The organism is Bradyrhizobium sp. TM233, from assembly GCF_036247965.1.
GTDB classification, from domain to species: Bacteria; Pseudomonadota; Alphaproteobacteria; order Rhizobiales; family Xanthobacteraceae; genus Bradyrhizobium; species Bradyrhizobium ottawaense.
In genome coordinates, this window is sequence record NZ_BTIG01000005.1 from 1 (window position 1) to 57,030 (window position 57,030).

The 57,030-nt window shown below is 61.2% G+C and carries 52 protein-coding genes and 1 tRNA gene (1 of these 53 only partly in view); 29 read left to right on the top strand and 24 right to left on the bottom strand.

Features of this window, described 5'->3' with window-relative positions:
• Window positions 1-32: 32 nt before the first annotated feature.
• A complete protein-coding gene (locus tag AABA86_RS13790) occupies window positions 33-872 on the bottom strand; it encodes an SDR family NAD(P)-dependent oxidoreductase (RefSeq protein WP_338307199.1) in 840 nt (279 codons plus the stop codon).
• Window positions 873-1,051: 179 nt separating this feature from the next.
• On the opposite strand from AABA86_RS13790, the gene AABA86_RS13795 reads away from it, so the two are divergent.
• The 14 genes from AABA86_RS13795 (at window position 1,052) to AABA86_RS13860 (ending at window position 19,967) form a co-directional block, all read left to right on the top strand.
• The gene (locus AABA86_RS13795; RefSeq protein WP_212243677.1) at window positions 1,052-2,017 is read left to right on the top strand and encodes a sensor histidine kinase; all 966 of its coding nucleotides are present in this window, start codon (window positions 1,052-1,054) and stop codon (window positions 2,015-2,017) included.
• 221 nt (window positions 2,018-2,238) lie between these two features.
• Window positions 2,239-3,975 (top strand): putative bifunctional diguanylate cyclase/phosphodiesterase, encoded by a 1,737-nt coding sequence (locus AABA86_RS13800; RefSeq protein WP_338307200.1) that lies wholly within the window; start codon window positions 2,239-2,241, stop codon window positions 3,973-3,975.
• A 253-nt stretch (window positions 3,976-4,228) separates the two neighbouring features.
• A complete protein-coding gene (locus tag AABA86_RS13805; protein WP_212243675.1) occupies window positions 4,229-5,671 on the top strand; it encodes a sigma-54 interaction domain-containing protein in 1,443 nt (480 codons plus the stop codon).
• 196 nt (window positions 5,672-5,867) lie between these two features.
• Window positions 5,868-7,178 (top strand): MFS transporter, encoded by a 1,311-nt coding sequence (locus tag AABA86_RS13810; protein ID WP_338307201.1) that lies wholly within the window; start codon window positions 5,868-5,870, stop codon window positions 7,176-7,178.
• 108 nt (window positions 7,179-7,286) lie between these two features.
• Window positions 7,287-9,314 (top strand): acyl CoA:acetate/3-ketoacid CoA transferase, encoded by a 2,028-nt coding sequence (locus AABA86_RS13815; RefSeq protein WP_338307202.1) that lies wholly within the window; start codon window positions 7,287-7,289, stop codon window positions 9,312-9,314.
• Between the two features lie 106 nt (window positions 9,315-9,420).
• Window positions 9,421-10,605: a substrate-binding domain-containing protein gene (locus AABA86_RS13820; protein WP_338307203.1), complete on the top strand. Its 1,185-nt coding sequence runs from the start codon at window positions 9,421-9,423 to the stop codon at window positions 10,603-10,605.
• A gap of 195 nt (window positions 10,606-10,800) precedes the next feature.
• Entirely contained in the window at window positions 10,801-11,574 is a 774-nt protein-coding gene (locus tag AABA86_RS13825; protein WP_338307204.1) for an ABC transporter ATP-binding protein, read from the top strand.
• Window positions 11,571-12,293 (top strand): ABC transporter ATP-binding protein, encoded by a 723-nt coding sequence (locus tag AABA86_RS13830; protein WP_338307205.1) that lies wholly within the window; start codon window positions 11,571-11,573, stop codon window positions 12,291-12,293. The genes AABA86_RS13825 and AABA86_RS13830 overlap by 4 nt, the downstream gene beginning before the upstream one ends.
• On the top strand, window positions 12,290-13,300 hold the full coding sequence (locus tag AABA86_RS13835; RefSeq protein WP_018319497.1) for a branched-chain amino acid ABC transporter permease: 1,011 nt from the start codon (window positions 12,290-12,292) through the stop codon (window positions 13,298-13,300). Before AABA86_RS13830 ends, AABA86_RS13835 begins: the two co-directional genes overlap by 4 nt.
• Entirely contained in the window at window positions 13,297-14,382 is a 1,086-nt protein-coding gene (locus AABA86_RS13840; protein WP_212243666.1) for a branched-chain amino acid ABC transporter permease, read from the top strand. Before AABA86_RS13835 ends, AABA86_RS13840 begins: the two co-directional genes overlap by 4 nt.
• A gap of 174 nt (window positions 14,383-14,556) precedes the next feature.
• Window positions 14,557-17,679 (top strand): bifunctional diguanylate cyclase/phosphodiesterase, encoded by a 3,123-nt coding sequence (locus AABA86_RS13845; RefSeq protein ID WP_338307206.1) that lies wholly within the window; start codon window positions 14,557-14,559, stop codon window positions 17,677-17,679.
• The gene (locus AABA86_RS13850) at window positions 17,679-18,737 is read left to right on the top strand and encodes a sensor domain-containing diguanylate cyclase (protein WP_338307207.1); all 1,059 of its coding nucleotides are present in this window, start codon (window positions 17,679-17,681) and stop codon (window positions 18,735-18,737) included. Before AABA86_RS13845 ends, AABA86_RS13850 begins: the two co-directional genes overlap by 1 nt.
• A 61-nt stretch (window positions 18,738-18,798) precedes the next feature.
• A tRNA-Arg gene (locus tag AABA86_RS13855) sits at window positions 18,799-18,875 on the top strand.
• 219 nt (window positions 18,876-19,094) lie between these two features.
• The gene (locus AABA86_RS13860) at window positions 19,095-19,967 is read left to right on the top strand and encodes a site-specific integrase (RefSeq protein WP_338307208.1); all 873 of its coding nucleotides are present in this window, start codon (window positions 19,095-19,097) and stop codon (window positions 19,965-19,967) included.
• Between the two features lie 130 nt (window positions 19,968-20,097).
• Here AABA86_RS13860 and AABA86_RS13865 read toward each other — a convergent pair whose 3' ends face one another.
• From AABA86_RS13865 to AABA86_RS13885, 4 genes are all read right to left on the bottom strand, one after another.
• The gene (locus tag AABA86_RS13865) at window positions 20,098-20,487 is read right to left on the bottom strand and encodes a hypothetical protein (protein WP_338307209.1); all 390 of its coding nucleotides are present in this window, start codon (window positions 20,485-20,487) and stop codon (window positions 20,098-20,100) included.
• Between the two features lie 26 nt (window positions 20,488-20,513).
• Window positions 20,514-21,065 carry a thermonuclease family protein gene (locus AABA86_RS13870; protein WP_338307210.1) on the bottom strand — a complete coding sequence of 184 codons (552 nt, stop codon included), beginning with the start codon at window positions 21,063-21,065 and terminating at the stop codon, window positions 20,514-20,516.
• Window positions 21,032-21,409: a hypothetical protein gene (locus AABA86_RS13875; protein ID WP_338307211.1), complete on the bottom strand. Its 378-nt coding sequence runs from the start codon at window positions 21,407-21,409 to the stop codon at window positions 21,032-21,034. Before AABA86_RS13875 ends, AABA86_RS13870 begins: the two co-directional genes overlap by 34 nt.
• Before the next feature lie 885 nt (window positions 21,410-22,294).
• A complete protein-coding gene (locus AABA86_RS13885) occupies window positions 22,295-22,798 on the bottom strand; it encodes a hypothetical protein (protein WP_338307212.1) in 504 nt (167 codons plus the stop codon).
• Between the two features lie 81 nt (window positions 22,799-22,879).
• Between AABA86_RS13885 and AABA86_RS13890 the strand changes: the two genes are divergently transcribed.
• Entirely contained in the window at window positions 22,880-23,095 is a 216-nt protein-coding gene (locus AABA86_RS13890; RefSeq protein ID WP_338307213.1) for a hypothetical protein, read from the top strand.
• A gap of 7 nt (window positions 23,096-23,102) precedes the next feature.
• Here AABA86_RS13890 and AABA86_RS13895 read toward each other — a convergent pair whose 3' ends face one another.
• Window positions 23,103-24,545 carry an SIR2 family protein gene (locus AABA86_RS13895; RefSeq protein ID WP_338307214.1) on the bottom strand — a complete coding sequence of 481 codons (1,443 nt, stop codon included), beginning with the start codon at window positions 24,543-24,545 and terminating at the stop codon, window positions 23,103-23,105.
• Window positions 24,546-24,585: 40 nt separating this feature from the next.
• Window positions 24,586-25,275: a TIR domain-containing protein gene (locus tag AABA86_RS13900; RefSeq protein ID WP_338307215.1), complete on the bottom strand. Its 690-nt coding sequence runs from the start codon at window positions 25,273-25,275 to the stop codon at window positions 24,586-24,588.
• A gap of 40 nt (window positions 25,276-25,315) precedes the next feature.
• On the opposite strand from AABA86_RS13900, the gene AABA86_RS13905 reads away from it, so the two are divergent.
• From AABA86_RS13905 to AABA86_RS13925, 5 genes are all read left to right on the top strand, one after another.
• Window positions 25,316-25,810 carry a DUF6998 domain-containing protein gene (locus AABA86_RS13905; protein ID WP_338307216.1) on the top strand — a complete coding sequence of 165 codons (495 nt, stop codon included), beginning with the start codon at window positions 25,316-25,318 and terminating at the stop codon, window positions 25,808-25,810.
• Window positions 25,811-25,941: 131 nt separating this feature from the next.
• On the top strand, window positions 25,942-26,259 hold the full coding sequence (locus AABA86_RS13910; protein ID WP_338307217.1) for a hypothetical protein: 318 nt from the start codon (window positions 25,942-25,944) through the stop codon (window positions 26,257-26,259).
• A 248-nt stretch (window positions 26,260-26,507) separates the two neighbouring features.
• The gene (locus AABA86_RS13915) at window positions 26,508-27,512 is read left to right on the top strand and encodes an outer membrane beta-barrel protein (RefSeq protein WP_338307218.1); all 1,005 of its coding nucleotides are present in this window, start codon (window positions 26,508-26,510) and stop codon (window positions 27,510-27,512) included.
• A gap of 1,459 nt (window positions 27,513-28,971) precedes the next feature.
• Window positions 28,972-30,627 carry a recombinase family protein gene (locus AABA86_RS13920; RefSeq protein ID WP_338307219.1) on the top strand — a complete coding sequence of 552 codons (1,656 nt, stop codon included), beginning with the start codon at window positions 28,972-28,974 and terminating at the stop codon, window positions 30,625-30,627.
• A 352-nt stretch (window positions 30,628-30,979) separates the two neighbouring features.
• Window positions 30,980-32,041, top strand: coding sequence for a hypothetical protein (locus tag AABA86_RS13925; protein WP_338307220.1), 1,062 nt, complete (start codon window positions 30,980-30,982; stop codon window positions 32,039-32,041).
• Between the two features lie 135 nt (window positions 32,042-32,176).
• Here the strand turns inward: AABA86_RS13925 and AABA86_RS13930 are convergent, their stop codons facing one another.
• The 4 genes from AABA86_RS13930 to AABA86_RS13945 all read right to left on the bottom strand — a co-directional run bounded on the left by AABA86_RS13930 (window position 32,177) and on the right by AABA86_RS13945 (window position 35,584).
• Window positions 32,177-32,848, bottom strand: coding sequence for an HK97 family phage prohead protease (locus AABA86_RS13930; RefSeq protein WP_338307221.1), 672 nt, complete (start codon window positions 32,846-32,848; stop codon window positions 32,177-32,179).
• Window positions 32,845-33,414, bottom strand: a complete 570-nt coding sequence (locus AABA86_RS13935) for a hypothetical protein (RefSeq protein ID WP_338307222.1) — start codon at window positions 33,412-33,414, stop codon at window positions 32,845-32,847. The genes AABA86_RS13930 and AABA86_RS13935 overlap by 4 nt, the downstream gene beginning before the upstream one ends.
• Before the next feature lie 134 nt (window positions 33,415-33,548).
• Complete coding sequence (locus tag AABA86_RS13940) at window positions 33,549-34,172, bottom strand: hypothetical protein (RefSeq protein WP_338307223.1); 624 nt, start codon at window positions 34,170-34,172, stop codon at window positions 33,549-33,551.
• Between the two features lie 50 nt (window positions 34,173-34,222).
• On the bottom strand, window positions 34,223-35,584 hold the full coding sequence (locus AABA86_RS13945; protein ID WP_338307224.1) for an AAA family ATPase: 1,362 nt from the start codon (window positions 35,582-35,584) through the stop codon (window positions 34,223-34,225).
• A 146-nt stretch (window positions 35,585-35,730) separates the two neighbouring features.
• Between AABA86_RS13945 and AABA86_RS13950 the strand changes: the two genes are divergently transcribed.
• Window positions 35,731-36,081 carry a helix-turn-helix domain-containing protein gene (locus tag AABA86_RS13950; RefSeq protein WP_338307225.1) on the top strand — a complete coding sequence of 117 codons (351 nt, stop codon included), beginning with the start codon at window positions 35,731-35,733 and terminating at the stop codon, window positions 36,079-36,081.
• 265 nt (window positions 36,082-36,346) lie between these two features.
• On the opposite strand, the gene AABA86_RS13955 is transcribed toward AABA86_RS13950, so the two are convergent.
• Window positions 36,347-36,556, bottom strand: a complete 210-nt coding sequence (locus AABA86_RS13955; RefSeq protein WP_212243659.1) for a hypothetical protein — start codon at window positions 36,554-36,556, stop codon at window positions 36,347-36,349.
• Between the two features lie 94 nt (window positions 36,557-36,650).
• Window positions 36,651-37,094, bottom strand: a complete 444-nt coding sequence (locus tag AABA86_RS13960) for a TspO/MBR family protein (protein ID WP_338307226.1) — start codon at window positions 37,092-37,094, stop codon at window positions 36,651-36,653.
• A gap of 43 nt (window positions 37,095-37,137) precedes the next feature.
• Between AABA86_RS13960 and dinB the strand changes: the two genes are divergently transcribed.
• Both dinB and AABA86_RS13970 read left to right on the top strand, forming a co-directional pair.
• A complete protein-coding gene (gene dinB, locus AABA86_RS13965) occupies window positions 37,138-38,238 on the top strand; it encodes a DNA polymerase IV (protein ID WP_338307227.1) in 1,101 nt (366 codons plus the stop codon).
• 105 nt (window positions 38,239-38,343) lie between these two features.
• On the top strand, window positions 38,344-39,756 hold the full coding sequence (locus tag AABA86_RS13970; protein ID WP_338307228.1) for a sensor histidine kinase: 1,413 nt from the start codon (window positions 38,344-38,346) through the stop codon (window positions 39,754-39,756).
• A 98-nt stretch (window positions 39,757-39,854) separates the two neighbouring features.
• Here the strand turns inward: AABA86_RS13970 and AABA86_RS13975 are convergent, their stop codons facing one another.
• Both AABA86_RS13975 and AABA86_RS13980 read right to left on the bottom strand, forming a co-directional pair.
• Window positions 39,855-40,148 (bottom strand): hypothetical protein, encoded by a 294-nt coding sequence (locus AABA86_RS13975; RefSeq protein ID WP_018319488.1) that lies wholly within the window; start codon window positions 40,146-40,148, stop codon window positions 39,855-39,857.
• Between the two features lie 208 nt (window positions 40,149-40,356).
• Window positions 40,357-41,043, bottom strand: a complete 687-nt coding sequence (locus AABA86_RS13980) for a DNA-3-methyladenine glycosylase I (RefSeq protein WP_338307229.1) — start codon at window positions 41,041-41,043, stop codon at window positions 40,357-40,359.
• 336 nt (window positions 41,044-41,379) lie between these two features.
• On the opposite strand from AABA86_RS13980, the gene AABA86_RS13985 reads away from it, so the two are divergent.
• Window positions 41,380-42,774 carry an MBOAT family O-acyltransferase gene (locus AABA86_RS13985; RefSeq protein WP_338307230.1) on the top strand — a complete coding sequence of 465 codons (1,395 nt, stop codon included), beginning with the start codon at window positions 41,380-41,382 and terminating at the stop codon, window positions 42,772-42,774.
• Between the two features lie 3 nt (window positions 42,775-42,777).
• Window positions 42,778-43,857: a hypothetical protein gene (locus tag AABA86_RS13990; RefSeq protein ID WP_338307231.1), complete on the top strand. Its 1,080-nt coding sequence runs from the start codon at window positions 42,778-42,780 to the stop codon at window positions 43,855-43,857.
• Window positions 43,858-43,909: 52 nt separating this feature from the next.
• Here the strand turns inward: AABA86_RS13990 and AABA86_RS13995 are convergent, their stop codons facing one another.
• The 4 genes from AABA86_RS13995 to AABA86_RS14010 form a co-directional block, all read right to left on the bottom strand.
• Entirely contained in the window at window positions 43,910-44,446 is a 537-nt protein-coding gene (locus AABA86_RS13995; protein WP_338307232.1) for a GNAT family N-acetyltransferase, read from the bottom strand.
• Between the two features lie 122 nt (window positions 44,447-44,568).
• Complete coding sequence (locus AABA86_RS14000) at window positions 44,569-45,309, bottom strand: di-trans,poly-cis-decaprenylcistransferase (RefSeq protein WP_338307233.1); 741 nt, start codon at window positions 45,307-45,309, stop codon at window positions 44,569-44,571.
• Between the two features lie 31 nt (window positions 45,310-45,340).
• Window positions 45,341-45,715: a winged helix-turn-helix domain-containing protein gene (locus AABA86_RS14005; RefSeq protein ID WP_173015749.1), complete on the bottom strand. Its 375-nt coding sequence runs from the start codon at window positions 45,713-45,715 to the stop codon at window positions 45,341-45,343.
• Window positions 45,702-46,319, bottom strand: a complete 618-nt coding sequence (locus tag AABA86_RS14010) for a hypothetical protein (RefSeq protein ID WP_212243626.1) — start codon at window positions 46,317-46,319, stop codon at window positions 45,702-45,704. The genes AABA86_RS14005 and AABA86_RS14010 overlap by 14 nt, the downstream gene beginning before the upstream one ends.
• A 195-nt stretch (window positions 46,320-46,514) precedes the next feature.
• Between AABA86_RS14010 and AABA86_RS14015 the strand changes: the two genes are divergently transcribed.
• The gene (locus AABA86_RS14015; RefSeq protein ID WP_338307234.1) at window positions 46,515-47,762 is read left to right on the top strand and encodes a S1C family serine protease; all 1,248 of its coding nucleotides are present in this window, start codon (window positions 46,515-46,517) and stop codon (window positions 47,760-47,762) included.
• A 61-nt stretch (window positions 47,763-47,823) separates the two neighbouring features.
• Here the strand turns inward: AABA86_RS14015 and AABA86_RS14020 are convergent, their stop codons facing one another.
• Together AABA86_RS14020 and AABA86_RS14025 are read right to left on the bottom strand one after the other, a co-directional pair.
• Window positions 47,824-48,102, bottom strand: a complete 279-nt coding sequence (locus tag AABA86_RS14020; RefSeq protein WP_338307235.1) for a DUF3551 domain-containing protein — start codon at window positions 48,100-48,102, stop codon at window positions 47,824-47,826.
• A 149-nt stretch (window positions 48,103-48,251) separates the two neighbouring features.
• Window positions 48,252-49,226 (bottom strand): Bug family tripartite tricarboxylate transporter substrate binding protein, encoded by a 975-nt coding sequence (locus AABA86_RS14025; protein ID WP_038970653.1) that lies wholly within the window; start codon window positions 49,224-49,226, stop codon window positions 48,252-48,254.
• Between the two features lie 125 nt (window positions 49,227-49,351).
• Between AABA86_RS14025 and AABA86_RS14030 the strand changes: the two genes are divergently transcribed.
• Window positions 49,352-49,762 carry a VOC family protein gene (locus tag AABA86_RS14030; RefSeq protein WP_338307236.1) on the top strand — a complete coding sequence of 137 codons (411 nt, stop codon included), beginning with the start codon at window positions 49,352-49,354 and terminating at the stop codon, window positions 49,760-49,762.
• Window positions 49,763-49,940: 178 nt separating this feature from the next.
• Window positions 49,941-51,521: an AMP-binding protein gene (locus AABA86_RS14035; RefSeq protein WP_338307237.1), complete on the top strand. Its 1,581-nt coding sequence runs from the start codon at window positions 49,941-49,943 to the stop codon at window positions 51,519-51,521.
• 101 nt (window positions 51,522-51,622) lie between these two features.
• On the opposite strand, the gene AABA86_RS14040 is transcribed toward AABA86_RS14035, so the two are convergent.
• From AABA86_RS14040 to AABA86_RS14050, 3 genes are all read right to left on the bottom strand, one after another.
• Window positions 51,623-52,717: an HD-GYP domain-containing protein gene (locus tag AABA86_RS14040; protein WP_338307238.1), complete on the bottom strand. Its 1,095-nt coding sequence runs from the start codon at window positions 52,715-52,717 to the stop codon at window positions 51,623-51,625.
• 406 nt (window positions 52,718-53,123) lie between these two features.
• On the bottom strand, window positions 53,124-55,418 hold the full coding sequence (locus AABA86_RS14045; RefSeq protein WP_212243597.1) for a xanthine dehydrogenase family protein molybdopterin-binding subunit: 2,295 nt from the start codon (window positions 55,416-55,418) through the stop codon (window positions 53,124-53,126).
• The gene (locus tag AABA86_RS14050) at window positions 55,415-55,906 is read right to left on the bottom strand and encodes a (2Fe-2S)-binding protein (RefSeq protein WP_338307239.1); all 492 of its coding nucleotides are present in this window, start codon (window positions 55,904-55,906) and stop codon (window positions 55,415-55,417) included. Before AABA86_RS14050 ends, AABA86_RS14045 begins: the two co-directional genes overlap by 4 nt.
• A 415-nt stretch (window positions 55,907-56,321) precedes the next feature.
• Here AABA86_RS14050 and AABA86_RS14055 point away from each other — a divergent pair, with 415 nt between their 5' ends.
• On the top strand, window positions 56,322-57,030 hold the 5' portion of the coding sequence (locus tag AABA86_RS14055; RefSeq protein ID WP_338307240.1) for an alpha/beta fold hydrolase. The gene runs 56 nt beyond the window's last position; 709 of the gene's 765 nt are visible here — the first part of the coding sequence; its start codon is at window positions 56,322-56,324; the stop codon falls past the right edge of the window.

A 57,030-nucleotide genomic window follows, 5' to 3' on the forward strand; every position in this document is an offset into this window, starting at 1 on the left:
TTTAATGGTTGCTACGGCACCGTCTCCGTTGCTTACCCCCCCTGATCGAACGCCTTGCGCAGCGCCACATAGCCCTGCTGCTGCTGGCTCCAGTTGCGGCCGCCGGTCATGGCGCCGTCGACGACGAGGTCGTGGCCGTTGATGAAGCTGGATTCGTCGCTGGCCAGGAACACCGCGGCCTGGGCGATGTCATCGGGAAGGCCCGCGCGCGGGATCGGCTGCGCGGTCTTGTAGACCTCGCGCATCACCGCCGGCGTCTTCTCGGCGGCATCGGTCGACAGCCCGAGCGCCTTGCCGAAGATGCCGGTCGCGATCGCGCCCGGCGAGATCGCGTTGACGCGCACATTGGACTCCCCGAGCTCCATCGCCACGCATTTGGTGAGATGGATCACCGCGGCCTTGGCCGCGCTATAGACCATCGAGGACGAGAAGCCGGCGAGGCGCCCGGCGATGCTGCCGTTGTTGATGATGCTGCCGCTCCCCTGCTTCTTCATGGCGGGCGCGGCGTGCTTCATGCCGAGCATGACGCTGCGCACCAGGGTCGCCATCGCCGCATCGAAGCGCTCGACCTCGAGGCCCTCGATGCCGCCGGTCTGCGCCGGGCCGCCGGCATTGTTGAACAGGCAGTCGATCCGGCCGAACTTGTCCACGGCGAGCGCGATCAGGGCCTGCATCTGCGCTTCGACCGTCACGTCGGTCTGACGGAAGATGCAGTCCGACCCGAGCTGCTTCGCCAGCGCCTCGCCTTCCGGTACACGCCGGCCCGCGATCACAATTTTGGCACCTTCGGCAACGAAGACTTCCGCAGTGCGCAATCCGATCCCGCTCGTCGCTCCCGTGATCACCGCAACCTTGCCGTCCAGCCTGCCCATGGAATGTTCCTGTTTTCGAACGATTTGATGCCAAATGGCGAACATCGACCGCTGCCGTCGCAGCAGCGGCCACTATCCCTGCCTGCCTCCGACAAGGCAAGCTATGCTTGGGTGAACTGGATGCGTAACATCCTCATGGACCGATCGAATTTCGAACGCATATCCCAACTGAGCTGCGCATGGGGAAGCTGATCGACGAATTTCGCAAGGGCTGGCAGGGCGCGGCGCCGCCATCGGTCGGTCTGAGCATTGCGTTTGCGGTGGCCTGCCTGCTGATTGCCACGCTGACGCGCTGGGCCCTCGCCCATGTGCGGCCCGACGTCTACTTCACCCCCTATTTCCCGGCCGTGTTCTTTGCCGCCGCGTTCGGCGGCTTCCGGATCGGGATCGTGACCGCGCTCGTCGGCGGCGTGCTCGGCGTCGTGGTGAATTTCGGCGATGCCTTCGCCGATCGCGCGCGGTTTGCCCTGCTGGCGCTGTATTGGGCGGTCTGCGCGCTCACCATCTGGGGCGTCGAGCACTATCGCACCATGCTGGCGGAGCAGCGCCGGATCTCCAAGCGACTGATCGAGGAAGAAGAGTATCGGAAACTGCTGGTCGACGAGCTCCAGCACCGGCTGAAGAACAAGCTGTCGACGGTGCACGCCGTGCTGCACCAGGTGCTGCATGACCAGCCGCTGGTCTGGGCCCGGATCGATCCGCGGCTACGCTCATTGGCCGCGACCGACGATTTGATCTCGCGGATCGACAAGGCCGGCTGTGATATCCGCGACCTCCTGATCTCGGAGCTCGGCCCCTACGGCCATGTCCGCTTCACCCTCAATGGCGATCGACTGTTCCTGCCGCCGAAGCTCGCGGTCACGCTGTCATTGATGTTTCACGAACTGGCCACCAATGCGGGCAAGTACGGCGCATTCTCCGCGCCGCGCGGTCTGCTGCAGGTGTCATGGACCGCCAGCGACGACCGCCTGATCATCACCTGGGACGAGACCGAGGGTCCGAGCGTGGACGAGGTGTCCGAGCCCGGCTTCGGCACCAAGCTGCTGAAATCGGCACTGTCGGCGTTCGATGGCAGGACCGAGCTCTCTTACTTGAAGACCGGGCTGCATTGCATCATGCAGTGCCGCATTCCCCGAAGCGAATAGCATCGCGCGTCAAGCGAACGCCGGCCCGCGCACCCGCCCGCAGTTTCACATGGGCTGTTGACGCTCTGTTAATGACGATCGTCGCCGCGCGTCGCAACGTCGCAAGTTTCCTCCAAAACACCCCCGTATTTCTCCGTACCCCTTAACCAAACTTAAGAGGGAACCGCGCAAGATCGCGCCCATTGCAAAAGCGCGCTGAAACAACAAGATTCATGACTTCTATGAACGACAACCAATATTCCGGCGCGAGTGAAGCCGAGCTCGGCTTTCTCAAGGAAATCGTTAGAATGCTGCCGGCCGGCCTGACCGTGCAGGATGCGCATGGCGAGCTTCTGCTGGTTAACGATGCCGCGGCCGCGCAGCTCGGCATGGACGGCAGCCGTCCCTCACCCGATCTCGCGCCGCGCCGCGAAGCCTGCCGCCAGGCGCTGAGCGCCGGCCAGGCTGTCGTCACCGAGGAGGCGCTTCACGGCGGCGCCGCGCGCCAGGTGCTGCTCACGACCCATCGTCCCGTCCGCCTTGCCGGACGCGAACTGCTGATCTCGGCGTCCTCCGACATCACCGAGCAGAAGAATTTCGAGGACCAGCTGTTCCGCTCGGCCTATTTCGACGAGCTGACCGGATTGCCCTCGCGGCGCGTGATCGAACATCACGCCAACAATCTGCTGGCGGAGAACCGCGGCGGCGAGCGCTTCGCGCTGGCCTTCCTCGACGTCGACAATTTCAAGCACATCAACGACTATTACGGCCACGCCGTCGGCGATGCGCTGCTGGTTGAGCTGTCGAAGCGGCTCGGACGCGACTTGCGCGATTCCGACATGCTGTCGCGCATCTCCGGCGACGAATTCCTGTTGCTGCTGTCGCCGATCCAGAGCCAGGAGGAGGTCGCCGAATTCATGCAGTCGACCCTGGAACGGCTGACGGCACCGTTCTTCATCGACAATTCGGAAGTCTTCGCCTCCACCTCCGTCGGCATCAGCCTCTATCCCGATCACGGCCGCAGCTTCGAAACGCTGCGCCAGAACGCCGACATCGCGATGTACCGCATCAAGAACGACGGCAAGGGATTGGCGGCGTTCTTCGACTCCAGCATGGAGCGCGAGGCGCTGGCGCGGATGAAGATCGAGCAGTCGCTGCGACTTGCAATCCTGGAGAAGCGCTTCTGCTGCGCCTTCCAGTCCAAGGTCGACATCCGGACCCAGGCCGTGAAGGGCATCGAGGCCCTGGTGCGCCTGCGCGACGACGAAGGCGTGATCCAGGCGCCCGGCTCGTTCATCAACCTGGCCAGCGAGCTCGGGCTGATCGACGAATTGACCCACCTCGTGCTCGCCGAGATCGTCAAATCGATCGACCTGATCAACGAGGCCTTCGGCGCGGAAGCGACCATCAGCATCAACGTCGCGGCCAAGCAGGCCGGCAATCCGGAGTTCATGCGCAGCTTCGCGCGGGCGCTGGACGAGACCGGCTTTCCGCAGCGCTTCATGATCGAGGTGACGGAAGACGCCTTCGTCGCCAAGAATCACTTCCAGGCCGAGATCCTGCCGATGTTCCGCAAGCTCGGCGTCGGCATCTCGATCGACGATTTCGGCACCGGCTATTCCTCGCTCTCGGCGCTGGCCGACATCACCGCCGACGAGATCAAGATCGACCGCTCCTTCATCACCGACATCCATAAGCGCCCGCGCAGCCAGGGCATCTTGCGCGCGATCGAATCCCTGAGCGAAGCGCTCGGCATGACCGTAATCGCCGAAGGCCTCGAAACCTACGAGGAGCTCGCCTATCTGCAGGCCGCCACCAAGATCCGCTACGCGCAGGGCTATTACTTCTCCCGTCCGATCTTTTTGGAGGAGCTGAAGCTCGCGACACCGGCCGCGAGCGAGTCGCGGGCGAGCGTCGCAAGCCGCCCGTATCAGCAGAACCGCCAGGGGTACTCGCGGGCCAGCGGGTATCGAAGGTAGGGGCGCGAGCGCTGCAACACATACCGCTGTCGTCCCGGGGCGCGAAGCGAACCCGGGACCCATAACCACAGGGCGTGGTTATGGACTGAGCTGCCAACTCCGCGTCTTCGCCAAACTACGCCCTGTGGGTATGGGTCCCGGATCTGAGCTTCGCTTGTCCGGGACGACGGCTGAGTGGGGGCGCGGTCATTTCTCCCCTTTGAAATTGCTGCCCTTTTGCTAATACACGGGCAGACTTCCCCCGGGATATGTCATGTCCGCCTCTTCCGCCTCGATCAGCGATCCCGCCTATCTCCGTGCGCGCGCGATGGAGACGCTGTTCGAGCGGCTGGAAAAGCTCTGCGAAGGCGCGATCGCGATCGATCGCGGCGGGCGCGTCGTCTACGTCAATGAAAAATATCTCGCGGCGCTCGGCCTCAAACGGACCAGTGAGGCGATCGGCCGGCCGATCGAGGAAGTCATCCCCAACAGCCTGATGCGCAAGGTGGCCGAGACCGGCGAGCCGATCCTGCTCGACATCATGGAGCTCGGCGGCGAGCACCTCGTCGTCACGCGCATGCCGATCGAGGACGAGAACGGCACGGTGATCGGCGCGATCGGCTTCGTGCTCTATGACCATCTCGAAAGCCTGAAGCCCCTGCTTGCCCGCGTCGCCCAGCTCGAGAGCGACCTGCGGCTGGCGCGGCGGCAATTGTCCAACGCCCGCGCGGCACGCTTCACCTTCGCCGACTTCGTCGGCACCACGCCTGGTATCGCGCAGGCCAAGGCGCTCGCAAGCCGCGCCGCGCGGCAGAGCGTCACGGTGCTGCTCACCGGCGAGACCGGAACGGGCAAGGAGATGCTGGCGCAGGCGATCCACAATGCCTCCTCGCGGGCAGAGAAGCCGTTCGTCAGCGTCAATGTCGCGGCGATCCCCGATACGCTGATCGAGTCGGAATTCTTCGGCACCGCGCCGGGCGCCTATACCGGCGCCGATCGCAGGGGACGCGAGGGCAAGTTCCGCATCGCCGACGGCGGCACGCTGTTCCTCGACGAGATCGGCGAGATGCCGCTGCAATTGCAGGCCAAGCTGCTGCGCGTGCTGCAGGAGCGCGAGATCGAGCCGCTCGGCTCGGACAAGATATCGAAGGTCGACGTGCGCGTGGTCGCGGCGACCAATGTGGATTTGCGCAAGCGCGTCAGCGACGGCGCGTTCCGGCCCGATCTCTATTACCGGCTGAACGTGCTCTCGATCGACCTGCCGCCGCTGCGGCAGTGCCTGGATGATCTCCCGGACATCTGCGCCCGGCTGCTCGAGGACATCAGCGCCTCCGGCGATTACGTCAAGGCGAAGATCACGCCGAGCGCGCTTTCCGCGCTGGCGCGCTATGACTGGCCGGGCAACGTCCGAGAGCTCCGCAATATCCTGGAGCGGGCGCTGATCCTGAGCGATTCCGGCCGGCTGACCGGCGAGGATGTCGCCCGCATTCTGCCCGTCGGCTCCGACGTCAGGCCCGCAGCATCCGAGCGCCCGGCCGGAACCGTGGTGCCCTACGCCGAAGCCGAGGCCGAGTTCGAGAAGCACACGCTCGAACAGGCGCTCGCCGCCAGCAACGGCCAGATCTCCGAGGCCGCCAAAATGCTGCGGATCTCGCGCGCAACCTTCTACAAGAAGCTCGCCAAGTTCGGCCTCGCCGCAGGGTCGGCCTCCGTCTGAGATTCGAGACACGAACGTGTCCGGAGTCTCGGATTCCGGACACGCCGCTGCGCCGCTGGTCCCACCAGCAACGGCGAGATTTGCCGTGATTTCAGCCAATTTGCGCAAACCTTCCGCATCTGGCGCGGACCTTGCTCTTCGCTCTGCACAATGACGCATGCTGCACATGCGCATTTGCAACCAGGGAGGACGCAAGATGAGTGAAGCGATCTCGGTCCATCAGCTTCAGGCGAGACAGCCCTCGCACGTCACGGTCGCCACCGCGAGCCTGATCGGCACGGCTATCGAGTGGTACGACTTCTTCCTCTACGGCACCGCCGCGGCGCTGATCTTCAACAAGCTGTTCTTTCCGACCTTCGATCCCATGATGGGGACGCTGCTGGCGTTCGCGACCTATGCGCTCGGCTTCATCGCGCGCCCGCTCGGCGGCGTCGTGTTCGGGCACTACGGCGACAAGATCGGCCGCAAGACCATGCTCTATCTGACGCTGCTGATCATGGGCGTGGCGACCGCGGCGATCGGATTCCTGCCGACCTACGCGACCGCCGGCATCTGGGCCGCGGTCCTGCTCGTCACCTGCCGCCTGATCCAGGGCTTTGGCCTCGGCGGCGAATGGGGCGGCGCGGTGCTGATGGCGGTCGAGCACGCGCCCGCGGACAAGAAGGGCTTTTACGGCAGCTGGCCGCAGTTAGGGGCGCCGCTCGGCCTCGTGCTCGGCACGCTGGTGTTCTCGGTGGTATCGGCGATGCTGACCGACGCGCAGCTGCTTGCCTGGGGCTGGCGCATCCCGTTCCTGTTCTCGATCGCGCTGGTGCTGGTCGGCCTGTGGATCCGCTTCACCATCGCCGAATCCCCGGAGTTCCAGAAGGTCAAGGATACCAAGCAGGAAGTGAAGATGCCGATCCTCGAGGCGATCAGGATGTATCCCAAGAACATCCTGCTCGCGATGGGCGCGCGCTTCGCCGAAAACGGCTTCTTCTACATCTACGCGACCTTCGTGCTCGCCTATGCCACGCAATCGCTCGGCATGAACAAGCAGGACATGCTCAACGGCGTGCTGATCGGCGCGGCGATCGAGACCTTCACCATCCCGGCCTTCGGTGCGCTCTCCGACCGGCTCGGGCGGCGGCCGATCTACATCTTCGGCGCGGTGTTCTCGGCGCTGATGTCGTTCCCGCTGTTCACGCTGCTGGCGACCAGGAACCCGCAATATGCCTGGATCGCGATCGTGCTCGGCCTCGCCATCGGGCATGCTGCAATGTACGGCCCGCAGGCGAGCTTCCTGTCGGAGCTGTTCGGCACCAAGGTGCGCTATAGCGGCGTCTCGCTCGGCTACAACCTGGCCTCGATCTTCGCCGGCGCACTGTCGCCGCTGATCGCGACGGGATTGATGACGGCCTACGCGCCGGCAACCTGGCCGATCTCGCTCTACATGATCGCGCTGGCACTCATCACCATCGTCTCGGTCTATTTCGCCACCGAAACACGCAAGATAGTTCAGGGCTGAACGTCCTGATCACCTCGTCCATCGCGAGGAGCAGCCTGTTCCAGGGTCGCTCCCCGCGATAGGATCAAGCAACAACGGCATACGGTCGAAGGGATCGGGAGGAACGCCGTGAGCCATCACCCAGCTCTGCCCTACCTACGCAATTCCGAGAAGGGCAAGGTCGTCACCGCGGCCGAAGCGGTCATGCTGATCCGCGACGGCGACACGGTCGCGACCGGCGGCTTCGTCGGCATCGGCTTTGCCGAGGAGATCGCAATCGCGCTGGAGGAGCTTTATCTCTCACACGAGGGCGATGCACCCTATACGCAGGGCAAGCCGCGCAATCTGACGCTGGTCTATGCGGCGGGCCAGGGCGACGGCAAGAATCGCGGCCTCAACCATTTCGCGCATGAAGGCCTGGTCCGCCGCGTGATCGGGGGACATTGGGGCCTTGCGCCGAAATTGCAGCAGCTCGCGATCGCGGGTCAGATCGAGGCCTATAATTTGCCGCAGGGCGTCATCACGCATCTGTTCCGCGACATCGCCGCGCACCGGCCCGGCCACGTCACCCGCGTCGGCATGGGCACCTTCGTCGACCCCCGGCAGGGCGGCGGCAAGCTGAACGCGCGTACCACCGAGGACATGGTGGAGCTGATCACGATCAGCGGCGAAGAGTGCCTGCTCTACAAGACCTTCCCGATCAATGTCGGCATCATCCGCGCCACCACAGGCGATCCCGACGGCAACCTCACCATGGAGAAGGAGGCGCTGACGCTGGAAGCGCTCGCCATCGCCATGGCAGCGCATAATTCCGGCGGCATCGTCATCGCCCAGGTCGAACGCGTGGCCGAGGCCGGCAGCCTCAATCCGCGCCAGGTCAAGATTCCCGGCATCCTCGTCGACTGCGTCGTGGTGGCAAGGCCCGAGAACCATTGGCAGACCTTTGGTACGCAATACAATCCGGCCTTCTCCAGCGAAATCCGCGTCCGCGCCGCCTCGCTGCCGGTGATGCCGGTCAGCGAGCGCAAGATCATCGCCCGGCGCGCCGCCCTCGAGCTCAAGGCCAACAGCGTCGTCAATCTCGGCATCGGCATGCCCGAGGGGATTGCCTCCGTTGCCAACGAGGAGCGGATCATCGACCTCATCACGCTGACGGCGGAGCCGGGCGTGATCGGCGGCATCCCCGCGAGCGGCATCGATTTCGGCGCGGCGATCAACACGCAGGCGGTGATCGACCAGCCTTATCAGTTCGACTTCTACGACGGCGGCGGCTTGGACGCCGCCTTTCTCGGGCTCGCCCAGGTCGATCGCGCCGGCAACCTCAATGTCAGCAAGTTCGGGCCGAAGCTTGCGGGCGCCGGCGGCTTCATCAACATCAGCCAGAACGCCAAGGAGGTCGTCTTCGTCGGCACCTTCGGCGCGGGCAAGCAACGCATCGCGGTGAACGACGGCAAGCTCGTCGTTCTCGACGAGGCGAAATCACGCAAATTCGTCGACCGCGTCGAGCACGTCACCTTCAGCGGCCCGTTCGCGGCCGCGCGCAAGCAGCGCACGCTGTACGTCACCGAGCGTTGCGTGTTCGAGCTCAGGCCGGACGGACTCGAGCTCACCGAAGTCGCACCCGGCATCGACATCGAGCGCGACATTCTGCGGCTGATGGATTTCAAGCCGCTGATCCCGCGCGACCCCGCGCTGATGGACGACCGCATCTTCCGCGAGGGTCTGATGGAATTGCGCGAGCGCCTGCTCACGATCCCGCTCGACCAGCGCTTCACGCTGGACGAGCAGCAGAACCTGTTCTTCGTCAATCTGGAGCGCTATCCGCTACGCAGCAAGGCCGAGATCGACACCATCGCGGAGATCGTCGAGAGCCGTTTGGCGCCGCTCGGCCGCCGGGTCTACGCCATCGTCAATTATGACAATTTTTCCATCCTGCCGGAGCTGATGGACGAATATTCCGCGATGGTGCGCAGCCTCGTCGATCGCTTCTATTCCGGCGTGTCACGCTATACCACGTCGGGCTTCCTGCGCATCAAGCTCGGCGAAGCCCTGGAGAGGCGCGGCGTCGCGCCGCACATTTTCGAAAGCGCTGATGAGGCGCAGTCGGATCGGCGTCAGGCCGAGGGAGCCGGCGATGCGCGGCGAGCCCAAAAATGATGCATGCTCGCAAGGCCGATGCGCTCGGCCGGAAGGTTCAATTGCAATGTTCGTAGCGTTGTGCAAATCGCTGTTACCGAGAAACTTTAAATCAGGAGGGACCATCGTGCGTCGATCACTCATCATAACAACAACCATTCTCGCACTCGCTGCGGGCACCTCCGCACAGGCCGACGATCTCAAGGTCGCGCTGATCTACGGCAAGACCGGTCCGCTCGAGGCCTACGCCAAGCAGACCGAGACCGGCCTGAAAATGGGCTTTGAATATGCCACCAAGGGCACGATGACGCTCGATGGCCGCAAGATCGTCATCATCACCAAGGATGACCAGGGCAAGCCAGACCTCGCCAAGGCCGCGCTCGCCGAAGCCTATCAGGACGACAAGGCCGATATCGCGATCGGCACGACCTCGTCGGCTGCCGCGCTCGCCATTCTCCCGGTCGCCGAGGAGAACAAGAAGATCCTGATCGTCGAGCCCGCCGTCGCGGACCAGATTACCGGCGAGAAGTGGAATCGCTACATCTTCCGAACCGCGCGCAACTCCTCGCAGGACGCGATCTCAAATGCGGTCGCGATCGGCAAGCAGGGCGTCACCGTCGCGACGCTGGCGCAGGACTATGCGTTCGGCCGCGATGGCGTCGCCGCCTTCAAGGAGGCACTCGCCAAGACCGGCGCGACGCTCGCTGCCGAAGAATATGCCCCGACCTCGACCACCGACTTCACCGCGGTCGGCCAGCGCCTGTTCGACGCGCTGAAGGACAAGCCGGGCCGCAAGGTCATCTGGGTGATCTGGGCCGGCGCCGGCAATCCGCTGGCCAAGCTCCAGGACATGGACCCGAAGCGCTACGGCATCGAGCTGTCCACCGGCGGCAACATCCTGCCGGCGCTCGCCGCCTATAAGGGCCTGCCCGGCATGGAAGGCGCGACCTATTATTTCTACGAGATCCCGAAGAACCCGGTGAACGACTGGCTCGTCGCCGAGCACCAGAAGCGCTTCAACGCGCCGCCGGACTTCTTCACCGCGGGCGGCTTTGCCGCCGCGATGTCCGTCGTCGCCGCCGTCACCAAGGCGAAGTCGACCGACGGCGAGAAGCTGATTACGGCGATGGAAGGCCTGGAGTTCGACACGCCGAAGGGCAAGATGGTGTTCCGGAAAGAAGACCATCAGGCGCTGCAGAGCATGTACGCCTTCAAGGTCAAGGTCGATCCGAACGTCGCATGGGCCGTGCTCGAGCCGGTGCGCGAGCTGAAGATCGAGGACATGGACGTTCCCGTTAAGAACAAGCGGTAGGTGTCTTACTGCACCTCTCCCGCTCTTGTCCGCCGAAGCCTTGGCGAAGGCTGATGCGGGAGAGGCCGGGAGAGGGCTTCTCCTCTTGGGGGTTCTCGCCTGCGGAAACACCCTCTCCCCAACCCTCCCCCGCAAGCGGGGGAGGGAGCGCAGCGTAATCGCGGAAGCATCCTCCTCTCATCATTTGCCAAACCAATGACGCTTACCCTCGAAACACGCGACCTCACCATCCGCTTTGGCGGCCATGTTGCGGTCAACAGCGTGACCTGCACGTTCCGTCCGGGCGAGCTCACCGCGATCGTCGGGCCGAACGGCGCCGGCAAGACCACCTATTTCAACCTGATCTCGGGCCAGCTGCGCGCCTCGAACGGCAGCATCCTGTTCGACGGCACCGACATCACCCAGCACTCCGCGCCGATGCGTACCCGCGCGGGTCTCGGACGCGCCTTCCAGCTCACCAACCTCTTTCCGAACCTCACCGTGGAAGAGAACGTGCGCCTTGCGGTGCAGGCGGCGGGCGGCACCCATTACGACATGCTGCGGCCCTGGATGGTGCGCCGCGACCTGATCGCCCGCGCCGACGCCATCCTCGACCAGGTTGCGCTCGGCAGCCGCCGCGGCGTCGCCGCGACTGCGCTCTCGCATGGCGACCAGCGCAAGCTCGAGGTCGCCCTGATGATCGCGCTGGAGCCGAAGGTCTTCATGTTCGACGAGCCGACCGCCGGCATGAGCATCGACGAGGTGCCTGTGGTGCTCAACCTGATCGCACAGCTCAAGCAGGACAGGAGCAAGATCATCCTGCTGGTCGAGCACAAGATGGACGTGGTGCGCTCGCTCGCCGACCGCATCATCGTGCTGCATAACGGGCAACTTGTTGCGGATGGTCCGCCGGCCGAGGTGATCGCCTCGCCGATCGTGCAGGAAGCCTATCTCGGCGTCGCGCCCAAGACTGCAGCGAGTACCGCATGACCGACCTGCTCAAACTCTCCGGCGTCCACACCCATATCGGCCGCTACCACATCCTCCAGGGCATCGACCTCGCGGTCCCGCAGGGGCAGACCACGATGCTGCTCGGTCGCAACGGCGCCGGCAAGACCACGACGCTGCGCACCATCATGGGGCTGTGGCAGGCGTCCAGCGGCGAGATCAGCCTCTCCGGCGATCGCATCGAGAGCCGCGCCACGCCGGACATCGCAAGGCTCGGTGTCGGCTACGTGCCGGAGAGCATGGCGGTATTCTCCGATCTCACCGTGAAGGAAAATCTCGTGCTGGCGGCGCGCGACGCGCCGATGGACGACAAGCAGCTGGAATGGATCTTCGGCTTCTTTCCGGCGCTGCGCCGGTTCTGGCTGTCACGCGCGGGAAGCCTCTCCGGCGGGCAGAAGCAGATGCTGTCCATCGCCCGCGCCATCATCGAGCCGCGCAAGCTCTTGCTGATCGACGAGCCGACCAAGGGCCTGGCGCCGGCGATCGTGATGGCGCTGATCGAGTGCCTGAAGGAGATCAAGCGCAAGGGCGCGACGATCCTCATGGTCGAGCAGAATTTCTTTGCCGCCCGCGAGCTCGGCGACAACGTGCTCGTGATGGACAACGGCACCATCGTCCATCGCGGCGAGATGGCGGCGCTCGCCGCCGACGTGCCGCTGCAGGAGCGGCTGCTCGGCTTGAGCCTGGAGGCGCATCAGTGACTGACCTTGCCGCAACCGATCCGCTGCCGAAGCCGAAGCGCGATATCGCGCCGATCCTGCTGCCGGTCGCGCTCGCCCTCGTGACCATCCCGCTGATCGGCTCGCCGAGCACCTGGCTGACGTTGACCGCGGCGAGCCTTGCCATGGGCATGATGATCTTCATCATGGCCTCGGGCCTGACCCTGGTGTTCGGCCTGATGGACGTGCTCAATTTCGGCCACGGCGCGTTCATCGCCGTCGGCGCCTATGTCGCGACCCTGGTGCTGGCGCCGTTCGCAGCCTCCATTCAGGCGGATTCGCTCTGGATGAACCTCGCGGTGCTGGCGCCGGCCGCGCTGCTCTCGATGGCCGTGTCGGGCGCCCTTGGCCTCGTCGTCGAGCGCGTGCTGATCCTGCCGGTCTACGGCCAGCACCTGAAGCAGATCCTGATGACGACCGGCGGCCTGATCGTCGCCGAGCAGACGCTCTATGCGCTGTGGGGACCGCAGATCATCCCGATGCCGCTGCCGGCCTCGCTGCGCGGCTCCTTCATCCTCGGCGACGTCGCGATCGCCAAATACCGCGTGCTGGCGATGCTGATCGGGCTTGCCGTCTTCATCGCGATCCAGCTCGTTCTCAACCGCACCAAGCTCGGGCTCCTGATCCGCGCCGGCGTCGAGAACCGCGAGATGGTCGAGGCGCTCGGCTATCGCATCCGCCGGCTATTCCTCGGCGTGTTCATGACGGGATCGGCGCTGGCCGGCCTCGGCGGCGTGATGTGGGCGCTCTATCGCGAGCAGGTCCATGCCTCCATGAGCGACGACCTCACCGTGCTGATCTTCATCGTGGTCATCATCGGCGGCCTCGGCTCGATCGGCGGCTGCTTCATCGGGGCGATCCTCGTGGCCATGGTTGCCAATTACGGCGGCTTCCTGGTGCCGAAGCTCGCCCTCGTCTCCAACATCCTGCTGATGGTCGCCATTCTGATGTGGCGGCCGCGCGGCCTCTATGCGGTGACCAGCCGATGATGATCCTGTCAGGCGATCCGCCGCGTAGCCGGATCCTCACGCTCGTTCTCGTCGTCATCATCCTGGCGCTGGCGGCGACGCCGTTCCTGTTTCCGGGCGCCAAGGCGCTGAACGTCGCAGCCAAGATCTGCGTCTTCGCCGCGCTGGTCGCCTCCTACGACCTCCTGCTCGGCTATACCGGCTCGGTGTCGTTCGCCCACACCATGTTCTATGGCATCGGCAGCTACGCCATCGCGATCGCGCTGTACGGGATGGGCCCGAACTGGGCTGCGGTCGCGACCGGCATCGTGGTCGGCCTGCCGCTCGCAGCCCTGCTGGCGCTCGCGATCGGGCTGTTTTCGCTGCGCGTCGCCGCGATCTTCTTCGCCATGATCACACTAGCGGTCGCCTCCGCCTTCCAGGTGCTGGCTTCGCAGCTGTCCTGGCTGACCGGCGGCGAGGACGGGCGCAGCTTTCAGCTGCCGGAGCTGCTGCGGCCCGGCACGGTGCTGATCCCCAAAAGCCTGTTCGGCTTCGAGGTCAACGGCCGCATCCTGACCTTCTACCTGGTGTTCGCCGTCTCGGCCCTGATGATCCTCGCTTTGCTGCGGGTGGTGAACTCGCCGTTCGGGCGCGTGCTGCAGGCGATCCGCGAGAACCGTTTTCGCGCCGAAGCGCTCGGCTTCCGCACGGTGTTCCACCTGACTTATGCCAACTGCATCGCCGCGCTGGTCGCTGCCAGTGCCGGCATCCTGAACGCGCTATGGCTGCGCTATGCCGGCCCCGATACCTCGCTCAGCTTCTCGATCATGCTCGACATCCTGCTGATGGTCGTGATCGGCGGCATGGGCACGATCTACGGCGCGATTATCGGCGCCACCATCTTCATCCTCGCCCAGAACTATTTGCAGTCGCTGATGGGCGTCGCCTCCACGGCGGCGTCGGAGGCCGGCCTGCCGCTGCTGCCGGGGCTGCTGCATCCCGACCGGTGGCTGCTGTGGCTCGGCCTGCTGTTCATCGCCAGCGTCTATTTCTTCCCGACCGGCGTGGTCGGACGGCTGCGCAATCCCGCCGGCGGCAAGAGCGCAGGCAACTCGCATTAAGCCGCGATTAACGATGCAGTGCGGCGATTGCTGTGCCGGCCGCACAACCGTGACGCGTTTCGCGCTCCGCTGCATACGGACGCGATTGTGCAACTGGATTAATGCTTAGGTAACTGGCTTTCCTAAGGTTTAGGCCATTTGTGCGGTGTATTCGTGTTCCTCCAGGGAGGGGGAATGCGCCAGGTCTTTTCCACGGTGGCAGCCGGAATGTCTCGAGCCGCAAGGAACGGCTGGGAGGCCTTGCCGCGACGTGGTCCTGTCCTGTGGCTGACCCTGTGCGGTGTGTTGCTGGTCGCGGGCATCTTCGGTGTGACGGCCATGGCCGTCGGCGAATTTCGCGAGCGCACCCTGGCCAACCGCGAACGCGAGCTGGAAAACACGGTCCAGCTGATCGCGCGGCATTTTGATCAGCAATTCGAGGATTCCGACGTCGTCGCCGCCGACCTGATCGGGCAGATGAACCTGGTGGAGGTCACCTCGCCGGCGATGTTCCGCGAGCGCATGTCCGGCCCCGCGGCGAACCAGATGCTGCGCAGCAAGATCAGTTCGGTGTCCTATCTCGGCGATATCGCCATCTACGATGCCGACGGCGACCTCATCAGCTGGTCGCGGCCCCACCCGCTGCCCAAGATCAACGTTTCGTCACGGGCCTACTTTCAATCCTTCAAGACGAATCCGCAGTCCGAACCGGTGCTGCTGGAATCCGTCCGCAGCTTCATCATCAACAAATGGACCACGATCGTCGCCCGCCGGTTGATCGGTGCGGACGGCACCTTCCTCGGCGCGATGGTCCGCCGGATCGATCCGGACAGCTACCAGCACTATTTCGCGTCTGTCGCGCTGGCCGAGGGGACGGCCATCTCGCTGTTCGATCGCGAAGGCAAGATGCTGGCGCGCTATCCGCATCTCGAAGAGCTGATCGGCAGGAACTTCAAGGACGCGCCGCTGATGCAGAAGGTGCTGGCCAATGGCGGCCAGCAGACGCTCCGCGGCAGGAGCCCGGTCGACGGCGAGGAGCGGCTCGGATCGGCGGCGTCGCTGACGCACTTCCCGCTGGTCATCATCGCCACCAACACCACGGCCGCGGCGCTGGCCGACTGGCGGCAGCAGACCGGCTTCATGGTGACGACCGCCGCGCTTTCGGCTGCCGTGATCGCGCTGATCCTCTATCTGATCATCCGCCTGATCAACCGGCAGAACCGCGAAGCGCAGGAACGGCTGGAGGCGGAGCGGCTGCGGCTCGACACCGCCTTGAACAACATGACGCAGGGGCTGATCCTCTACGACGCGAGCGGCTACATCGTCACCTGCAACCGACGCTACGCCGACATGTTCGGCCTCTCCCACGACGTCATCAAGCCCGGCTGCCACATCCGCGAGGCGATGTATCATCGCAAGGAGCGCGGCGCGTTCGACGGCGACGTCGAGGAATTCTGTGCTGACGTCATGAGGGTCGTCGCCGAAGGCACGGTCTCCGCGCGAACTCATCAACTGGCCAATGGCCGCGCCTTCCAGGTCATCAACACCCCGCTCGCCCAGGGCGGCTGGGTCGCCACGATCGAAGACATCACCGATCGCCGCCACCTGGAACAGGAGCGCGATCGCAACCACACCTTCCTGCGCGAGATCATCGACCATATCCCCTCGCGGATCACCGTGAAGGACGCCCGGACACGGCGCTACCTCCTGGCCAACCAGGTGGCCGAGGAACAGCTCGGCGAAACCCCGGAGACGATCGTCGGCAAGAGCGCGTTCGACCTTTACCCGACGGAAGACGCCGAGATCATCACCCGGGACGACGACAAGCTGCTGCAATCGCCGAACGGCCTGTTCCTGGATGAGCACATCTGGAATACCCCGGCCACCGGACGGCGCTATATCACTTCGACCCGGATCGGTATCCGCGACAAGTCCGGCGAGCCGCGTTACATCATCAATGTCGTCGAGGACGTCACCGAGCGACGGCGCGCCCACGAGAAGATCGCGCATATGGCGCATTACGATGCGCTGACCGATCTGCCGAACCGCACGCTGTTCCGCGAGCAGATCGAACGCGAGCTGGCGAAGGTCGCCGACGGGGACCAGTTCGCGCTGCTCTACATCGACGTCGACGAGTTCAAGGGCATCAACGATTCGCTCGGTCATCATGTCGGCGACGAGCTGTTGAAGGCGATCGCAAGCCGTCTCCGCGGCTGCCTCAAGGAGGGCGACCTGATCGCGCGCCTGGGCGGTGACGAATTCGCGGTGATCCAGACCGGGATCCAATCCTCTGCCGAGGTGCTGGCCTTCGTGACCCGGATCTACCAGGCGATCCGTCAGCCCTATCATTGTCTCGGTCATCAGCTCTCCACCGACGCGAGCATCGGCATCGCGCTTGCGCCGCAGGACGGCACCGATCTCGACCAGCTCATCAAGAACGCCGATCTCGCGATGTACGGCGCCAAGGCCGAGGGACGCCGCACCCACCGCTTCTTCGAGCCGGAGATGGATGCGAGCGCCAGGGCGCGCCTGAGCATGGAGCAGGATCTGCGCCAGGCCCTGGTGAACGGCGGTTTCGAGATTCACTATCAGCCGCTGGTCGACCTGCGCACCAACGAGGTGTCGGGCTGCGAGGCGCTGCTGCGTTGGCGCCATCCCGAACGCGGCATGGTATCGCCGGCCGAGTTCATTCCCGTCGCCGAGGACACCGGCTTGATCAACGAGCTCGGCGACTGGGTGCTGCGCATGGCCTGCAACGAGGCTGCAACCTGGCCGTCGCATGTGCGCGTTGCGGTCAACGTGTCGCCGGTGCAGCTCAAATGCGACACGCTGGCGCTGCGGATCGCGGGCGCGCTCGCCGCCTCCGGGCTGGACCCGCGCCGGCTCGAGCTCGAGATCACCGAGGCCGTGCTGATCCGCGACGACGAAGCTGCGCTCTCGATCCTGCACCAGCTCCGTTCGATCGGCGTGCGCATCGCGCTCGACGATTTCGGCACCGGCTACTCCTCGCTCAGCTATCTCAAGCGCTTCCCGTTCGACAAGATCAAGATCGACCGCTGCTTCGTCGCCGACATCGCGGAGACGAGCGGTGCACCCGTGATCGTGCAAGCCGTGGTGAACATCGCGGCCGCCAGCAGCATGACCACGGTCGCCGAAGGGGTCGAGACCGAGGCGCAGCGCGAGCTGCTGCGCGCGCTCGGCTGCACGCAGATGCAGGGCTACCTGTTCAGCCCGCCGAAGCCGGCCAGCGAGGTGCGGAAACTGTTCGGCCCGGGCGATGGTTTGCCCGGAGCCTTGCCAGTGGCGGCGGTGGCCTGATGGCGAAGCCAGCGAAGTCGTCGGCCAAGACCGTCGATGTCGCGGATTCCTATGCCGTGCGGCTGATGCAGCATCTGGTGGTGCCGACCTTCGTGATCGACCCCAAGCGCCGCGTCGTGATCTGGAACAGGGCGTGCGAGCGGCTGACCGGCCTCGCCGCATCCGAGGTGATCGGCACCAACAAGCACTGGCAGGCCTTCTACGAGACGAGGCGCCCCTGCCTTGCCGACCTCGTCGCGCTCGACCGCCCCGAGCGGCTGCCGGAGTTCTATTCCGAATATGCCGCGCGCGGCCATAACGGGCTCGGCTTTTCCGCGGAAAACTGGTGCACGATGCCGAAGCTCGGCAGCCAGCTCTATCTCGCCATCGACGCCGGTCCGATCCACGACGAAGCCGGCCATCTGATCGCGGTGGTGGAGACGCTGCGCGATCTCACCGACCAGAAGCGCGCCGAGATGGCGCTGAAGGAGCTCGCCACCAAGGACGGCCTGACCGGCCTGTCGAACCGGCGCTCGTTCGACCAGATGCTGATGAGCGAATGGGCCCGCGCCCACCGCACGCAGAAGCCGCTGGCGCTGCTGTTCGTCGACGTCGATCATTTCAAGCTGTTCAATGACCACCACGGCCACCAGACCGGCGACGAATGCCTGCGCGCGGTCGCCTCCGTCGTCAGCCGGCATGCCCTGCGCCCGCTCGATCTCGCCAGCCGCTACGGCGGCGAGGAGTTCGCGCTGATCCTGCCGGACCTGGATTGCGACAGCGCCTGCGTCATCGCCGATGAAATCCGCTGCGCCGTCATGGCCTTGCAGATCGCCCACGGCGCCGTGGGCGCCGGCGATCACGTCACCCTCAGCGTCGGCGTCGCCAGCCATATTCCGGGTGCAGCCGACGGCGGCGGGCCCGACCGGCTGCTGGGCGCGGCCGACGAGGCGCTCTATGTGGCCAAACGCCTCGGCCGCAACCGCGTCATCTGCGCCGAAAGGGTGCTCGCCGAATTCGCAAGCCTCGGTAGGGAGGCCGCAGCGGTTCCGGGCCCTTTCCGGCGCAAAACTGCTTAAAGCGCAATGTGGCGAGAACCGGTTGCCCGCCCCTCGCCAATCGGCTAAATGAGCGAGCACTGCACCCGTAGCTCAGCTGGATAGAGCGTTGCCCTCCGAAGGCAAAGGTCACACGTTCGAATCGTGTCGGGTGCGCCAGTCTGGATCGGCCTCAATATAAGGCAGCTCCAGAAATTTAGGCCCTCCCATCCCAGCGCCCGAAAAGCTCGCTGTCACAACCGTGTCACAGCGAGAAAACACATGGCCACAATCCGGCAACGAGGCAAGAAATGGCAGGTTCAGGTCAGGCGGGCAGGCTCGGGGGCCGTGTCCAAGTCCTTCCTACGAAGGAAGGACGCAGACGCGTGGGCGAGGCAAATGGAAATCCAGGCGGATCGGTCGGAGTTGCCCGCCGATAGCAGCGTTCTCAAGGTGGTTACGTTAGCCGACCTTATTGCCCGCTACCGCAAAGAAGTGACTCCTAAGAAGCGCGGAGGAAAGGTTGAAGACGCCGTGCTCGCACGAATGTTCGGCGACCCAATCTGCAAGCTGCCGCTTTCAACCCTGAAAACTACGGACTTCGCAAGGTATCGGGACCGCCGACTAGCTTGCGTTGCGCCGACCACGCTGAAGCGCCAGTTGAACCCGATCCAGCACATGTTCGAAGTCGCGAAGCGCGAGTGGGCAATTCCAATCAAGGACAATCCGATCAAGGCGCTTCGCTTCTCGGTGAAGATGCGCATGCGCACTCGCCGCTTACGCCTCGGAGAATTGAACCGGCTGGTGAAAGCCGCCCATTGTTGCCGAAGCGAAGAAGTCACTCAGATCATCCATTTTGCACTCGCTACCGCCATGCGGAGAGGCGAAATCGCGAATATGCAATGGAAAGACCTCGACCTCAAACGACGGCTTCTAACAATTCCTGTCACCAAAAACGGCCACGCGAGAACGATTCCGCTTTCAAATGATGCCATCAGGGCATTGCCAAAGCGATGCGCTATCGACGGGCGCGTGTTCTCGATGACAGGCAACGCAATACATTTGGCTTGGGATCGCATTACGAAGCGTGCTGGACTCGACGACTTGCGATTTCATGACCTTCGCCACGAAGCAATCAGTCGCTTCTTTGAGCTAGGACTAACTATTCCAGAGGTCGCAACGATAAGCGGCCACCGCGATGCTACAATGCTGCTCAGATATGCTCACGCATCATCGAGCGCAGTGTTCAAGAAGCTAAATCAGGCTGCTTGATTGCCCCCTTGGGGAGCTTCGAATACGTGACATGCGCCGTGGCGAACGGAATGACCGCTCGCCCGCGCTTCCACGGAGTATCAGCGTGTCGCGAGTGTACTACCACTCGCACGGCGAACCGGGAGGCAGATTATCGAATGCAATTGCTAACACCGTCGCACCGATTGCAAACGCCTTTGTTCTGGGATGGAGAGAGAACTGTACCAAAGGGATCAATCGCATGGCTCGATCTAATCACTCCCATGTTCTTCTGAACGGTGATCAGTCCCACTGGAGTTCCGTCGGCATTTAGCTCAACATAGGCAGTAGCCCCCATCCGATCGCTGACCCTATAGGCTCTGTTTCCCACACCAGGCGACACACCAATCCGTGCATAGTCGCCGTCTTGAGAATTGGTGTCGGGAGCCGTAGCGATGTAGATGATTTCTTTGATACCATCAATCTTACATCTAAGAATCTCTGCCTGAGAGACGGTGGGCGTGAATACAAAGGCAACGATCAGTGCTTGATGAGGTTTCATAGCTCGTATCCCGATGGGTTCGCGCCTTAGTCATCCGAACATGCAATCGGGCTTCGTCCCGCCCCTACACATCGCCTATACCTCCACGGCTCAACGAAGCTACCTGCCCAAATGCCGATCTCGACCTTTTCGGCTTCCTTTTGCTCCTGCTCGTACCTGTGCTTTGAATAACGCGGCCAATCTAACGCATGACCGTGGACAACAAGCCACTTCGCAAGATCGACGCCTCCAACCGAACAGGAGGCCACTGTTCGGCCGTATCGGTCGCTATTGACAGCTAAGCAAGCCACGGTCCGCGCACCAATAAATCGGTGAAGCTCATTCGCAGCTTTCGCACCGCAGCGATACTGCAAGCTATCCTCACCACGGCAAAGTTGATCGTGTTCGGGCGCATCAATACCCCATAGCCGGATGGGGTTGCCGTGGATTTCGAGTGTGTCGCCGTCGATAACGGTGGCGCGGCCGACAAGGCTGGCGGCTTCCACACAACTCAGTTGCGCTGTAAGGCTTACAATCAACAGCGCAACATGTGGAGCACGCGATTTTACCGCCGAGGTTCGCTCTTGGTGCAGACGCACTTATCCCTCGCCGCCCTAACGTTATCTATGAGCTTCTTGTCTTCCGTTGATTGCTTATCATAAGCCAACTCTTCCTTAGTGCGTGTCACAACAGCAACGTATTGAACAAAGTCGATGGCCACAGGAAGATTGCTGGAAAGACAACTGCAGACGTTCTGACTAGCAATTGCTGTAATGCACTGCACCTTTTTGGCATTTGTCATTTTGTTGGTCAGAGCCTCAAGCTCATTGAGGGCGCCAATGGCCTTGTCAAATTGATTTAGCCGCTCCTGTTCGTCGAGCTTTTGGGCAAGCGTGGGCGAAGCGGTTACGATCGCCATCGCCACCAACAGACCCTTCAACATCTCTGTTTTCCCCATCCCCTTGCCCATAGGCTACTTCAAAGAAGCTCAACTTTATACCGCAAGCTGGTCCGCCTTGTCCGCCCCCCGTCGCACAATCATCAAACCATCAGCCTTCAATGGTCGCTGCAACACCTTCGCCTCCTCCCATGGAGCACGCATCCAAACGTCGCGCTTTTCATCGGTCGTGAGAATGGCAAGCATTGCCTTCGGATGCCCGGCTCATCGATACAAGCTAAGTGCCAGTACCAGTATTGCGCATCAGCGAACTGCATAGTCGGGGAACACGGCCGCGATTGCCGGCTGATTGACAAAGCAGCAATGTGCTGCGACTGCGACTGCTAAGCGGTGATCGAATATGGATTACACATCAGTACAGCGCTGGTCAGAACAATGCCCTACCAATAGTCCGGCAAATGCCGGATTGGGTCATTTTCATCGATCCGTCTGGAGTACCTTTGGCGCCCTCACCAATGTAACTCCAAGTCTCCAGTACAAGCCTAATTTCGCCTGTTGCACGACTGATACGAACGCTGCTCTGGCGCTTTTCAATACGAGGACCCAGAGGCGGGTCGTTTCCTAATGGGACTGTACCTTTCCATGCGCAAGCGATGTCGCCATCCAACAATTTGCAATCCTTGCCGACAGGTACGCTCAGGCCGGTCCAGTAGAATATGCCATCCTTTAACCGGAAGTCTTTCGACAACTTTGTTTCTAGAAGATCGGGGCGCCCTGTCGCCGAAGTCATATACACGGTCTGCTTCAGATCACAGCGCAACAGAAGTTCCGTAGGCAAGTCGTCGGCTAAGGCGCTCGGTGGGAGCAGCGCGACCACACAGGACATTGTAAGTATCGCAACTTTCATAGCCGCCACATGTGTTGCTGAAGTCATCGGCACTGGAACAGCACCGACTCTCCTTTGATTCCAAGCATTCCTTGGCCGTTGAATGACCAGACCATCTTCATGGTCTTCACATCGAAAATGATGGCAGCGATCCCCAGCGTAAGATGCTCTTCCGCAGTGAGATAGCTGGCCGTGTTCGAAGTGATCGTAAATTCTTCGGGCTGGGCAACTCCGACAGAAACGTCCGTAGCCCGCATTAGCAAAACCCGCTTGCTATCTGGAGCAACCTGGATAGCAACCTTCGAAGGTGATTGGTTTGTCCAAACTATTGCCTTCCGCTTAAACCGTTCATCCACAACGTTTGCATCGGCGATGGGATCGCATCCGTAAGACTGACCCGCGCGCGGAGGCTTGACGAATTGCGGAGCGGGATCGGGAGCCGGGAAGCTCGCCTCCGTCGGTGCAGAAACACCTCCAAAGCTTGCAACAATATAACCCGCCGTCGCGCCCACAAGCAGCGCGACGATTGCGACAAAAAGAACGCGCACACCCTTCCCCCGGACCTAAGTCTTGAGAACAGTACCACTAACAGACTTGACGTTGAAAGAACAAAGTTAGAACATGAGCGAATGCCGTCCATAACTCCCAACCGATCAGCCGATCCCGACCGCCTCGAATTGGCGGCTGACCAAGCCATTGAGGCATGCGGCGGAGACGTGCGCGAAGCGGTCAAGGCGCTGATCGTCGCAAACGAATTCCTTGAGCGGCGCTCAGAAGAGCTTGCCTCGCCCGGTTATGCGCGCGGGCGGGTGCTGCCGCCTGATCGGAAGGATTGGTACGATTGATAGTTGGTCAATCGCGCGACAAGAGAGAGACGAGCTTCAAAATCGGTTCGGTAAGCTCGCTCGGTCGTTTGGTGTCTCGGCCGACAGCCGCCAACAAAGGACGAACTTTGTTTTCTAGTTTGGGATAGAAGGCTGAGAGATTTCCCATCACTTCCGTCCAAAGCTGGGACGCCATCGACCCAGAAGCCCCTACCGGAATGAGGTAGAGGCCACGCCGTTTCGCTATCTCAAACTCGGCCCGCATTCCGTCGGACGCGACTACCTCCTTTCCCGAAATCTTGTTTCCCATAATAAAAATAGCGATCCCTGCTTGCGCAATTAGTTCTTCTCGGTAACGCTCAAATGTTGCCTTGCGCTCACGTTCGTCCTTGATGCCGATTGGAAACGGTCGCAGCACAAGTTGCTCATCTAAGCTCCGATGATTCGTTGAATAAATTTGTTGGACCGCGCCGGTTACTACTGCACTCCCGATGCCAAGGCCGAACCCAGTGGTAATTCTTAGATCGCGGTCGATTAGCGCGCCGGACAATTTGGCAACGAAGTCCTCAGTCTGCTCACGCTTCCAAGGACCGAATTCTGCGGCGCTGCCTGACACAAAGACGGTGCGCCGCCTGTATCGAAATTCAATCCTCCTAAGGAGTTCAGTTATCTCCTTGAACTCATCCACGAATATTGTTTTGATGTTAAAACGTTCAAGGTCCTTTGTAACGTGGCCTTGCTTTGTCAGCGCATACTCAAATTCCGCCTTTTTCTCATTCTTGCCGCGTGTTCGCCTACGCATCACACAGTAATGCTGCCGCTGATGTTCAGCATAGCGTGCGCGTATACGCGACAGAACAAAATCGATGTTCGGGTCCGTGAAGCTGAATCCTAAAAAGAGGAATGTATTTTTGACCAGGTCGCCCGACAAAGCCGTGATGAACGGATCATGGGTTTGGAAGTACTTTTCGTAGTCGTCCTTCGTCAGGATAGACTTGTGAGGATGCTCAATATCTCCATGCATCTTGTAAATGATGGCGTCCCGTCCGCGACGCGTGTTAGCGAGCTGGTCGTTCTCGTATTTGGAATCGACGCGCTTGCCAGCCGCCTCCAACGCCTTTTCGATAAGACGGTCATAGTTGGTAGTCCAATAGGTATGTATCGGGAGCCGAGCTAGGATCGCATGATTTTCGGTTGGGCTCTTCAAGTCCGAAAATTCGTCTATCAGAAGCTGGTTCAATGAATGACGATTGGACGAATTTACGTTCAAATAGTACTGAGCTAGAGCTACAAGATCGGCCTCTTTTGTGGCGTCCAGCCCCAAAGAGTTTGCAACAGGGGCTATCAGACCCGGCCAATCGACGTATCCAGCGGCCTTCGACAGTCCTGCTCCAATAAAGACGGCGGCGTTCTCTTCGCGCAACTCTTTAAGGTAGCGATCAAGGAATTCGTCCTTGTCTCGATCACCCATTTCGACCCCTTTGCAGCGCCAAGGCTAACGAGGTAGCTTGTCAGCCGATCCAATCACTAAACTTATTGAATCCATCATTCGCGATCCAGTCGTAGGCCGTGTACCAGTTTCCTAAATTATAGCCATTTCCGCGATACTGTTGCGCAACCCCTCCGGTTCTGTACGAGGAGGAGCCGTCAATTTCTGAGTATTCCTTCCAAGTACCGTTCACTTTCTCCCATAGCGTAGCGGTGTCGCCACTTTGCGAGAAGGTGACTCCTACGTAGTTCAATGGATTCGGTCCGAGTGGCTTCGTCCTCTGGTCGCGACCCTTGATGCTGTTGATATGTACAGCCAGCAAATGATTGCCCTTACGAAAGCTTTTTAGAATTTCGTACCGAACCCAAGGGCGCTCAAATGTTTCACTCCCGATCAGCACGCAGGTAACCGACGTTCCGTCGATACTGCTATTGATCATGCGTTTCAGAGCAACAGGACCCGTGCGTTTAGCGCTTTCCCAAATCGACGCATCGAAAAACCCGGCCACTTCACGGTCCGGTTTTGTTAGCCAATGCTGACGGACTACGTTTGCTCTAAAATCGATTACGTCTTGATAATGGAAGCTAAAAAATACTCGTTTGGCCAAAACCGTCTCCCCCTTCATATACCAGTGCGTGTATTGTGCATAAACCTCGTCTAAAGAAAAGACCGCGAGCGACCTGAATTCAATCTCGCGAATAACGACGAACAATCTGAAACGTCCTTGCACACAACCGTTCTCCGGGAGCACCATGATCAGCAAAGAACAGCGCATAGAGGCCATGAAAGGAGTTTTGGCCTCTCTCTTCGCTTCGCAGCGCACACTAAAATCGCTCGCGCCGAACTTTAAATGGGCAGGACTGGGCAATCTTCTCGGAGATTATGGGGAATTCATTGCTATCGAGGTTTACGAGCTTCAGCCCGCGCCTCGCGGTGCGAACGGGTACGATGCTGTGCGGCCAGACGGCAAGAAGGTGCAGATCAAGACTAACTATGCCGCCTCGCAGATCGGCTTCCGGGGCGAGGCCGACATGCTCCTATGTCTAAAGATCGACCTGAATGGGGATTGGACCGAGATATTCTACGGTGACTTTGCGCTGGTGAGACAGGCAGCGCGTTACTCAGCCCGGGACAATAAGCACATGGTTGCTGTGACTGCGCTTCAGAAGATCGCCAAAGCAGGATATTCCGTCCCGGAATTTTTGCCGTTGCCGACGAACCCTTCAGGAGATAGCGAACCCATCTGAAATTCTGAGCGTAACGAATTTAGCAGAGCTTCTGTTCACTTGAGTGCTGAGAAGGTCGGGATGCAATGCAGTTACTAGCGAGAATCCTATACGCTGTTTTGTGCCTGGGCATCACGGCTTGTGCTGGTCACTTGCTGTACTGGTTCTTCACAAACCCTGTTTCCCTTAGTCGCTGGGCGGACAAACATGCGGAGGGTCGCAAGCTGTTCTTTAAGTGCCTCTATCTGTTCACCGCCTTCTTAGGTATCGCTGTCGCAGCGTCTGGGGCGGTCGAAAGCGCGCTTGCCTGGATGCCGCGAAGTTGGGTGAGATACGATGAGGATGGCGAGAGCGAATGGATAGCTTCTTCTATCGCCCATGTAGCTGGGTTTATTGTGGCATTTTTTGTCACGCTGAAAGGCGCGGAATTAGCAACACGCATTCGCCGGTTAGAAGAAGAAAGTAATTAAGCTGAGTCGGTAACGCCAAAGTTCCTCGAATCTCCCATTTTGCGGATACGTGAATTTTCCTAGGCCCCGGTCGAGGCGCTTAAAGCTGAAGAGATTTGATGCCCCCCCGAGTAGCCCAATAGACCTCTAGGCAGGCTTCAGTTTGCAAGTGCGCCCCCTGTGCATGAGACCGAAGGGGGATACTGGCGTGCTTGTGCTCCAGTTGATGTCTTGGTTAAACATTAATCAGACACAACTGGGGGCTGCAGATGAAATTCACTCGGTGGGTTGCCGTTGCTATTCTTGGGGCATGTTCACTTCTAGCCAGCAACGCTCATGCGGAATCAGTCGAATCGAGCGCTGTTCTTGAAAAGCTTGCCGCTCTCGAAGCGCGAGTAGCTTCGTTGGAACGCAAGAACCAGGAATACAAGCGCCAGTTGGATCAAGCGCACAGTCAGCTTCGATCCGAACCCGCGAGAGATGTTCGTCAGGCGAATGCTGCGATGCCCGTGAAGGGAGTGGTGCCTGTGGCTATGCCCGCCGAGCCACCTAGCTGGACAGGCGCGTTCTGGGGAGGCTCGGTTGGCGGAGCTGCCACAAGGGCCGGCACTAGGTCTGACGAGCGGACTACACAGGGCAATTCACTCAACGCACCTCCCTTCGATTTGTTCGGATTCAACTCTCTGGATCAGTCCGGGACAGCGAAGAACGGTGGAGGCTTTATCGACTTGTTCGCCGGAGGTGACGTGCAAATATCACGGCTCGTCGTTGGCGGACAGCTTGAAGCGACTGTCGCCGACTTGAACTTTAGCTCGTCGGGAACGCGGAGCCTAACCTATTTCAATTCCGCAGGCCCCACCGGGGCGACGGCAACAGGAGACTACCGGCCGCAGGTGACCTCACATTGGATGGCTTCTACCTTGCTGAGGGCCGGCATTCTTCTTGATGAGAACACACTTCTCTACGGGCTCGGCGGCTGGACCTTTGCGCGGTTCGAAGCGCGAAACCTCACCGACAATCCGTTCTATCAACCTAACGAGACGTTTTGGGCGAGTGGGCCAACCGGAGGCGTTGGGATCGAGCGCAGGCTGGATGGGAATTGGCGCGTTAGGGCTGAATATCGCTACACAAGATTTGACGCCGCAAGTACACAAGATCGGTTCAATTGGGTATCTGGAACTGCCACGCAGACCTATGCACGGGCGACACAATACGATCAGTCTATGCAGTCCGCGCGGGTAGGATTTGCTTACGCGTTTAGTCCGCTCAGGTAGCTTGCGAAGCCCTTGGTCACGCGCGAGGGGAGCACGGAAGGGCGCGGGTAACTTGGAGACCCGCATGCCTCGAACCAGCCGGCTGCGTGGCAGCTTGGGTACGTTCAAGCACTTCGTTACGGCTTCGGCTATTGCGGCGCCGCAAGTGCGCCAGCGCTTGATCTCGCGCGCCAGTTGCGTTTGAATGTACGGACTGGGGGGAGAACGGTATGCGTTGGATGGGAATTGCAGTGCTCTGTGTGGCACTGGGGGGATGCTACGCAACAGGCGCAGATGTGCGCGCCAAGTTAGGGCAAGACTACGTTGGGCAGAATGTCGATGCTCTTGCCGTTCGGTGGGGGCCCCCAGCCAGTAGCTTCAAGATGAATAGCGGCGATACCGCGTATAGCTGGCAACTGGCGTCTGGGAGTTCATTTTCGGTGTCCCGTGATGGCCAATCGAGCGCATCGGGAAGTTCGCGAGCATACGCTTGCAAGGTCAACGTCGTTGCAGCGCCGAACGGAACGATCAAGAGTCTCGATACCGAGGACAAGGATAAGAGCCTCTATTACGGGCCCATCCCAACTGGCGTCCAGCTTGGCAGCGTTTGCGCAGAGCAACTTGGAATGAAGCAGCAGTAGAGGCCGCGCGCCGTGGGGAAGTGTCGTTTGTTGGTTCCCATGTGGAGCGTCCAAAATGATTATTAGGGTAATTTCGCTTTTCATCATCGTGCAGCTCTTGCATGCCCCATCGGCACTCGGTGCCTGCGGAGACAACGGAGGCCCGGGATATCGAAATCAATCCGGGAAGTGTGTTGGCTGGGAAGCGCTGGCGCGCCAGTGTGGGGACCCACCTTCAACGAGATGCACACCCGAGCGCGTTGCTCAAGGCTCCGAAGATGCTGCGACTAAGGGATCGGCTATTCGGTCGTTAATGGATCGCTCGCATGAACCGAATAAGAAGCAGGTCAATCCTTAACCTCGTCTCGCTCCGTACGGCTGCGTTTCTCGTCACGTCAGCGCTCGCAGTACCTACCTCTGCTGCCATTGATCAGAAGATGCGGCCGACTAACATGGGCCGAACAGCGGGCGACGTTGACGAATGGCAACGGATTCCGCTTCGCTCTAAGCCGTATCCTTCGCGTGGGACATCACAAATTAAGGTCGCAATACAAACACGCGGCACAAGCTTGCAAGGGCTCATCCGCATTCCCGGCGCACCAGCCTCCAATTTTGATACAGGCCATGGTTTCACTTTGGTTGACCTGATCAACGCCGGAAATGAGACGAACGGCTATTCCGAGATTGTTGCCTTAGAGATTTTATTTACGCAGAGAACCCTGGGGCAATCATACGAAGCGTACGTAGTCGATTGGGGGGACAGAGCCAAATAGCACGTATCGCTTGATTGGCTCTTGAATACTTTACGCCGCAGGAGTTCTATCCGTCCGGTCACGGATCGTACTAGGTGGAGGTGGCGAATGAGCAATGCGCTCGTCGTTCACAAGGCTCACCTGCCGAAGGCTCTTCTCGGCGTTCGTGCTGCTCAATACGTCCGAATGTCCACTGAGATGCAGCATTATTCAATCCAGAATCAGGCTGCGGTGATCGCCGCCTATGCGCACGCTCACAATCTCACTCTCGTCCGAACATACAAGGACGAGGGTGAAAGCGGACTGCTCATCAAGAACAGGCCGGGTCTTCTTCAACTATTGGAGGATGTCGAGAATGGGCAAATCGACTTCGGTTACCTCCTGGTTTATGACGTAAGTCGATGGGGCCGCTTTCAAGATGCAGACGAGGGCGCGCACTACGAGTTCATGTGCAAGCAAGCGGGTATCAAGGTCGCATATTGCGCTGAGCAGTTCGACAATGACGGCACCATGCTTGCCAGCATCGTCAAGAACATCAAAAGAGTAATGGCGGCGGAGTACAGCCGTGAACTTTCGGTCAAGGTCTATGCCGGTCAATGCCGGTTTGCTCGTCTTGGCTACAAGCCGTGTGGTAACCCTGGCTATGGTTTGGTGCGGGAGCTTGTTGACGAGAAGGACCAATCGAAGGGCATTCTGAAGAGGGGGCAGCGGAAGTACCTCGCCACTGATCACATCCGAGTTCGTCCCGGGCCCCCGCGAGAGGTTGCCACTGTCAGGTGGATATTCAATCGCTTCCTTGAGGTGAAATGTGAAACGGTTGTGGCTTGGGAGTTAAATAAGAAGAAAGTCGCGAGCCGTTCGGGGACGCCATGGACCAGGGTGATGATAGGCGCCATCCTCAGGGACGAAAGTTACATAGGAAATTTGATCTTCAATCGGCGATCATGGAAGCTACGCCAAACTCGCACCTATAACCCTCCTGAACAGTGGATCAGGGCGGAGGGCTGCCTTGAACCGATTGTTGACCGGAACATATTCGCGAAGGTCGCCAAGTTCATCAACGAGCGGCGTGTTGACCTTACCGAAGAAGAGATGCTCTTCCGTTTGCGAAGAACTTTGCTTAAAGAAGGGAAGCTGAGTGTCGGCGTTATAAACCGCACGCCGGGCTTGCCTTGTTCGGCTACATGTCAAGCTCACTTCGGCAGCTTGCGAAACCTGTATCGATTGCTCGGCTATACTCCCAAGCGGAACTACGAATTTCTGGAGTCGAGGCCGCTTTGGTCCGAGCAAAAAACAAAGCTCGCTTCTCGCATTGGAGCGGCCCTAAGCAGAGCGGGTTGTCGCACGAGCACCGGGGGTTGGACAGACTCGCTACGCGTGAACGGCACCATTTGCGTTTCGGTTAGAGCTGCCCGCTGGACACCGGGAAAGGAAGAGACCCATTCGCCCCATTGGACCATCCAATGTGATACGCATGTCCCCGCCGGATGGATTGCTGCAATCAGGCTATCCGAGCACAACAAAGCAGTGCTCGACTACGTGTTGCTGCCCACAGATGGCAAGGTGAAGCGGACAATAAGATTTTCGGATGCGGCCCGGGCTCGTCGCTCGATGAGCTGCTACAAAACCGCTGAGGCTCTTGTTCGTGCGATCACCCGGAGGGTAGCCAAGGCAAGCCGTGTTTTCCCACCCACCCCAGTGCCGCTGAACAGACAACTGAAAGCAAGCCCGCCCAAAACCAAGAGCGGCCACGCGCGGCGCTGATTGATCGCAGATAGAGGAATGCGCCGAGCAGTGTGCCGTAGTTCCGCTTGAAATCTCCGTTGAGCTTCGCAATCTTGGCCAGTTCCGAGGGTTCAGGGTCGTTCTGCATAAGCTGGCTCCATTCACCAGCACCCTATGAACCATTGTTTTGCCCGACGGAGCAAGGAAAAATATTCGCTATATCAGAACTCCCTTTAGAGCCGACCTTTGGAGGACTTAGCGGACAGTGGAAGATTTCTTACCTTCACCGCTGTGAACGACTGGTGGCGCTAACGCCTAAAACCCAAATAGACGAGTCAGTCGCGACAAGGTAATTGTGAGAACACCAATTCCCTATAGCCGAAGTATACCGATGCCCATATATGAACTGAAGCCAAACGAGATCGTCGCCGTTGAGGAGACAAACTTCAACTTGGCGGGAATTCAGGAGCGGCGTGACTTGCAGCGACTGCTGCGTGACCACGTTGAGGTAATTTCGCCCGATACTCTCGTAATCTCTGAGGAGTTTGACGAATGGGAAGACGCAAAGCGACGGATTGACCTGTTGGGCATCGACAAGGAAGCAAACCTTGTTGCAATCGAACTCAAGCGTACAGAAGACGGTGGCTATATGGAGCTACAGTGCATTCGTTACGCTTCCATGGTCTCCACCATGACGTTCGATCAGGCGGCCAACATATTTGGGCGCTACCTCAAGAGAGTAGGAAGAGAAACGGAGGACCCAAGGGAATTGATCCTCGACTTTCTGGATTGGGACGAATCGAATGAAACATTATTTGCCCAAGACGTACGTATTGTCCTTGCGTCAGCCGAGTTCTCCAAGGAGCTGACTACATCCGTTTTGTGGCTTATCGATCATGGAATCGATATCCAATGTGTGCGACTTAAACCGTATCGATTAGACAGTCGCGTCTTGGTTGACGTGCAACAGATCATTCCACTGCCTGAAGCCGCCACATATCAAATTCAGGTTCGCGAGAAAGCGAAGCAGGATAGAGCCGTAAGAACGAGCGGTGCTGACTTCACCAGGTTTGACGTTCGCATAAATGACGAGCTTCACAAATCTGTTTGGAAGCGAAATGCGCTCTACTTGATTTGTAAGCGCTTGTGCGAAAGCGGCGTCGCACCCTCTGATATCGGGTCTTTGTTCACTTGGAGGAACAACGCCTGGTACGTCGTTGACGGAGTGGTTGATGGCCCTGAATTCGAGCGGCTTGCAACACAGAAGGAAGCAGAAGGTGGCCCGACATTTGATGCTGCCAGATGGTTCTGTGAGTCCGAAGAACTGTTCCAATCGAATGGTAAGACATACGCATTCTCTAAGATGTGGGGCGGCAAGAATTGGCACAGAGCAATGAATTTGCTGAAGGACACCTATCCGGGCTTTAGAATCGATTTCTCACCCACTTCTTGATGAACACATAGGCAGGTCACGCGTCATGTACTGCTAAGTTAAATGGAACGACTGGTGGCGGGTTGGACAGCCCGCCACCACATCGCCACGCTCAGCGTCGGGATGTCGCGAGCGCTGGACCACCGCTCCCGTAGTCTAGCGGCGGTCGTTTCGAACGGCCTCTAGCACCGCCTCAAGGGCCTTCTTGAACCGATGGGCGGCACCATCTCTCATAATCTGAAAGGAACTCGCGTCCTGTTCGAGCGACCGCGCGTCTTCAGCATTAATCAATCCGCAGAACGCTTGCCGACAAGCACCCTCCGCAACAAGACTAATTTCCTCCAAAGTGGCCGACCTCACCACCCTGACGCGGTTGCCATCAGCAACTTGAACGTATTCATCACCGTGCATAATGACGCCGACGGAAAGAGCCGTCCGCTCCCCATTCTTTACAGTTTCAAATGCTTTGCGGCGCTTGGAATCGTTTCCGACGACCAATCTCATCGCGAGACCATTGTCGTCGCAATACAATTCTAGGCCCGTCTGTGTAGTCGCATAGATCGTGGCCTCTTGATGATCAAACAGCAGCCGTTTCGGGTCCCCCAACATTGGATTCTTGATTGAGTGCGGCAGGAAGTAGAAGTACTTTCCATTCTGTTTAATCACAGAACGCCAGCGGAGCGCATAACCTTGCAGATGCTGCCGTACCTCTTCCTTTTCGTTGGCAAAACTGATCGATTTTCCGTCAACCGCCGTAATGAAGCCACCGCCTCCATACTCCAGATCAAGGGGCCTCCCGGCTGCGATTTCGTAGTTGCGCCTGATCATTGAGGGAACTCCTTTGGCAACGCCCGAAGTAGTCCCGCGCTGACGCACCGCCGGAGAAACTGTTCAAAGTCGCTTGTGCCGCTCGGTACACCCAAGAACTCCGGCTCCAACACGAACACACCGTAGGTGCCAAGTCCCTGGTTTAGCAGACCGCGCTTGAGCCAAAATATCTCGGAGTGAATGGAGTAAAGTTCAGAAAGAGCCGATGCTAAGCGCTTCTCCGCCTTTTTATAGAGTGGTCTCACCACCTCATCACACATCTTGCCACCAGCTTCGCGCCTTACGGCCTCAACTTTCGCTTGTTGAGCTTTCAACGCGTCTTCCAGGGCGCGGAACTCCCTCAGGGCTGTCTTGAACTCACTATCTAGATCGGCAAGTGGCTCGCCTCGGGTCGCACGCTCAGCATCGGCCGCACGCTGCTCCTTGCTTGGCCCTTCTCGAAGCCGCTCCTGCAACGCCAATGCCCGCTGTTCTGCTTCCTTGGTTCGCCTAGCCAAAGCATCGGCTCTCGTCATTTCGTCCCGGAGTGTAGGGCTGTAGTCCTCAATTTCGGGTACGTTTGTCATCCTCATTTCCATAGCTGTATTGCCACGTCTGGCGGAGTAAGCGCGCTTCTTTCATTCAGGCCGCTCGGATCGACACCCACACCACCACCACCCGCCTTTAAGAATAAAGGCGGTGGTGGGGTAGTTGGATTAGGCTAGAAATCACCACTCCCCACCGCACCTCTTGGGTGGTGGGGTTCTGGTACCACTTCGAACATAGGCCGTTGCCGCCCCTTGTCCGACTTCCGTTCGACGATGACAAAGTGCCCGGCCTTAACGAGCGCCTTCATAAGACGCCCGATTTTGCGCTTATCCGCCTTGGCATTCAGTCCAAGGACCTTTGAAAAGACGAGTCCCGCCCAATCCTTTGATTGGTGATTGTCGCCGTGTGCGCCCGAGCTGATCTGCCGCTTAATCTCGTCCAGTTCTTCGGGCGAAATATCGTCGGATGTGTCCGTTTCGGACGGCCATTTCCACTTCTCGACCACGCCAACGCTATCGCCTGCTGACCACTTCGTGCCATTGCCAAGATCAACTGACACGATCCGGTACCAGTCTGCATATCCAGACCGCTTCGACATGTTTGATTTAACGTTTGTCACGCGGAAGTAGGAAAACCGATCCTTAGAGTCGATGCCCGCCTTTTCGGCCTCCTTTTCACTCATAGTATTTATTGCACGGACTGCGCGCGCTTTATCCTTCAGCGCTCCTGCGCCACGACCCGAATCCGCCGTTACCTCGCCCTTTCCATCCCCAGATGCTTTGTTGATGTGATGCACCAATTCCACCGAAGCATTTGCTTCGTTCGCAACACGCGTAAACTGATTGGCTACTTGCTGAATTTTGTTGTTGTCACGACGACAAGTGATTGATCGCGACCGGAATCCACAAAAAGATTCACGTTCAACACCTCTGGGTCAACGCCGTGATGCATTGCGGCCGCAGTCACACGACGCTGGATTTCGTCGAGAGGATCTTCCAAATTGAAGTACCAGACCCTAAGAGGCGGATTGGCAGTTACCATCCCCAACGTGTCGGTGACTTCGAGGGACGACTTTCCCCCGCCGCCGCTTCCAACAGTTGACGACACATATCTACGAATGAAGTGGCCGCCATACAGGTTGTCACGCCGGGGCAGCGTCGAAGGGTCTTGAAAGACGAATGGCGTGGCGACTATGGCGTTTGAACGTTCATTTTCCTCCCGCTTTTCGCGTGCATTTTCCACGAATGCTTTTGCCGCCCGTGCATTGGCTTCGCGCTCAGCTTTCTTGGGTAGGACGAATTTATTCCAGCACCTTTCTGCATCGGTTATAAGGGCCACTTCGCTGCCATATCGCTCCTTCCAAGCGCCCCCCTTAGCGAGACAGAGCGAAATTGCCTCATTAAGTGACAAACCTTCAAAGCCGCAGTGCTCGAAGACGCTTGCGGCGTGCTCCGATCTGTCGGGCAGTCCGTCCGAAAGCAAAGCTGCTCGAAGAATATCGCTAGCCCCATCCCAAAGGGAGGCCGCTTCGACGCGACCTGAAAAGCGCTCATCGAATTGCGTCCCCGCCTGGGGCTCGTCCAAGACAGACGATAGACTGTCGGCCAATTGCGACCCGCTATATACCAATCCTTGAAACGGCTCTTTTAGAGCCTTTGTCTTGGTCGGCCAGTTCAGCGTGCCGGGAATTCGCCACACATGAGATATGTCGGCAGTGCCGTGATCCGAGCCGCTGGCCTTCTTCAATGCGACGGCTAGCGGCTTTGCTTCTTCGGGCGGAAGCGGCTTGTCGAATAAGATCACTTGTTGGGTGTTGCCGGGAGATGTCTCGATCATAAAACTAGGCTTCATCGGCATCTCACCGATCTTGCCTGTGTCGGCGTCCATGTCGGCTACCAATCCAATCACCGCAACTACATCTGCCTCGCCACCCTTTCTCCCTCGCGGCAGATCGCGGCGCATGACACACAATGGCATGTAGACGTTTGCACCCGGTGTGTCCGCGTGGGCGGCTACAGATTCGCGCGTGCCCTCAACATCGCCGACGCGGTGATGTGTGATCGTACCGGGTGCATCTTCGATGAAGACAGAAACGACAAAATAGCCATCCAGTCCGTGTGCGCGGTCGTGGATGATTTCGAGGAACTGCTGAATACTTTCCGGGTCGAATGCAGTGACATTCTTGAGCGCTGAGTTACTGCTAGGCATGCAAGACCTTTGATAAGCCACCAGGCGTTTGGTTGGACCTCAATCGCGGATCAACCGCATCTTTTCAAGCAAGCCAAATTTGAGTGACGTGATCTTTTGTTCTTGCTAGCTTCCGGCCCCCGTTTTGACCAACATGGAAATCGCTCATGGCAAAGAAGCGAAATAAGAGACCCATATCGACATTCGCTCGCGCTGTTGGCGCGCGGCTAAGGGCGGCCCGTAAGGCAGGGGGTATCAAATTGGAGACGCTTGGCGAACGGCTCGGAGTAACCAGCCAACAGATTCAAAACTATGAGACTGGCAAAAGTCGTTTGTACGATGCGAAGATTGTCGAAGCCTGCGACGCCTTAGAAATCGATCCCAACAAGCTTCTCGGTTGGAATGAGCACGCGGAGACAAAGCCGCATTTCATTTTGTGGGGTGATCGCCGCTTGATCCTAACGGATTATGACAGCATTTTTGAAGCCGGTTTCCTCATTGGGAGTCATCGAGTCTAGTAGAGAGAGGAGCTGTCAGGCCACCTACCGCATGCATCAATGTCGTCTGCGCTTTTATCCGAGATTCTGGGTCATCTACGGCGGTCACACTTCTGTCACAGCACCGGCTGCGCAGCAGCCAGTTGCACGGCGGAGCCCTTTCCAGTATCATTGATTTTGCAGCGGTTTTTTGCTCAGCTGGATAGAGCGTTGCCCTCCGAAGGCAAAGGTCACACGTTCGAATCGTGTCGGGTGCGCCAGCCTTGCCGCCGGTTCAGGCCGACGCTCACGTCAGCATCGCGACAATCGCCTGGACCTGGTCTGAAGCCGACGAAACCAATCCGTCATATGACGTCTGGCCGTGCGCAGCGGCGTTCAGGATGCATTCGGCCACGGCAGCCTTCAGGCCGAACACCGATTGATGGGCCGGCACGCTCGCCATCACCGTCTCCAGCGCTTGACGCATCGTCTGAATGAGCTCGGAGCTGTATTGCATTGGCTGTCCTCCGCGCGCTCATATTAGGTCGCGCGACCATGCTTGCCACTCACAAGCCTGAGATTGCTCTTTGAACTGGTTGAGACCGAATGTCTCAATTCAAACGCCAGATCGCCGCATTGAGCACGCCGGCAAACGCGACCCAGGCTGCGTAAGGCACGAACAATGCGGCGGCCAGCCTGTCGCGTGATGCCTCGAGACCGATATAGGTCACGATCGCGACGAACAGGCCGATGAGGATGACGAGCGCGGCGCCGATCTGGTGCATCGTGAACATGACCGGAGACCAGATGAAATTGAGCGCCAGTTGCGCAGCCCAGGCCAGCATCGCTTTGCCCCCGGGTTCACGGCGAAAGGTCCGCCAGCCCGCGAGGGCGATCATGATGTAGAGCAGGGTCCAGGCCACCGGGAACGCCCAGTTCGGCGGCACGAAAGCCGGCTTGGCGAGGCCCGCATACCAGTCTCCGGGGAGATTGGTCGCGCCGATCAGCCAGCCGATGCCGACCACGCCCACCACGAACAAAAACAGCTGCAGCATCCATCACCTCGCGCATCGCATCGCGCAATTGTATCATCTTTCCATGAGCGAATCCGACACGGTGACCGGCGAAGCCTCGCCCGTCCGCAAGATCATCCATATCGACATGGATGCGTTCTATGCGTCGGTGGAGCAGCGCGATAATCCGGACCTTCGCGGCAAGCCGGTCGCGGTCGGAGGCTCGGCGGAACGCGGCGTCGTCGCGGCCGCCAGCTACGAGGCGCGCCAGTTCGGCGTTCGCTCCGCGATGCCTTCCGTCACTGCGAAGCGGCAGTGTCCCGATCTGATCTTCGTCAGGCCGCGCTTCGAGGTCTACAAGGCGATCTCCAGGCAGATCCGCGACATCTTTGCCGAGCACACACCCATCATCGAACCCTTGTCACTCGACGAGGCCTATCTCGACGTGACGGAAAACCTGCAAGGCATCCCGCTGGCGCGCGACATCGCGCTGAAGATCCGCGGGAAGATCAAGGCCGAGACCGATCTCAACGCGTCGGCGGGCATCTCTTACAACAAGTTTCTGGCCAAGCTCGCCTCCGATCATCGCAAGCCCAACGGTCAGTTCGTGATCTCGCCGGAGATGGGCCCGGCCTTCGTCGCAACGCTGCCGGTCGGCAGGTTCCACGGCATAGGCCCGGCGACGGCTGCGAAGATGAACGCGCTCGGCCTGTTCACCGGCCTCGACATCCGCAATCAGACGCTGGAGTTCATGAATGCGAATTTTGGCAAGTCAGGTGCGTACTATTACTGGATCTCACGCGGCGTCGACGAGCGGCCGGTCCGGGCCAACCGGATTCGCAAGTCCATCGGCGCAGAGACCACGTTCTCGGTCGACCTTGCCGAATATGGCGCGCTGGCGGCCGAGCTCAAGCCTCTGGTCGACAAGGTCTGGCGGCATTGCGAGTCGACCAGCAATCGCGGCCGCACCGTCACGCTGAAGATCAAGTTTGCCGACTTCGAGATCATCACGCGCAGCAGGTCCGTCGCGGCGGCCGTTGCGGGGCGGGACGATCTGGAACGGCTGGCGTGCGGCCTGCTCGAAGTCGAGATGCCGCTACCCAAGCGCGTCAGGCTGCTGGGTGTCTCGCTGTCCGCGCTCCAGACCGGGGACGATGCGGAGCCGCAGCTGACCTTGGGCATTTGAACGAGGCCGGCAGGCCCCTCGCCGAACGCGACATCTTTATCCGCGACGCGGCGCAAAACCTGTCGTAGAGACACCAAAGCACGATTTTTCGCGATTGATGCTGGAATGCTTGCCTTATTGATACGCCTCGGATTGCGCTTCGAAGACCGCATCGAGGAGCGCCGGTTTGTCGACCAATACGTCCGAGGCAGTCTCGGGTGGACGCAGATCGCGATGCTGCTCGGCGCCGCCACCTATGCCGGCTACACCCTCTGGGATTGGGTGCTCTACCCCGAAGTCGTTCCAACCACGCTTGCCATCCGTGGCGGCACCGCCCTGTTCGTGCTGCTCCCGCTGACCGCGTTGCTCTCTCGGCGATTGATGAAGCCATGGGCAGAGACGATTTTCCTCGTCTATTGCGTCATTCCCGGCTGCATCCTGCCCAGCATCTATCTCGTCCTGCCGTCGGGCTTCACCTTTGCCGCCCCCGGCATGATGATGATCATCCTGTTCGTCTCGACCATGCTGCCCTTGCGGATCGGCTCGCTCGCGATTTTCTGCCTGCTGTCGTGGCTGGCGCTGCTGGTCGCCGAGACGTTCGCACCGGCGATGCCGGTGGGCCTGAGATTCATCAATCATTCTCTCGTCGGCAACGCCTACGCATTATCGCTCTACGCCGTAGCTGCGCGCGAATACCGGGCGCGAAAGCAATTCCGAACGTCGGAGGCGCTTCAGCGGGAAAAGGAACGCTCGGAGAAGTCGCTGCGCGATCTGCGCGCGACCCAGGAACATCTGGTGCAGGCAGAAAAGCTCGCCTCGCTCGGTCGATTGGTGGCCGGTGTCGCTCACGAGGTCAGCACTCCGCTTGGCCTCGCCCTGACGACCTCGACAGCCATGCAGACGGATCTACAGACAATGGCCGATGCATTGGGCGGAGCGTCGGTCCGGCGATCCGATCTGACCAAGGGAATTGACAGGCTCAAGCAGGGGCTCGACCTGACCTTCGATAACCTGCACCGCGCATCCGAGATGGTGCACAGCTTCAGGCAGGTCGCAGTCCACCAGGCCGATGAGGACCGGCGCACGTTCGAGCTTAAGGATTGGCTGTCCGAGCTGATGTCGAAGCTTGGGCCGCTGCTATCGCACCATGCTCTGACGGTTGACGTCGAATGCCCGGCGGGCATCACGCTCAACAGTTACCCCGGAGCGCTCGCCCAGGTGATCAGCAATCTCGCCCTCAATACCGCAGGGCATGCATACCCGGACAAGAGAGGCGGCAGATTCGCAATCACAGTCAGGCAGCCCGACGCGAAACGGGTCCGCCTGGTCTGCGCCGACGACGGCGTTGGGATACCCGGGGAATTACAGGCGCAGATCTTCGATCCGTTCGTCACGACCGGCCGCGAGAGCGGACATGCCGGCCTCGGGCTTCACATCGCGTTCAATTTGGTGGCCTCGTCGCTGAACGGGCGCCTGCGCCTCGAGAGCAGGACGGGTCCAGGGACTCAGATCGCGATCGAGATCCCGATCGAAGCATGAAACCGCGGCCGCTGGAGCCGCCTCGCAAAGCGGCGCGCGGCCGACGGTGACGGGATTTTGAGTCCCGCCACCGATGAAACTCGACCCGCTCGGGGCAATCAATGCCTCACGTGCTCGAACACCACGATCACGCCGGTCGGCTCGGGCTCGTGCGCCATCAGGCGCGTCAGGTCGGAATCGCCCCAATCGGCGAGGCTGACGACTTCGCCGCTCTGGCGATCGGCACCGAGCGATGGTGTGGGCTCGAGGACTTTGAGGCCCATCTCGTCGACGAAGAAGGTATGCTCGCCGAACATGCTGTTCAGCTGCGGCATGGCCGGATGTTCGTCGGGCAGCACCTGAGCGCCGAGTTGGTTGACGGTCTGCTTCACCTGTTCGGATGTGAGCTTCATGAGCTGCTCCGTTTCTGTGTCCGGTTTCGTTGGCCGGGCGGGAGCACGCGTTCCCTGCGCCTTAGTCCGCCTGGCTCGACTCCGAACCGGTGCTGCGCACAAATGTTCCCAAAAAATGTATTTCGTGATCGCGCGTTGCATCTGCCGCGCTCGCGGCACGAGATCGCCACAGGATGCACACGATCCCGCCGCTGACAGCGCTCAAGCGCTACGCGCCGCGGCTCTCACCGACCGAGAGCGCGCAGATGCGTGACAGATATGTGTAGGGCAGACCGGTCTCCTCGGCCCAGGCATTGAACTGCGCCTGCACCTTGGCGAGATCGCCCTTCGACTTGACCTCTTCGGCAATGTCGAGACCGGCATCGCGCAGGCAAGCCACCACGTCGCCGGACGTCACAAAGCCATCCCACCCGACGAAGCGCAGCAGCATCTGCCCGGTATTGCCGCCGAGCCGGCTGCCGCGCTTGGTCATGAGACCGAGCAGGCCGATCTCGTCGGACGAGGGCCACTTCGCCAGAAACTTGCCGAAGCTACCATGCTCCTTCGCGATCTCCTGCACGAAGGCGGCGTTGTCGCGCACCGACATGATCTTGGCACCGTTGCGCACGATACGCGCATCGCGCAGCAGGCCTTCCCAATAATCCTCGGGCTGGAAGGTGAGCTTGGTCGGCTGGAAATGCAGGAAGGCGTCTTCAAAGCAGTCCCATTTCGTCTCGATCACGCTCCAGGCAAAGCCGGCGCAAAACACCCGCTTGGTCATTTCGGCGAGGACGCGGTCGTCGCCGAGCTTGGCGAGCCGCTTGAGGTCCGGCTTTGCCGGCATCAATTTCTCCAGCGCCTTGGGCCCGCCCTTGCGCTTCTCAGCGCGGGCACGAATGGTCTTGAAGGAGGTCATGCGGACATCCGCGTTGATGGATCGTCAAGACACCAGAATTCGCTCAAGAGGTCCAGCACCGCGGAGGTGAAGTCCGCGATGCCGGCGCGCCAAGTGCATGTGGTCGGGTCCTCGGACAAGGACGTCGCCACCGAGACCGGGCGCGCCGATGGATAGCGGTTGATTTCATCTCCAAGTTGTTATTGGATGCCGCCGCCAGTGAAGCGGCCTCCGTCACCGCCTCGCTGGACTGTGGTTTGTCTGCGCAATCCCGGTTGCAACCCCGCTCGCATCGTTATCCAGACTGGGCAGAACGATGATCGGCGTGGCGACCCAATAATGTGACCTATTCTTGCAATGTCCTTTGTCTCCGTGGCGTTCCTCGGTCTGGTGCCCGCGACCTTCCTGCTCTACCACGCCACCTCCAGGCTCGCGGTACAGAACGTCATCATCCTGGCGGCAAGCTACGTGTTTTACGGCTGGTGGGACTGGCGTTTTCTGCCTCTGCTGGTCGGAATTTCCCTCGTCAACTATGCCGCGGCGATTCTGATCGCCGCGACTCCTCACGAGCACACGCGAAAGCTTCTGCTCTCTCTCACCATCGCGACGGCGATCCTCGTTCTCGCGATCTTCAAATACTTCAGCTTCTTCGTCGATTCGTTCGTGACGATTGCCCAACGCGCGGGTCTCAATCCGAACCTGCCGACGTTGCGCATCATCCTGCCGCTGGGCATTTCCTTCATCACCTTCCAGGGCATCGCCTATGTGGTGGACGTTTATCGCGGCAAGCATGTCGCAGAGAGCAATCTCGTCAAGTTTCTTGCCTTCAAGGCGTTCTTCCCGCAACTCGTGGCGGGACCGATCGAAAGAGCCAGCAATCTCCTGGATCAATTTTCGAAGCCGCGAAAATTCACGGCCGATCATGCCGACCGCGCGCTCTGGCTTCTGATCTACGGCTACGCCATGAAGGTCGTGGTGGCCGACAGCCTGGCGATGATCGTCGACACGCTCTTCATTCCGGATCAGCCCTTCGGCTGGTCGGTCGTGCTCGCCACGATCGCCTTCGGCGTCCAGATCTACGCCGATTTCAACGGATACAGCCTGATCGCAAAAGGCGTCGCGCTGCTGTTCGGCTTCGAGCTGACGTGGAATTTCCGCTACCCCTACTGGTCGGTCTCGATCAGCGAATTCTGGCGGCGCTGGCACATCAGCCTCAGCACATGGCTCCGCGACTATCTGTACATTCCGCTCGGCGGGAACCGTCACGGCGAGTTCATGACGAACCGGAACTTGATGCTGACCATGGCTTTGGGAGGCCTCTGGCACGGCGCGTCGTGGACATTCGTTCTTTGGGGACTGCTTCACGGCACCGTGCTTGCGATGTGGCGCAAATTGCCCGGCGGAGACGAGCCCCCTTCGAAGGTCGCTCGCGGCGCCGGCTGGGCCGTCACCATGCTGGTCGTATTCGTCGGCTGGTTCCTCTTTCGCGCGGCAAATTGGAATTTGCTGGTGGGCATGCTCAGTGCGCTGAAGAACTGGGAATGGGCCCCGGTGCACAATGCCGTCGCACTCGCGATTCTATCGCTGTCGGCCCCGCTGATGCTGCTGGAATGGCAACTGCAGTCGCACGGGGACTATTTCCTGATTCGCCGACCTGCGTGGATGAGGTATCCGCTGTTTGCAGCCCTGGCGGCTGTGACGATCGCGGCGTCCGGGCACGTCAACGCAACCTTCATCTATTTTCAGTTCTAGGCCATGCTGAAACGCACGATCCAGGCGATCATGAAGTCGCCGCTGACCCATGCGCTTCAGCTTGTCGCGCAAAAGTTCGTTCCGGTCGCCGTCTTGACGGCTCTCATCCTCGGGATCGCGAATTTCATCCATCGGCAGAGCAACCACCAATGGTCTCGCGGAATCGAGACCTACATCGTCCTCGAGCAGATCAGGCGTTCGGAGCGGCTGCCTGCACCCGATCTCGCCTTTCTCGGCGACAGCTCTTGCCTGTTCGGGATTCACGTCCCGACCTTGTTGCGCGCGTTTCCAGGATCCGACGTCGAGGCGTTCTGCACCATCGGCTTTGTCGGCCCGGATGGCTACGCCGCCATGCTCGACAAGATGATCGCCGGCGGACGCCAGCCGAAGAAGCTCATTCTGGTGTTCAATCCGATCCAGTTCGAGCGCGATCCAAGATGGAATGAGTGGCCGACCTTCATCAGGACCGACCGTTTCGAACTTCCTTCCACCCTGACGTTTCCGGCCGGCGGTCTCGAATACATCCGACTGCTGATGGAGCGAGCCGTGTATACCCCGCTTCCGGGCGCCTATGCGATCTACTACGGCGGCAAGGACCAGTTCATTTCGACGATATGGAGCGAGCATGGTAGCGCCATCGACCCGAACCGGATGCTTGATATTCCTTCGCTGGAGGCCTTCAGGGCCACGTTGCCCGGTCACGTTCTTCTCAAGCCGCTCCCCGGCTCGAAACCGTTCGTGATGAACGCGGAATTCGAGAAGGCGCTCGACTCCCTGTCCGTAACGCTTTCGAAGCTCGACCGATCGAAGGTCTATCTGGTGATCTCGCCGGTCAATTCCGTCAACGCTCAGGGCGGCCCGCAGAGCTTCCACGCCGAGGCAGGTCAAAAGATTGCGGCTCGACTCGGCCTCGATCAATCGCAATTCCTGGACACCCCGGACGTCATGCTGGACATCCTGTATGCGCATTATCCCTCGCATCTGCATCGATGGGCGCGAATGATCTACACCGAGCAGCTTGCGACGACGCTGGCTGACCGGAGGATCCTGGAGAAATCCACCGGCGACCGATCCGTCCGCTGATTCGCGCCGGCGGCCTTGGGTCCTCACGAGGTGATGGATTCTTCGCGGCTCGCTAACGCGACAAGTGCTTCGCGAGGTGGACCGACTGCCAATCTCCCAGTCCGGTATCCCTGAAACCTGCTTTCTTCGCCAGGCCGCGCATCTCGGCGTTCGTGCGCGCCGTCTCGGCGGCGATCATCTCGTGGCCGAGATCGATCGCGCGCGTTTCCATCGCCGTCATCATCTGAAGGCCAAGACCCATGCGCTGGAAGGCATCGGCGACCGAGATGGCAAATTCGCCGTGCCGGACTGCCGCATCATAAGCGTATCGTGCTTCGCCGATGATCCGGCCCCGGCCCTCCTGCCTGAGCTCGGCGAGCAAGGTGAAGTGGTCGAGCCGGTCGGACTTGGCGACGCACTCGGCCGCGACCACGGAGAAATCGGTTCGCGCACCCATGAAACGCTTGTTGCGCGATGTCGTGGAAAGGCCGGTGAAATAGACCGAGAGGCTCTCGACATCGGATTCGCCGGCGGTCCTGATGCAGACCATGCCCTTCGTTTCGGCCAGTTCGACCGGCTCGACGACGGCTCCCGGAAACAGCTGTGACATGCGTGATGCTTTCGGCAGGTTGCTGGGACTTGCAGACCTAGCCGAGGCCGCGCACCGTCCGCTTGGACGGAGCTGCCAATCATGCGGCTGAAAACGAACAGCTCGTCTTCATGTGCCGCGCGTCACACACGGGAGAGCGAAGGCACCTCCTCGGGCACGATCGCCTGAAGCCCGCCGAAGCGGCGCTCGCGGCCGTGGAAGGAGGCCAAGGCAGCGGCGAGATCGCTCGCGTCGAATTCGGGCCACATCCGCTCGGTGAAGTGCAGCTCGGCATAGGCGCCTTCCCAGAGCAGGAAGTCCGACAGCCGTTTCTCGCCCGATGTGCGGATGATGAGATCGACATCGCGCAGGCCGGCTTCGCCGGTGACGAGCTGTGAGAAGGCTTCGCGGGTGAGGCTGGTCAGTGCGGCCGCCTTCGCCGCGGCATGGAGGATGGCGTCGCGCGCGGAATAGTCGACGGCGATACGCAGGTGCAGCGTCGTGCCTTCAGCGGTAGCCTCTTCAGCGCGCGTGATCGCATTGGCGATGCCGTCAGGCAATCGGTCGCGGCGGCCGATCACGGTAAGGCGCACGCCGTTCTTGACCAGGCTCTGCACCTCGTTGGCGAGATAGAAGCGCAGCAAGGTCATCAGCGCCCCGACCTCGGCCTTCGGCCTCCGCCAATTGTCGGTGGAGAAGGCGTAGAGCGTCAGCGTGCCGATGCCCTGTTTTGGCGCGGCCTCGACAATGCGGCGGATGGTTTCGACGCCGGCCTCGTGGCCGCGCACGCGCGACAGGCCGCGCCGCGTCGCCCATCGTCCGTTGCCGTCCATGATGATGCCGACATGAAGCTTCTCGTTGCGGGACGCAAGGTCACTTTGCATTGCAAAGTCTCCGGTAAAAAAAGGGGGAGGATCAGGTCGAGACGATACCGAGGCGGCCGAGCGGCGGCGCCTCGCGGCCGGCGGCTTTCGCAGCGTCGCGCACCAGGCGCTCGAGCACGGCGAGATAGTCGAGGAAACGGCGGCGCCCGGTCTTGGTGAGGCGGCAGGTGGTGTGCGGGCGGTTGCCCTCGTAGCCCTTGGTCACCTCGACGAGGCCGGCCTCCTGCAGCACGCCGAGGTGCCGGCTGAGATTGCCGTCGGTGAGGCCGCAGAGCTGCTTGAGGTCGGCGAATGCCAGCCCCTTGGGATGCGCCATCAACGAGCTCAGAAGCCCGAGCCTCGCCTTCTCGTGGATCACGCGGTCGAGCCCTTCATAGGAGAAGGGCGCGCTGTCAGTCTTCGACATCATGGTCTCCGGATGCGACATAGAGAATGCCCGCCATCACCGACTGCCCGATCACGAAGGGCAGGCCCATGGTCCATGGCGACAACGTGTGGGTCTGGCTCGCGAGCACCACCACGGCGAAGCCGGACACGAAATACCAGGCACCGGCGAGCGCGACGGTGCGCGGCAGCGAGCGGACGGAAGCGAAGATGCCGAGCGACACCAGGATCTGCCACAGGCCCGGGAGCAGCCACAGCGTCTCGGCCGCGAACTTCCACATCACCACCGCGAGCAGCACGCCGGCGACGCCTGCCGGCAGGAACTGCTCGACCGCCTGGTGGATCATGGCGTCGGCCAGCCCCGAATGATGACGGCGCGAACGCGCGCGCATCTCGATCCCGATGATCAGGCCGGACAGCGCGGCGGCAACGAACCAGCCGAAGAAGAAGCCGAGCGGCTCGCCGGTGGGATCGCCCAGCAGCCAGAATTGCAGGATCGCGGTGAGCAGCGCGACCGCGCCGGTCGCGGCCATCGTCGCGGGGCCGTAACCGCGGAACGCCGTACCGGCCGCAATCTGGCTGCGAATCGCCACGATGTCGGCCAGTGCCTTGTCGAGATCGCGCAACGCCAGAACCTCGCTCCGCCCGTGCCTCCGGGATTGCTCACCCCGTTACTTTGTGATGCAAAGTATATGGCATCGCAAAGCAAACGCAAGCCTGAAAGTCGCCGCGAGAGGATCCCGCCGGCCCGGACAACTGCCGGTTGCGCACCCCCTGCTCCCGTAGATAAGATGCGGTCCAAAAGCGTTCCGGGGGCTGGTATGTGGCTTAAGTCGTTAATCGTCGCATCTCTGTTGCAGATGGGTATCGCCGGCACCGCGCATGCGAAAGGACCGTTCGGCAGCGTCAATGTCGGCAACTGGATCGGCGGCGCGTTCAGCAATGACGAGACGGGCGCCTTCTCCCATTGCGCCGCGACGACGCCTTATGCGAATGGCGTCATCCTCGTCGTAAGCCAAAATGCCGCCGGCACATGGTCGCTCGCGTTTGGGAGTCCCAGCTACCGCTTCAACAAGGGCGAGAACGCCGCAATCGACGTGACCTTTGACGGGCAGGAGCAGGCCAGGCTGTACGCCACGGCGTATCAGTCCAACATGCTCACGGCCATCATGCCACTCAATGTCGTGCGCACGTTCCAGAAGGCGAGCCTGATGGTCGCAACGGCCGGCCGCGCCGTCCTGAATTTCGACCTGACCTCGACCGGGCCGGTCATCGCGGCGTTGGCCAATTGCGTGACGAAGGTGAAAGCCGACGGGCTCGACAAGGCCGGCGACTTCACCAAGGGTGCGGCCAGGCCGGCCGCCACGGCGGAGAAGCAGCCATCGCCGCCGGCGGGCAGCAAAGTCGCCAGGGCCAAGACCGGTACCGGCTTCGTGGTGAGCGCGAACGGTCACATCGTCACCAACCATCATGTGATCGACGGCTGCGTCGGCGACATCAAGGGCAATCTCACCGGCGAGGCCGCGATGGTGCTGCGCGTCGTCTCGAGCGACGCAAGCAACGACCTCGCTCTCCTGCAGGCACCGTCGACGACGACGTTCAAGGACTTTGCGCGGATTCGCGACCGCTCGATCCGCTCCGGCGATTCCGTCATCGTCATCGGCTTTCCGTTCCATGGCTTGCTCTCGTCGGACTTCACCGTGACGACCGGCATCGCGAGCTCGCTCAGCGGTATGCGCAACGATACGCGCTTCCTGCAGATCAGCGCGCCGGTGCAGCCCGGCAATAGCGGCGGCCCGCTGTTCGACACCACCGGTCAGATCGTGGGCGTGGTCACCGCAAAGATCCCGGCATTGCGCATCGCCGCCGCGACCGGCAACATTCCGGAAAATATCAACTTCGCCATCAAGACCGGCGCGCTGCGAGACTTTCTCGACAATTCCGTGGTGCCTTACCAGACTGCCGAGCCGAAGGGTGAGCTCAAGACCACCGACATCGCCGGAAACGCCCGGCCGTACACGATGCTGATCTCGTGCAACGCGACGGAGCAGGCGGAAGCGAAGCGATAGCGGCGCGAGCCGTCGCCCGGATGGAGCGCAACGAAATCCGGGCTACGAAGTCAGTCGATCCTCAATACGGCGCGACGGGCCGCACGCGCCGTTGCGGCCGCGGTTGCGGCGGCTGCCCTTGGCCGTAAGCGAAGCGCGGATTGCGATCGCAGTACAAGAGCCGGCCGGACACGCTGGCCTGGCATTGTTCATAGGTGCTGTAGGTGCATTCGCCGGGATAGTCATACTCGCCGCCCTGGGCGCACCATGGATAGTCCCGCGCCGCCGCGGGCGTGACGGTGGCGAAGCCGGCCAGGACCGCCGCACTGAACGTCAGCAGCACCAATTGCGTCTTGCGCATGATCCAACTCCTCTCTAGCTGGCCCGAGATACGGCGCCATCCATTATCAGGTTTCGCAGCGCCGTTTTATTCCAGATCAACGAAACAAAGCACGCAAGAAAAAAGCCCTGCCGGACGGCAGGGCTCCTATCCTCACGATCACAAGACCGCTACTCGACCTTCAGGCCGGCGAACTCGACGACCTTCTTCCACTTCTCGGTCTCGGCCTTGATCTCCTCGCCGAACGCCTCGGGCGTCTGCGCCCGCGGCTCGCCGCCGAGCTCGACCAGACGCTTGGCCATGTCGGGCTCCTTGATCACCGCGTTGACCTCGGCGTTGAGCTTGGCGATGATTTCCTTCGGCGTGTTCTTCGGCGCACCCATGCCGAACAATGCGCTGGCCTCATAGCCCTTGACGGTGTCTGCGATCGGCTGCACGTCAGGAAGCTGCGGCGAGCGTTCCGTGGTGGTGACGCCGATGGCGCGGAGCGAGCCGGAGCGGATGTGCTGGATGATCGAGGGCATGTTGTCGAAGATCACCTGCACCTGGCCGGCGAGCATGTCGGTGATCGCGGGCGCCGCGCCGCGATAGGGCACGTGCTGCATCTTGCAGCCGGTCATGGCCATGAACATCTCGCCGGACAGATGCACCGAGGTGCCGTTGCCGGACGAGGCCATGTTGACCTTGCCGGGATTGGCCTTCACATATTCGATGAACTCGGCGACGTTCTTGGCCGGCACGTCCTTGTTGACGGTCATCACGTTCGGCACGCGCTGGAACGAGGCGACCGGCGCGATGTCGCGCACGAAGTTGAACTTCAGATTGGTGTAGAGCGAGGCGTTGATGTAGTTGGCCGGATTGACCAGCTGCAGCGTGTAGCCGTCGGCCTCGGCATTGACGACCGATTCGGTGGCGATATTGTTGCCGGCACCCGGCTTGTTCTCGATCACGAATTGCTGGCCGAGCTTTTCCGACAGGCGCTGGCCGATCAGCCGCGCCAGGATGTCGGTGGCCCCGCCCGGCGGATAGCCGACCACCCATTTCACCGGGCGGGCCGGATAATCGGCGGCAAGGGCCTTCGACAGCGGGGTGGCTGCAAGCGGACTGGCGGCGAGCAGGCCCAGCGCGGTACGGCGAGTGATCATCTCAAGGGTTCTCCCAACGTGTTGTTCTTGAAGCCAGATAGCTTGAAGCCGGCGTCCGCGAGGTTGTAACAAAGCTTGCCGCAGGCGCAAAGTGCGCGGGGCGCATCGCGACGAAAGGATAAGGCATGGTCGTCAAGGTCGAAGCCCTCGATCATCTCGTGATCAACGTCGCCGACGTCGCGGCCACCGCGGAGTGGTACGGCAGGATTCTCGGCATGGAAGTCAAGGTGTTCGACCCCGGCGGCGGCAAAGCGCCGCGGACTTCGCTGGTCTTTGGTAACCAGAAGATCAACGTCCGGCCGCGCGATGCCGACAAGGTGGAGTGGTTCACCGCGGACCACCAGACCGCCGGCAGCGAGGACCTCTGCTTCCTCACCTCTGCTTCGCCCGATGAGGTGGTGGCGCATTTGCAGGCACACGGCGTCGCGATCGAGGAAGGTCCGGTTCCCAAGCAGGGCGCGCGCGGCACGCTGCGCTCGGTCTATTGCCGGGATCCGGACGGCAGCCTGATCGAGATTTCGTCGTACGAAAACTAGGCTCGCCATTCCGGGGCGATGCGAAGCATCGAACCCGGAATGACGAATGAGAGAACGAGCACGCGGCCACTGCACAGCGCACACCGCCCCCGATTTGCTCGCCGCGCCGTCCGGTGGCAGGAAGACGCAATCATCAAAAGGCAGCCGCCATCAAGATGCAGGCTGCACGGGAGGAATCATGTCGCTTCAACAGACCCCAGCCGGGATCGTCGGCCCATTCGACGGGCTCGACGTGCCCTGGCTCTTGAGGATGCGTGCCGAGGTCCGGCGTGATCATCCGTTCCTGATCTGGGCGCCGTTCGATGCGCCGGCGCGGCACTGGAGCTATGGCGAATTTCACGAGCGGGTCGGCGCGCTCGCGGCGGGGCTGGCAAGGCGCGGCGTCAAGCCCGGCGAATATGTGCTCATTCATCTCGACAACTGCATCGAGGCGTTGCTGGCCTGGTTTGCCTGCGTCGAGCTCGGGGCCATCGCGGTCACCACCAACACGCGCTCGGCGCCGGCCGAGATCGCGTATTTCGCCGATCATTGCGGCGCGGTCGCCGCGATCACGCAGCCGGCCTATGCGGAGATCGTCGCGCAGAATTGCCGGAACATCAGCTGGATGGCGGTGACCTCGCACGATGCGGGGGCGGCGCCGGCGCTAGGCGTCTCGCGGGGCGACAGTTTTGAATCCCTGTTCGCCGACAGCGCCGACCGCCCCAGGCGCGCGGCCGATCCGCTGGCGCCGTGCAGCGTGCAGTACACCTCGGGCACGACCTCGCGGCCGAAGGCGGTGCTGTGGACCCACGCCAACGCACTGTGGGGCGCGAAGATCAACGCCGCGCACGAGGACCTGCACGCAAGCGACGTGCACCAGACCTATCTGCCGCTGTTCCACACCAATGCCCTCGCCTACTCCATGCTGGCGACGCTGTGGGTCGGCGCCACCTGCGTAATCCAGCCACGCTTCTCGGCGAGCCGGTTCTGGGGCGTCGCGCGCGAGCATGGCGCGACATGGACCTCGACGATTCCGTTCTGCATGAAAGCGCTGCTCGAGCAGGAGATACCGAAGGATCACAAATTCCGCCTGTGGGGCACTGCGATCAACGAGCCGCCGGCCTTCGCGGCGTTCGGCGTCAAGGTCATCGGCTGGTGGGGCATGACCGAGACCATCACCCACGGCATCGTCGGCGAGGTCGACCAGCCCAACTTCCCGATGTCGATCGGCCGCGCCGCACCGGAATATGAAATCCGCATCACCGCCGACGACGGCCGGCCGACCGAGATCGGCGGCACCGGCAATCTCGCGATCAAGGGCATCCCCGGCCTGTCGCTGTTCGCCGAATATCTGCACAACGAGAAAGCGACGCGCGAGAGTTTTGACGCGCACGGCTTCTTCCTCACCGGCGACCGCGTCGAGCGGCTCGCGAACGGCTACATCAAGTTCGGCGACCGCGCCAAGGACATGCTGAAGGTCGGCGGCGAGAACGTCGCGGCCTCCGAGATCGAGCAGGTGATCGCGCTGGTGCCGGGCGTGCGCGAGGCCGCGGTGGTGGCCAAATCGCATCCGATGCTGGACGAGGTGCCGGTGGTCTTCATCATCCCGCAAGGCGGCGTCGCCGGTGCTGCGCCAGATCTGCACGAACGCGTCATGACCGCCTGCCGCAACGGCCTCGCCGACTTCAAGCTGCCGCGCGAGATCAGGTTCGTCGACGACATGCCGCGCTCGACACTGGAGAAGGTGGCGAAGGCGGAGCTGCGGAAGATGGTGGGGTAATTTGTAGGGTGGGTTAGCCGAAGGCGTAACCCACCTCCTTGGTATCCGCGGAGATAGAAGTGGTGGGTTACGCTGCGCTAACCCACCCTACGGCACCGTCGTCAGAACGACCCCAGCGCCACCGGGCGGAACGCCTGCAGCAGCTGCTGATCGAGCTTGCCGCCCATGCCTTCCATCATCCCGAACGCACGGGAATGCGTGAAGGGCATGCGGTAGGCGCGTTTCTCGACCAGCGCGGCGTAGATGTCGACGATCGTCGTCAGACGCACGATGTCGCTGATCTGGTTCGACGACAGGCCGTTCGGATAGCCTGAGCCGTCGAGGAATTCGTGGTGATGCAGCACGACGTCGAGCATCTCCGGCGGGAAGCCGCCTTGGGCGGCGAGCGCGTCATAGCCGCGGCGCGGATGCTGGCGGACCTCGGCCATCTCCTCGTCGGTGAGCTTGCCGGGCTTGTCGAGCAGCGTGGAGGGAACGAAGGCCTTGCCGACATCGTGCAGCAGCGCGGCGCGGGTCAGGCGGCGCTGGTCGTCCTCGCACATGCCGAGATGCTGCGCGAAGGAGACGGCGAAGCCGGTGACGAACAGGCAGTGCCGGTAGCTGCCGACATGGTGGCAGCCCACCGTGGTGAGCCATTCACGCAGCGAGGAATGCTTGATCGCTTTCAGGATCTTGCTCTCGGCGGCGATCACGTCGTCGAAGGTCAGGGGCACGCCGAGCGGCAGCTTCTCGAACATCTTCGCCAGCACCGCGTGCGCCGCCTCGACGCCGCGGTTGAGCGTCTTGCCGCGGTCGGTCGCGTCATAGGCGGCGGTGTCCGGGAAGGCCGCGCGGATGCGCTGAAGGATGGCGTCGGCCTGGAGGGGCCGCGAGATCGTGTCGGTGGCGCCCAACGCCCAGGCCTGCATGGTGCCGTGATGCAGGGCATCGGCGAGCACGAACAGCCGCGGCATCGAACGATAGGCATCGCCGCGCAGCTTGTTGCGCACCCGCTGCACGCTCTCGGGCGAGCGCAGGTTGATGTCGACCACGAGGCCGGAGAGATCGCGCGAGGGCTGCTCGGGAATCCCCTGCGTCGTCACCGTCGAGACGTCGCCGACCGCCTTCAGGATGCTGGCGAGCTCGGTGCTCTCGTCGCTCCGGTCGGAGGCGAGCAGAAGCCGGCGTTTGGCGGCGGTTTTGGCTGAGGCGTTCATGACTTCCCCAAAGCACGGGACTGGATTTGGCGACAGCCTAAGCCGGATCAGGTTCTCCGGCCCTTAAGAGGCGTGCTCAATGGAACTTTGCGGAATTGGGTTCAATTTTACGGATGTGGGTTCCAGGAGGGGGAACTCTAAAATCGCGAAAACAACCCCATGCACAGTAGAGGGGCATTGATGGATAAGGGGAATTTCAGCCGCTCTCGCCCGCCCTCCGCTGTCGTCGCCCGGCTTGACCGGGCGACCCAGTACGCCGAGACGGCGCGGGCGGAACCGAGAGGCCGCGGCGTACTGGAGGCCCGCTTTCGCGGGCATGACACGGAGATTGGGAGACAGCCATCAAACAAATCCGCCGGAGGTTGCCCCCCCGGCGGATCGTCTCATTCAGCAATCACGCCCGGCCCTACGCCTTCATGCTCGCCTTCACGGCCTCCGCCGTGATCGGCAGTGCCCGCACGCGGGCGCCGCTGGCGTTGAAGATGGCGTTGCCGATGGCAGGGGCGACCACCGTCACCGCGGGCTCGCCGACGCCGGTGGCCTTCTCGCCATTGGCGATCACGGCGATCGCGACCTCGGGCATCTGGCTCATGCGCAAGGGCCGGTAGCTGTCGAAATTGGTCTGCTCGATGCCACCGTCCTTCAGCGTCGCCTTCTCGTACATCGCCAGCGACAGGCCCCACAGCGCCGCGCCCTCGACCTGGGCACGGATGTTGTCGGGATGCACCTGCGTGCCGACGTCGGTCGCGACCGTGAGCTTCTTCACGGTGACCGCGCCCGACGGCGCCACCGCGACATGGGCGACGCACGCCGTCCAGCTCGCAGTCGCGCGCTCCTGCGACGAGACGCAGGCGACCCCCATGCCCTCACCTTTCGGCAAAGGCCTGGTGCCGTAACCCGACAATCCCATCGCGGCGAGCAGCGTGTTGCGCAGCCGCTGCGCGCCGCCATCGTTCTTGCCGGCACCATCGAGCAGCGAGATCCGGAACTGGGCGGGATCCTTGCCCGTGGCGGCCGCGATCTCGTCGATCATGCTTTCGACCGCCCAGAAGGTCCAGCCCGGCGCCACCGAGCGGAGCTGGCCGGACGGCGTGGCGTTGTGCGCGAGCTCGTTCTTGATCGCGCGCACGTAGTGGTTGGGCACGGTGTAGAAGAAGTCCGCTCCATTGACCGTGAAGCTGTCGAGCGGGCCCTTCTTGTCGACCGAGGGCGTGAGGAAATCGGGGATTCCCCAGCGCGCGGTCGGCCAGGCCGAGACGACGTCGTGGCTGAGCGCGACGAGCTTGCCGTCGCCGTCCACGCCGGCCTTGACCTTTTGATAGGTGAGCGGCCGCGAGAAATCCATCGTCATGTCGTTCTCGCGCGAGTAGATCACCTTGACCGGCTTGCCGACCGCCTTCGCCGCCTGCACCGCCGGAATCATCATGTCGGCATCGAGCCTGCGGCCAAAGCCGCCGCCGAGCCAATGCTGATGCATCACGACGAATTTCGGATCGATCCCGGCTGCACCCGCAGCGATCGCGCCGGAGCGCGTCGCGAACTGGTTGCCGGAATAGATGTGCAGGATGTCGCCCTTGAACTCCGCTGTGGCGTTCATAGGCTCCAGCGGCGCGTGGATGTTGATGCTGGTGGTGTACTCGGCCTCGACCACCTTGGCCGCCGAGCCGAAGGCAGCAACGGGATCGCCGTCCTTGACGAAGAACTGGCCGGAATCCTCCAAGCCCTGCAGCCGCTTGGCCTCGTCGAGCAGCGACTGGCTCGACAGCTTTGCGTTCGGACCGCCGTCATAGGCGATCTTCAGCGCGTCCGCCGCCTTGCGCGCGTTGGCATAGGTGCTGGCCACCGCGACGACCCAGCCGGAGGTGGTTCCGGTCTTGTCGTCGAGGATGACGGCCTTCATGAAGCCGGGCACCTTCTTGGCTTCGCTGTCATCAACCGACTTCACCGTGGCGCCGAAGCGCACCGGCGGGGTCACCACCTTGCCGTAGGCCATGCCCGGCAGCATCACGTCGATGCCGTACTTGGCCGTGCCGTTGGTCTTGGAGGGGATGTCGAGCTGCGGCACCGAGACGCCGATCATGGTGTATTGATCCGGCGTCTTCAGCTGGATCGCCTTGAGCTCGTCCGGCGTGAAGGTTTTCGTCGCCTTGCCGCTCTTGACGATTTCGGCAAACGACATCTGCTTCTTGGACTTCGGATGCGAGACGATGGAATCGCGCACCACGAGCTGGTCCTTGAAATAGGGGGGCAGGCCCATGGCTGCGGCGGCGGCTTCCGTCAGCGCGATGCGGCCGGCGGCGCCTGCCCGGCTCATCGCCTCGAAGTTCATCATGGTCGACCAGCTGCCGCCGGTGATCTGCGCGCCCAAAACGGGATCGTTGAACTTCGGGTCGTTGGAGGCGAGCTGCACGCGCATATCGCTCCATTTCGCGCCCAATTCCTCGCAGACGATCTGCGCCATGGTGGAGGCGATGTGCTGGCCCATGTCGGCCTTGCCGCAGGTCACGGTGACGAGACCTTCCGGCGAGATCGCATACCAGACGCTCGGCTCGAAATTGGCGGGCGCCGCGGCCGATGCGGAATCGATGCCGGGCACGCCGGCATACCCGAGCACGAGGCCGCTTGCTGCGGTGCCGACGAGGAAGGAGCGGCGGCTGAGATCGGTCGTCGCGGCAGTGACGTTCTTCACATGCTCGTTCATGTGGGCCTCCGCTCGTTGCCGGAGGCGGACGCGGTGCGCATCTCGGATGCGGCACGCATGATCGCCTTCTGGATCCGCGAATAGGTCATGCAGCGGCAGAGATTGCCGTCCATATGCGCCACGACCTCTTCCTTGGTCGGATTGGGATTCTTCGACAGCAGCGAGGCCGCCTGCATGATCTGCCCGGACTGGCAATAGCCGCATTGCGGCACCTGCTCGGCGACCCACGCCTTCTGCAAGGGATGATCGCCCTTGGTGGAGAGGCCTTCGATGGTGGTGATCTTCTTGCCGGCGACATCGCCGACCATGGTCTGGCACGAGCGCACGGCTTCGCCGTTGACGTGCACGGTGCAGGCCCCGCACAACCCGGCGCCGCAGCCGAACTTGGTGCCGGTCATCTGCAATTGCTCGCGGATTGCCCAGAGGAGCGGCGTGTCGTTCGCCGCATCCACGGACAGACTCCGCCCGTTGATGGTGAGAGTTGGCATAGGCGTCTTCCCCTGCCGGTGCATGAAGCCGCTTACGGCGGCAACTTGAATGGCGGACGCCCACCGGGCCGGCGCCAGCCTTGGCGGCGAGAATGATCGGGTTCGGTTGCCGTGGCAAATGCAATTTGGAAACGATCAAATCTATCTTGACAGCTCAGTGTTGTGCGCTGCGAGAACGGGGCCGATGCAGCGACTGGACGCAAACGGAGAGCGCCGGTCATGCATGCCATCGCGTTCGAGTAGTTTCCTCCAAGTAACCATGCGGGCTAGGATGAGCGACGAAGCAGCTTCGTAGGGTGAGCAAAGGCGCGCTCTTCGCGCCGTGCCCACCATCTCTCCACGTATGCAACAGAAGTGGTGGGCACGCTTCGCTTTGCCCACTCTGCGAACTGCAATCAAAAGAAGGGGCGGGAACATGCCGAAGATCGATCGCGACGGCGTCAATATCTACTACGAAGTTCATGGCGACGGTCCGCCGCTGCTGCTCACCCACGGTTATTCCTCGACGTCGGCGATGTGGCAAGGTCAGGTCGATGCGCTCGCAAAAGACCACAAGCTGATCTTGTGGGACATGCGCGGCCACGGCCAGTCCGACTATCCCGACGATCCCAGCGCTTACAGCGAAGCGCTCACGGTCGGCGACATGGCTGCGATCCTCGATGCGGTCGGCGCGGAACGCGCGATCATCGGTGGCCTCTCGCTTGGTGGCTACATGTCGCTCGCGTTCTATCGGACCCATCCAGAGCGCGCCCGCGCGCTACTGATCATCGACACCGGCCCCGGCTTCAAGAAGGACGACGCCCGCGAGGCCTGGAATGCGCGCGCACTGGCCACTGCGGACAGGCTCGACCGCGAAGGCCTCGAAGTCTTGAAATCGGCAACACGCGAACGCGCAACCGCCAGCCACCACAACGCCAGGGGATTGGCGCTCGCCGCACGCGGCATGCTGACCCAGCGCGACGCGCGCGTGATCGAGCTGCTGCCCGACATCAAGGTGCCCTGCCTGATCGTGGTCGGCGCCGACGACACCCCGTTCCTCGCCGCGACCAACTACATGGCGGCAAAAATCCCCGGCGCACAAAAGGTCGTGATCCCCGCGGCCGGCCACGCCGTCAACATCGATC

What these genes read in the sequence shown, in the direction of transcription:
- AABA86_RS13925 (WP_338307220.1), top strand. Translation starts at nt 30,980, where the DNA reads ATGCCCATATATGAACTGAAGCCAAACGAGATCGTCGCCGTTGAGGAG.
- AABA86_RS13935 (WP_338307222.1), bottom strand. Translation starts at nt 33,414, where the DNA reads ATGACAAACGTACCCGAAATTGAGGACTACAGCCCTACACTCCGGGAC.
- AABA86_RS13890 (WP_338307213.1), top strand. Translation starts at nt 22,880, where the DNA reads ATGCCGTCCATAACTCCCAACCGATCAGCCGATCCCGACCGCCTCGAA.
- AABA86_RS13845 (WP_338307206.1), top strand. Translation starts at nt 14,557, where the DNA reads ATGCGCCAGGTCTTTTCCACGGTGGCAGCCGGAATGTCTCGAGCCGCA.
- AABA86_RS13865 (WP_338307209.1), bottom strand. Translation starts at nt 20,487, where the DNA reads ATGAAACCTCATCAAGCACTGATCGTTGCCTTTGTATTCACGCCCACC.
- AABA86_RS13950 (WP_338307225.1), top strand. Translation starts at nt 35,731, where the DNA reads ATGGCAAAGAAGCGAAATAAGAGACCCATATCGACATTCGCTCGCGCT.
- AABA86_RS13805 (WP_212243675.1), top strand. Translation starts at nt 4,229, where the DNA reads ATGTCCGCCTCTTCCGCCTCGATCAGCGATCCCGCCTATCTCCGTGCG.
- AABA86_RS14035 (WP_338307237.1), top strand. Translation starts at nt 49,941, where the DNA reads ATGTCGCTTCAACAGACCCCAGCCGGGATCGTCGGCCCATTCGACGGG.
- AABA86_RS13915 (WP_338307218.1), top strand. Translation starts at nt 26,508, where the DNA reads ATGAAATTCACTCGGTGGGTTGCCGTTGCTATTCTTGGGGCATGTTCA.
- AABA86_RS13875 (WP_338307211.1), bottom strand. Translation starts at nt 21,409, where the DNA reads ATGTTGAAGGGTCTGTTGGTGGCGATGGCGATCGTAACCGCTTCGCCC.
- AABA86_RS13995 (WP_338307232.1), bottom strand. Translation starts at nt 44,446, where the DNA reads ATGTCACAGCTGTTTCCGGGAGCCGTCGTCGAGCCGGTCGAACTGGCC.
- AABA86_RS13840 (WP_212243666.1), top strand. Translation starts at nt 13,297, where the DNA reads ATGATGATCCTGTCAGGCGATCCGCCGCGTAGCCGGATCCTCACGCTC.
- AABA86_RS13895 (WP_338307214.1), bottom strand. Translation starts at nt 24,545, where the DNA reads ATGGGTGATCGAGACAAGGACGAATTCCTTGATCGCTACCTTAAAGAG.
- AABA86_RS13930 (WP_338307221.1), bottom strand. Translation starts at nt 32,848, where the DNA reads ATGATCAGGCGCAACTACGAAATCGCAGCCGGGAGGCCCCTTGATCTG.
- AABA86_RS13800 (WP_338307200.1), top strand. Translation starts at nt 2,239, where the DNA reads ATGAACGACAACCAATATTCCGGCGCGAGTGAAGCCGAGCTCGGCTTT.
- AABA86_RS14040 (WP_338307238.1), bottom strand. Translation starts at nt 52,717, where the DNA reads ATGAACGCCTCAGCCAAAACCGCCGCCAAACGCCGGCTTCTGCTCGCC.
- AABA86_RS13920 (WP_338307219.1), top strand. Translation starts at nt 28,972, where the DNA reads ATGAGCAATGCGCTCGTCGTTCACAAGGCTCACCTGCCGAAGGCTCTT.
- AABA86_RS13990 (WP_338307231.1), top strand. Translation starts at nt 42,778, where the DNA reads ATGCTGAAACGCACGATCCAGGCGATCATGAAGTCGCCGCTGACCCAT.
- AABA86_RS14030 (WP_338307236.1), top strand. Translation starts at nt 49,352, where the DNA reads ATGGTCGTCAAGGTCGAAGCCCTCGATCATCTCGTGATCAACGTCGCC.
- AABA86_RS13860 (WP_338307208.1), top strand. Translation starts at nt 19,095, where the DNA reads ATGGAAATCCAGGCGGATCGGTCGGAGTTGCCCGCCGATAGCAGCGTT.
- AABA86_RS14050 (WP_338307239.1), bottom strand. Translation starts at nt 55,906, where the DNA reads ATGCCAACTCTCACCATCAACGGGCGGAGTCTGTCCGTGGATGCGGCG.
- AABA86_RS13825 (WP_338307204.1), top strand. Translation starts at nt 10,801, where the DNA reads ATGACGCTTACCCTCGAAACACGCGACCTCACCATCCGCTTTGGCGGC.
- AABA86_RS14000 (WP_338307233.1), bottom strand. Translation starts at nt 45,309, where the DNA reads ATGCAAAGTGACCTTGCGTCCCGCAACGAGAAGCTTCATGTCGGCATC.
- AABA86_RS14025 (WP_038970653.1), bottom strand. Translation starts at nt 49,226, where the DNA reads ATGATCACTCGCCGTACCGCGCTGGGCCTGCTCGCCGCCAGTCCGCTT.
- AABA86_RS13810 (WP_338307201.1), top strand. Translation starts at nt 5,868, where the DNA reads ATGAGTGAAGCGATCTCGGTCCATCAGCTTCAGGCGAGACAGCCCTCG.
- AABA86_RS14020 (WP_338307235.1), bottom strand. Translation starts at nt 48,102, where the DNA reads ATGCGCAAGACGCAATTGGTGCTGCTGACGTTCAGTGCGGCGGTCCTG.
- AABA86_RS14045 (WP_212243597.1), bottom strand. Translation starts at nt 55,418, where the DNA reads ATGAACGAGCATGTGAAGAACGTCACTGCCGCGACGACCGATCTCAGC.
- AABA86_RS13985 (WP_338307230.1), top strand. Translation starts at nt 41,380, where the DNA reads ATGTCCTTTGTCTCCGTGGCGTTCCTCGGTCTGGTGCCCGCGACCTTC.
- AABA86_RS13960 (WP_338307226.1), bottom strand. Translation starts at nt 37,094, where the DNA reads ATGCTGCAGCTGTTTTTGTTCGTGGTGGGCGTGGTCGGCATCGGCTGG.
- AABA86_RS13850 (WP_338307207.1), top strand. Translation starts at nt 17,679, where the DNA reads ATGGCGAAGCCAGCGAAGTCGTCGGCCAAGACCGTCGATGTCGCGGAT.
- AABA86_RS14015 (WP_338307234.1), top strand. Translation starts at nt 46,515, where the DNA reads ATGTGGCTTAAGTCGTTAATCGTCGCATCTCTGTTGCAGATGGGTATC.
- AABA86_RS13955 (WP_212243659.1), bottom strand. Translation starts at nt 36,556, where the DNA reads ATGCAATACAGCTCCGAGCTCATTCAGACGATGCGTCAAGCGCTGGAG.
- AABA86_RS13905 (WP_338307216.1), top strand. Translation starts at nt 25,316, where the DNA reads ATGATCAGCAAAGAACAGCGCATAGAGGCCATGAAAGGAGTTTTGGCC.
- AABA86_RS13830 (WP_338307205.1), top strand. Translation starts at nt 11,571, where the DNA reads ATGACCGACCTGCTCAAACTCTCCGGCGTCCACACCCATATCGGCCGC.
- AABA86_RS13975 (WP_018319488.1), bottom strand. Translation starts at nt 40,148, where the DNA reads ATGAAGCTCACATCCGAACAGGTGAAGCAGACCGTCAACCAACTCGGC.
- AABA86_RS13980 (WP_338307229.1), bottom strand. Translation starts at nt 41,043, where the DNA reads ATGACCTCCTTCAAGACCATTCGTGCCCGCGCTGAGAAGCGCAAGGGC.
- AABA86_RS13790 (WP_338307199.1), bottom strand. Translation starts at nt 872, where the DNA reads ATGGGCAGGCTGGACGGCAAGGTTGCGGTGATCACGGGAGCGACGAGC.
- AABA86_RS13945 (WP_338307224.1), bottom strand. Translation starts at nt 35,584, where the DNA reads ATGCCTAGCAGTAACTCAGCGCTCAAGAATGTCACTGCATTCGACCCG.
- AABA86_RS14005 (WP_173015749.1), bottom strand. Translation starts at nt 45,715, where the DNA reads ATGTCGAAGACTGACAGCGCGCCCTTCTCCTATGAAGGGCTCGACCGC.
- AABA86_RS13795 (WP_212243677.1), top strand. Translation starts at nt 1,052, where the DNA reads ATGGGGAAGCTGATCGACGAATTTCGCAAGGGCTGGCAGGGCGCGGCG.
- AABA86_RS13970 (WP_338307228.1), top strand. Translation starts at nt 38,344, where the DNA reads ATGCTTGCCTTATTGATACGCCTCGGATTGCGCTTCGAAGACCGCATC.
- dinB (WP_338307227.1), top strand. Translation starts at nt 37,138, where the DNA reads ATGAGCGAATCCGACACGGTGACCGGCGAAGCCTCGCCCGTCCGCAAG.